We start from the raw sequence: 55821 nt of genomic DNA, 5'->3' as shown, positions 1-55821 counted from the left end.
CGCCTCCTCGGTCACGGTCAGGAACGACGAGCCCCGGGGGCACATCAGGAACTTGTACCCGCCGGTGACGGTGTAGTCGTACGCCCCGGCGTCCAGCGGCAGCCATCCGGCCGACTGGCTGGCGTCGAGCATCGTCCGGGCCCCGTGCGCGGCCGCGGCCGCGCGGACCGCGTCCAGGTCGGCGACCCGGCCGTCGGCCGACTGGACCGCGGAGAAGGCGACGAGCGCGGTGCCGGGCCGCACGGAGTCCGCCAGCTCGGCCAGGGGGACGTAACGCATCCTGAGATCGCCCCGTACGGCGAACGGGCTGACGACCGAGCTGAACTCCCCGGTCGGCGCCAGCACTTCGGCCCCCCTGGACAGGGACGCCGCGACGAGCCCCACATGGGCGGCCACAGAACCTCCGACGGCCACCCGGGCGGCCGGGACACCGGCGATCCGCGCGAAGCCCGCACGGGCGGCGTCCACCACTTCGAAGCTGCCCACGCCGCCCCGCAGGCCCATGGCACTCTCACCGGCCAGCTTCTTGACGGCCTCGACGGAACGGCGGGGCAGCAGCCCGCAGGTCGAGGTGTTGAGATAGGTGGATCCGGATGTGAATTCGGCGGCCCTGACCTGGTCGATCGCAGAGTTCTCCATGCGGGCCAGCCTGACGGCCGCTCAACTACACGTCAATCACGCATGTTCGAGCGGCGCGCCCAAGACATCCTTATGTGCGCTGGTCGGGCGCCTACGCCTGGGGCACCTCGCAGGCCCCGTCGGCGTCGCAGGCCGCGGCGTCACCGCCGACCCGGGTGAGGCCGGTGACCTGCCGGTCCTTCCACGCCTGCTCCAGGGCCTGCGCGAAGACCTCCGCGGGCTGCCCTCCGGAGATGCCGTAGCGCCGGTCGAACACGAAGAACGGCACGGCATGGGCACCCAGTTCCGAGGCCTCGCGCTCATCGGCCCGCACGTCGTCGGCGTACGCCTCGGGGTCGGCCAGCACCGCACGCGCCTCGTCGGCGTCGAGTCCCGCCTCGGCGGCCAGGTCCGCCAGCACCGCGTCGTCGAAGACCGAGCGCTCCTCGGCGAAGTTCGCCCGGTAGGCGAGCGCCAGCAGCTCCTCCTGGCGCCCGCGGGCCTTCGCGAGGTGGAGCAGCCGGTGGATGTCGAAGGTGCTGCCGTGATCACGCCCCTCGGTGCGGTAGCCGAGCCCCTCGGCCTGCGCGTTCGCCGCGACGTTGGCCTCCATGCCCCGGGCCTCCTCGAGGGTGCGCCCGTACTTCTGCGCCAGCATGTCGAGGACCTGCTCGGTGTCGCCCTTGGCCCGGCCGGGGTCGAGCTCGAAGGAGCGGTGGACGACCTCGACCTCGTCACGGTGGGCGAAGCCGGCGAGCCCCTTCTCGAAACGGGCCTTCCCGACATAGCACCACGGGCAGGCGATATCACTCCATATCTCGACGCGCATGACTCTTCTACTCTCCAGCTCTGCTGTGACCGGCGGCGGAGGGGCCCTCCGCCGCCGGTTCAACGCGGGACCCGGGCAGGTGATTCCCCGGGCACGCCCGGGGCCTGGGGCGCGACCCTGCTGACCGCGACCGCGCCGGCGACGGCCCGCCCGGGGAAAAGGACCGCCCGCGGTCATCCCGTTGCCTCCCCTCCGGCCTTCCGCTCCGCTGCCCGCACCTGCGCCTCTTGGAGCGCGGACTGCCATCGCCTGTTGACCTCTTCAGGCCTCTGGTGCCCGCACTCGACGAGGTTGCCCGCCCTGTCGGTGACTTCCGCGTAACAGTCACCCTTCTCGATCCAGACGGCGACGTTCTCGATTCCCGCCGACCGGTCGTCGTCATCCACCAGGACGCTCAGGGAGAAGGCCGGCTCGTCACCGCTGTACTCGGATCGGACCCGGAGCGTCTCGTCCGGCCTGAGCCATCGGTCCTCACCCAGTGGCTCCAGCCACATGACGAGCCATCCTTCGGAATGGTTGTGGACCTCTATGGCAGCCATGTCCGCACCCTAGCCGCGCTGAAGCAGGACTTGATCCGGGATCGGCGGCAGCTGGTCCATGCCCCCATCACCGCGTCCGGGCCCGCAGAGCGTGGACGGACCAGTCGAGCACCGGCCGCAGGCTCTCCGGACCCGGCCAGCCGTTGATCACCGCGAGCAGCGAGGAGTACCGCTCTCTGCGCGGATCGTTCACGCGTTCCAGCCGGGCCAGGAGCTGCCACCGGGACTCCGCCTCGTCGCGGCAGTCGAGAAGATGTGCGCAGCGGGACACGAGGACCGCGACGACCGGATCGGCCTGAAGTGAAGCCGGTTCGATGTCCGCTGCCACGGCCGGGGCGATCTGGTCACGGACGATCGCGGCCAAGTTGCCGCGCAGCACGGGTGGACCACCCTGGGCGTACCCGGACGTCTGATCCTGGACCATCTGCCGCACGAGGGCGCGAAAGTCCGCGTCCTGGGACAGCTCGGCCAGTTCCACCCACGCCTGGACCTGCTCCGCGTCGGGGTTGTCCGGGAGTTCCGGAGTCATCGAGCGCATGACTCCCGTGAACACGGAGCCGGTACCCACACCATCGAACGCGGCGTCGAGGAAATCGCCGACGAGTTGCCGGCGTTCGGCTTCGGACAGCTTGGCCAGTCTGTGCATCAGATGTGTCTCCTCAGGGGTGGCCCCGCGCTTCGCCACGGCGGTCAGCACTGCACGTCGCAGCCGCAGCGTCCGGATCTGCACGTCCAACGCTTCGGCGTGTGCCGCGGCAACCTCCGGCAGCGTGAGTTCCCGGTCCATGACCTTCCGGATGGCCACAAGGTCCACTCCCAGGTCGCGCAGGGTTCGCACGAGATCGAGGCGCGCGACGGCACCGCTGTCGTACAGGCGATAGCCGGCCGGGCTGCGGTCGGCAGGCGGTACGAGTCCGCGGTCGGAATAGAACCGGATGGTCCTGACCGTGGTGCCGGTCCGCCGGGCCAGTTCGCCGATCGGGTAGAGCGTGTGGCCGTTCATGTCCCCACCCTCCTGTCTCCCCCTGCTGGAGACTCAAGCTCGTGAGCTCGCGACGGTCGGATTCTCACAAACGGCCCTTCGCCCGGGCAAGATCAGGAAAGGGCCCGATGGAGGCGGCCAGGAGGCGGACCGGCTCCCGGAACCCGTCGGCGCGCACACGTGTCAGGACGCCGGGACCGGCCCGGAGGGCCGCCGAGGAGACCGGGCGTTCATCCCGTGGTCGATCCGACGCGTGGCCGCGCGTCGGCGGGACCGTCGGCAAGGTTTCGCGGCGGACGGGTGCGGGTCAGGCCGACTCCGACGAGTACGACGGCCATGCCCGTGACGACGCGGGCGCTCAGCTGCTCGTCGAGGACCAGGGCACCCAGGCCCACCGACACGACCGGCAGCAGATACCCGACGGTGGCGGCGGCCGTGGGGCCCTCGTCGGCGATGAGCCTGGAGTTGAGGTGGAAGGTGATCCCCGTGCCGAAGATGCCCAGGACGATGACGGCGAGCACCGCTCCGAGACCGGGATCCAACGGGCCGGGGTCCGTGGGAAGGGCGAGTGCGGTCAGGCCCGTCGCGGCGACGAGCTGGGCCGCGGACAGGGCGAGCGGGGCGCCGTCCCCGCCAAGGAGGTTGCGGGCCATGTAGGCGAAGGCGACGGCGTAGCTCACGGCCGCGGCGAGGAGGAACAGCGCACCCCCACTGGTCAGGCCGCTCTCCTGCCAGGGGGCGAAGACCACCAGCACGCCGGCGAAGCCGAGGAGGAGGCCGGCCAGGCGGAGCGGATGCCGGCCGCGCTCCGTACCGAGGGCGAGGCCGATTCCCATGGACCAGAGGGGAGTCGTGGCGTTCAGGACGCCGGCCACCCCTGAGTCGACGGTCTGTTCGCCGATGCTGAAGAACAGGAACGGCAGGGCGTTGCAGAAGAAGGCGGCCACGACGAGGTGTCCCCACGTCCTTCGGCTGCGCGGGAGCCGCTGGCCGGCCGAGCGGGCGAGCACCAGGAGGACGGCCGCGCCGAGCGCGCACCGGATGACGGTGATGTACAGGGGGGAGAGACCGCCGTTCAGGGCGATCTTGATCCAGAGGAAGCTCGATCCCCACAACAGGGCGAGTAAAGCCATGCGTACGAGGGTTCCCCGCTGACCGCTGAGCACTGTCCGCCTCCAGAGTGATGTCCGGCTTCGAACACTGCCCTGACGGCTCACGTAAGACAAGCGAAAAAGTTTGCATGGAGCGTTAAGCTGTACTACATGCTTGATTTGCGGCGCATGCAGCTCCTGCGAGCGGTGATCACCAGTGGGTCGGTCACCGCGGCGGCACGGAATCTCAGATACACGCCCTCGGCGGTCAGCCAGCAGATGGCCGCGCTGGAGAAGGAGGCCGGAATCACGCTCCTGGAGCGGTCCGGGCGAGGCGTCCGGCCGACGGACGCGGGGCTGCTGCTCAACGAGTACGCGACCCTCATCAGCCACCACGTCGCCGAGGCGGAGACCGCGCTGGCCGACCTGCGAGCCGGGCGCACGGGACGGGTGTCGATCCGCTACTTCGCCAGTGCGGGGGCCACCCTGGTGGCCCCCGCACTGGCACGGCTCCGGCGCGAACAGCCGGGCGTGCAGACCGAGCTGAAGCTGAGTGACCCCGAGGACCCTCTGCCGGAGGTGAAGGACGGCCGTGCCGACCTGGCCCTCGTGGTCCGGCCACGGGATCAGCCGCCCGTCGACGGCATCCGGTTCCTCTCCCTGCTCGACGACGGGTACCTCGCCGTGCTGCCCGAGGAGCACCCGCTCGCCGCCCACCAGGAGATCGAGCTGACCGACCTCGCCGATGAGCCCTGGATCAGGAGTGACCGGCCGGGTCCCTGCCTGGACCCCGTGCTCGACGCCTGCGCCTCGGCGGGCTTCAGTCCGGCGTTCGTGGTGGAGAGCGAGGACCACGCCACGGCACAGGCGTTCGTGGCCGCGGGGCTCGGTGTCGCCCTGATTCCGGAACTGGGGATCGGCACCTCCCATCCGGGCGTGGCCGTTCGCAGGGTCCGCAACCCGGAGCCGGTCAGGTCGATCCACGCGGCGGTACGGGAGTCGTCCCCGGCCGAGCAGCCCGCGCTGCGCGGGCTGCTCGACGCGCTGCGGACCACGGCGGCCGCGCGGGCGGTCTAGGTGGACGCGGCCGTGTCGGGTCGCGAGAGACCGCGGGTGGACATCAGGCGCACACCTGCCATGGGTCCACCACGCACGAGGGCCCGGATCCTCTCGGATCCGGGCCCTCGTGCGTGTGCGTGCGGTCCGTCAGCTGCCGTCCCGCAGATCACCGAGGCCGGCCGGCCGGAATTCGATCCGGTCGAACGAAGCGGTGCACCCGTCACCCGTGGGCGACTGGACGAGGAAGCCGATGCGGGCCGCGGCCCGCTCCTCCTCCGTACCGAGGGTGAACACCCGGACGAAGGTCCACCGCTCACCGTCCGCCGAGGCGTGGAAGGCGAAGGAACCGCCGACGCGGCTGAGGCGCATCCAGTGGCTGTTCCCCTCCACGACGGCGGAGTTCACGTCGTCGGAGTGGCCCCGGGTGACCACGGTGCAGACCGTGGGGCGTTCCGGGGAGAGCTCGAGGCAGAGCTTCGCCCACTCACGCTCCCCGACGTGGAGGTAGAGGACCCCCGCGTCGAAGGCGGCTGCGAAGCCGACGTCCACGCGGGCGATCAGCTGGAAGTCGCCCTCGGGCGCCGCGCCCAGCAGGCGCGGCGCGTCGGAGGCGGGTTCGAGGCTGTCACCGCCCGGCGGGACGAAACGGTCCTGCTTCGCACCCGCCGTGCCGGTGAGCACGCCGTCGGCGTACGCCCATCCGCCCTCCGGGCCGGCCGGTTCCAGGGCGAAGGGGAGTTCCGGGAGACGTACCGTCGTCATGCGCGGCGCCCGTCGACCCGGCGCGGCAGGTTCTGCGGGTTGTCCTCGCGGAGCTCCTGCGGCAGCAGCGCCTCGGGCGTCGACTGGTAGCTGACCGGGCGCAGCCAGCGCTCGATCGCGGTGGCGCCCACCGAGGTGGAGGTGGAGGTGGTGGCCGGGTAGGGGCCTCCGTGGTGCTGGGCGGGCGCGACGGCGACGCCGGTCGGCCAGCCGTTGACCAGGACGCGTCCGGCCACCGGGGTCAGCTCGGACAGGAGTCCGGCGGCGCTGCCGTCGGCCTCCTCCGTGGCGATCTGGAGGGTGGCGGTGAGGTTGCCCGGAAGGCGGGTGAGCACGGCGGTGATCTCGTCCGGCGAGTCGTAGCGCGCGACGACGGTGACCGGGCCGAAGCACTCCTCCAGGAGCGCGTCGTGCGGCCCCTCCTGGGCGAGGCGCCGCGCGGGCACGGTGAAGAAGCCCGGGGAGACCGTGTGTTCGCCACCCGCGCCCGGGGTGACCGGGGCCTCGACGTCGGGGAGCGCGGCCCGCTCGGCGACCCCGTGGACGAAGGCGTCCCGCATCCGGTGGTCGAGCATGACGCCCGCGCCGGTGCCGCTGACCGATTTGGTCAGCGACTTGAGCAGTTGGTCGCCCGCCTCGCCCGAGGGGGCGAACACGAAGCCGGGCTTGGTGCAGAACTGCCCCGCGCCCATGGTCATCGAGCCGCCGAGACCGGCGCCGATCTGCTCACCGCGCTCGGCGGCCGCCGCCTCGGTGACGACGACGGGGTTGAGCGAGCCGAGCTCGCCGTGGAAGGGGATCGGGGTGGGCCGGGCCGCCGCCGCGTCGAAGAGGGCGCGACCGCCGCGGATCGAGCCGGTGAAACCGGCGGCGGAGACGAGCGGGTGCTTCACCAGCTCGACGCCCGCCTCGAAGCCGTGGACCACGGTCAGGACGTCCTCGGGCAGGCCGTTCTGCGCCGCGGCCCTGCGCAGGAGCGCCGCGCAGATCTCCGAGGTCGCGGGGTGGTCGGGGTGCGCCTTGACGACGACCGGGCAGCCGGCGGCGAGGGCGCTCGCGGTGTCGCCGCCGGGGACGGAGAAGGCGAGCGGGAAGTTACTGGCGGCGTAGACGGCGACGACGCCGAGCGGGATCTTGTAGCGGCGCAGGTCCGGCCAGGGCGGCGTCCGGCTGCCGTCCTCGTGGTCGATGTGGATGTCGAGGTAGGCGCCCTCGTCGACGACCTCCGCGAAGGCCCGCAACTGGGCGGCCGTACGCGCGAGTTCACCGGTCAGCCGGGCGGGGCCGAGCGCGGTCTCCGCGTCGGCCGCCTCGATGACCTGCTCCTTGGCCTCGGCGAGGAGATCGGCCGCGGTCCGCAGGAAGGCGGCGCGCACGGTGCGGTCGGCCAGCGCGCCGCGCACGGCGTGCGCCGCCCGGACCGCACGGTCGACCTCCTCCGCTGTAGCCTCCACCGCAACCTGCTCACGCGGGTTCCCCGTACGGGGGTCGACGCTCCAGACTGGTGCTGCTGCCACCGTGTTTCCTTCCGGTTCCACTGCCACACAGGAGAAGTTGTTCGGTATTCTGAACAGCGTTCCTGAACGTGAATACACGGGAACTCTATTTCCGGGCGCTCCGTGTTGGCAAGAAGTCGCAGGGTCGTACAAGAAGGCTGGAAGGGGCATAAGGGATGTCGGTTGGCGAGCCCGGTGGGGCACAGGTCAAGTCCGCGGTACGGACGGTGGAACTCCTCGAATACTTCGCGGGGCGCCCCGGCATGCACTCGCTGGCAGCTGTGCAGGAGGCCGTCGGCTACCCCAAGTCCAGCCTCTACATGCTGCTGCGCACCCTGGTGGAGCTCGGCTGGGTGGAGACCGACGCCACGGGCACGCGGTACGGGATCGGCGTGCGGGCCCTGCTCGTCGGCACCTCGTACATCGACGGCGACGAGGTCGTCGCCGCCGCCCGCCCCACCCTGGACCGGCTCTCCGACGACACCACGGAGACCATCCACCTGGCCCGGCTGGACGGGACGAACGTGGTGTACCTCGCCACCCGGCAGTCCCAGCACTACCTGCGCCCCTTCACCCGCGTGGGCCGCCGGCTGCCCGCCCACTCCACCTCGCTCGGCAAGGCGCTCCTGGCGACCCACAGCGACGAGCAGGTCCGCAAGATGCTGCCGGAGACCCTGCCCGCGCTGACCGAGCACACCCTCACCGACCGCGAGAAGCTCATCGAGGAACTGCACGTCATCCGCGAGCAGGGGTACGCGGTGGACCGCGAGGAGAACACCCTGGGGCTGCGCTGCTTCGGCGTCGCGATCCCGTACCGCACCCCGTCGCGTGACGCGATCAGCTGCTCGGTGCCGGTCGCCCGGCTCACCCCGGCGCACGAGCAGATGGTCAAGGACGCCCTGTTCGACGCCCGCGACCGGCTCACCCTCGCGACCCGCAGGCTCTGACCGCCGGGCACGCCGCACCGGGGCCCGGTGCGGCGTGCCTGAGAAACCGGTGAGAAGGAACACGAACGGGAACGCCCCAGGTGTCCCCGTTCGTCCCTCCAGCGGGATGAACAAGACGATCAGGCGCGCCTCGGTCTTCTGTCTGCTCATGGTTCTCGCCCTGCTGGTGCGGGCGACCTGGGTGCAGGCGTACGAGGCCCGGGCGCTCGCAGACGACGACCACAACCGGCGGAACACGATCGCGCAGTACGCGCAGCCGCTCGGGAACATCATCGTGGCCGGATCCCCGGTCACCGGTTCGAAGGAGACGGACGGCGACGACCTCCGCTACAAGCGCACCTACACCCAGGGCGATCTGTACGCGTCGGTCACCGGCTACAGCTCGCAGGCCTACGGCGCCACCCAGCTCGAAGGCATCTACAGCGATGTCCTGGACGGCACCGACGACCGGCTCAAGAACCCCGCCGATCTGATCACGGGCAGGCAGACGGCCCCCGGCGACGTGCTGACGACCATCGATCCGGGTGTGCAGAAGGCGGCCTCCGACGCGCTCGGTGACGACCGGGGCGCGGCGGTCGCGATGGACCCGGAGACCGGGCGGATCCTGGGGATGGTCTCCTCACCCTCCTACGATCCGTCCGGCATCAGCGGGACGGGGGACTCCGACGCCTGGCAGAAGCTCCTCGACGACAAGAGCAAGCCGCTGGTCAACCGGGCGCTGCGGCAGCCGCTGCCGCCCGGCTCGACGTTCAAGCTGGTGGTGGCGTCGGCCGCGCTGGAGAACGGTCTGTACGGTTCGGTCGACGAGGCCACGGACAGCCCGGACCCCTACACCCTGCCGGGCACGAGCACGGTCCTGAAGAACGAGAACCTCTCGGCGCCCTGCGAGAACGCCACGCTGCGCACCGCGCTCCAGTACTCCTGCAACAACGTGTTCGCGAAGGTCGCGGCCGACCTCGGCCAGGACAAGCTGAAGGCGATGGCGGACGCCTTCGGTTTCGACACGAAGGAGCTGGACGTGCCCGTGCGGGCGTCCGAGAGCGTCTACCCGAAGGACATGGACAAGGCGCAGACCGCGCTGACCGGCATCGGGCAGTTCGAGGTGACCGCCACCCCGATGCAGATGGCCATGGTCTCCGCGGCTCTCAGCAACGGCGGTGAGCTGGCCTCGCCCCACATGGTCTCGAAGGTGACGGACGCCGACGGCTCCACCCTCCAGGAGTACCCGGACGGCGACACCGAGCGGGTCGTGAGGGAGTCGACGGCGGAGCAGTTGCGCAGTGCGATGGTCACGGTCGTGGAGGAAGGCACCGGGAGCAACGCGAAGATCGACGGTGCGGAGGTCGGCGGCAAGACGGGAACCGCGCAGAACGGCGTGGACAACAGCAACACCCCGTACGCCTGGTTCACCTCGTACGCGAAGGACGACTCCACCGGCAAGCAGGTCGCTGTCGCGGTGGTCGTCGAGGACTCCGGGGCCGCCCGTTCCGAGGTCAGCGGAAACGGCCTGGCCGCGCCCGTCGCGCAGAAGATGATGAAGGCGGCGCTGAAGGGCTGAGCACGTTCCGCCACCGCCGGGCCGGGCGGTGGCGGAACGCCCCGCGGCCTACTTCACGCCGAGCAGCTGCTCGATCGGGTCGATGGCGAAGTACACCGCGAACAGGGCCGCGGTCCCCCACAGCAGCCAGTGGACCTCCCTGGCCTTGCCGAGGACCGCCTTGATCACGACGTAGGCGACGAAGCCCGCGCCGATGCCGTTGGTGATCGAATACGTGAACGGCATCACGGCGATCGTGAGGAAGGCCGGGATGGCGATCTCGTACCTCTCCCAGTCGATGTGCCGCACCTGCGCCATCAGCATGAAGCCGACCGCGACCAGGGCCGGCGCCGCGGCCTGGGCCGGCACCATCGTGGCCAGCGGGGTGAGGAACAGGGCGACGGCGAACAGGCCGCCGGTGACCAGGGAGGCGACGCCGGTACGGGCGCCCTCGCCGACGCCCGCGGCGGACTCGACGTAGGAGGTGGCGGAGGAGGCGGACGCCGCGCCGCCCGCTACGGCCGCCGCGCCGTCGATGAGCAGGACCCGGCCCAGGTGCGGCACCCTGCCGTCCTCGTCGAGGAGTCCGGCCTCGTGGGACACGCCGACGACGGTGCCCATGGTGTCGAAGAAGTCGCTCAGCAGCAGGGTGAAGACCAGCAGCACGATGGTGAGGACGCCGACCTGCTGGAACGCCCCGAAGAGGCTGAAGGAGCCGATCAGCCCGAAGTCCGGGGCGGCGACCAGGTCGTCGGGGACGGCGGGCACGGTCAGGCCCCAGGCGGTGGGGGCGATGTCGGCGATCTCGTTGACGGCCACCGCCACGACGGTGGTGACGACGATGCTGATGAGGATGGCGCCCTTCGTCCTGCGGGCGAGCAGCGCGACGGTGAGCAGGACTCCGAGGCAGAAGATCAGGACCGGCCATCCGGAGAGGTGGCCGGTGGCGCCGAGCTGGACGGGGACGGAGCCGGTCTCGCCGGGGATGCGGGAGACGAAGCCGGCGTCGACGAAGCCGATGAACGCGATGAACAGTCCGATGCCGACGCTGATGGCCTGCTTGAGGGAGGCGGGGATCGCGTGCATGATCGCCTCGCGCAGCCCGGTGACCACCAGGACGCAGATCAGCAGGCCCTCGATGACGATGAGGCCCATCGCGTCCGGCCAGCTCATCAGCGGGGCGAGCTGGAAGGCCGCGACGGCGTTGAGACCGAGCCCCGCGGCGAGGGCCAGCGGCAGATTGCCGCCGATCCCCATGACGACGGTCATCACGGCGGCCACCAGGGCGGTGGCGGTGACGAGTTGGGGGCCCGACAGGTGGTCGCCGAACTTGTCCTCGGCCGAGCCGAGGATGATGGGGTTGAGCACCAGGATGTAGGCCATCGTGAAGAAGGTGGCGAAGCCGCCGCGTATCTCACGTCCGAAGTCCGAGCCGCGGGCGCTGACGGCGAAGAACCGGTCGACCGCGTTTGGCCGCCCGCCCTTCCGCACCGCCTCGGGGGGCCCGGTGGGCTCGGGGACCTCCGCCTCGTCGGTCCTGGGCGCGGGAACGGGCACGGTGGGATCAGGTCTGTCCGGCATGGCACTCCTCCTGGTGTACGTATCACGCGGCGGTCAGCCGGATTGTTCACCGGCCGCGGGGATTTCAGGTTTTCCCCGTGTTACGTCTTGCGTGATCGCACCCCCCTGCCGGCCCCGTCGTGCTGTTCCCGGTGTGCCGCCGGATCAGCCGTCCGGCGCTTCACCTGATGCAGGGGGGTTCAGGTTTTCGCCGTGTTGCGCCTTACTGGAGGCGCACACGCGTCGAAGCGCTTCCGGGGTACACGTTGGTACGCTCTCGCCCCGCACACGCGCTTGGGAACGTACACAACCGGTTCGAGCGCGCGCAGGAATCCCGTGCGGAGGAGCAGAGGAGAGGTACCCGTGGGCACAGTCGTGGACGATGCCGCCGCGGTCGAGTTCCGTGCGTTCTTCGAGGCGCACTACGCCGAACTCGCCCGGCTCGCCCATCTGCTGACGGGCGAGGCCGATGCGGCGGACGACCTGGCGGCCGACGCGCTCATGGCGCTCTGGCACCGCTGGGACCGGGTCAGGGGCGCCGACCACCCGGGGGCCTACGCGAGAGGCGTCGTCGCCAACCTGGCCCGTACGCGCATCCGCAGCGCGGTGCGCGAGCGCCGCCGGATCGCTCTGTTCTGGGCGCCCCGCGGGGCGGGGGACGGCTATGCGGCGGACGGGCCCGACGTGTCGGCGGTGGTGGACGTCCAAGGCGCCCTGCGGCGGCTGCCGTTCCGCAAGCGCGCCTGCGTGGTGCTGCGGCACGCCTTCGACCTCTCGGAACGGGACACCGCGCTCGTCCTCGGGGTGTCGGTCGGTACGGTGAAGAGCCAGACGTCGCGCGGTGTGGCGGAGCTGCAGCGGCTGCTCGGACCCGAGGCCCCCGCGGCACAGGTACAGGTGGCGGCCGCCGGGCAGCGCGCCGGAGGAAGGCAGTGATGGACGAGGACCTGCGGGAGCGGCTGCGCACGGCCGCCGCTTCGCACCGCCCTGACCGGGCGCGGATGCTGGCCCGGATCGAGCGCGGCATGGCGGAGGAGCCGCCCGCCCGTCCCACGCGTGCCCCGCGCTCCCCGATGCCGTGGCTGCGGGTAGCCGGGGCGACGGCGGCGGTGTGCGGGGTGCTGACGGCCGGTGCGCTCGCCGTCACGTCGGCGGGCCAGGAGGAGCCGGCGGGCGGGCAGCGGGTGGCCGCCGAGCCCACACCGTCCGGTCCGGCGTCCCCCTCCCCCGGCCGGGGCGGTGCGCTGCCCGCCGGGAGCGGCCCGCTGTGGTCGGACGGTTCGCTGAACCCGAACAGCAACAACTACTGGGCGCAGAGCGAGGTCACGGTCAAGACGACCCGGCCGCTGACGGAGCTCACCGTGGAACTGCGGATCGCGCTGAACGGCGGGGTGGACACCACCGGTTCCTGGCGCTCCCTGCCGGTGGAGGACTTCGCCGCGTCGGCCCGCGAGGAGGGCGGCTTCCTCGTCTACCGGTGGACGCTGAAGCCGGGACGGGGCGTGCCGACAGGTACGCACACCTTCGCCGGTCAGTACAACCACGCGGAGGGCGCCCGCGACACCGGGCGGGACGACTACACGGCGCGGGCGCGCACGGCGGACGGACGGACCTCGGTGGGCGGCGACTTCGCGGAGACGCACTGAGCCCACCGCCCCTGCGGCGGGGCACGAGGACGGACCCCGCGGAAACACGTCCGGAACACGGCAACCCTTTCGCGGGCGGTGACGACCCAGGAACGCACCACCATCCCCCGCCCCCTAGGAATCGGGACCGACGAACATGAGCGAACGAGCGCACACGCATCGGCGCAGGCCCGGCAAGCGCCGTATGGCGGCCGCACTGACCGCCGCCCTCGGCCTCACCGGCGCCGCCCTGGCCACCAACGTCATGCTGCAGCCGGCGGGAGCGGCGACGGCCGCGGTGCCCTCCTGGCCCAGTGCCACCGGATCCCAGGCCGTCTCGAAGACGATCAAGGTCTCAGGGACGTACGACGGCTCGCTGAAGCGCTTCTACGGGAGCGGCGACCTCGGCGGGGACGGCCAGGACGAAGGGCAGGACCCGATCTTCGAGCTCGCCGACGGGGCGACGCTCAAGAACGTCGTCCTGGGCTCCCCCGCCGCCGACGGCGTCCACTGCTCCGGCAGCTGCACGATCCAGAACGTCTGGTGGGAGGACGTCGGCGAGGACGCCGCGTCCTTCAAGGGCACGTCGACCGGCTCCGTCTACACGGTGTACGGCGGCGGTGCGAGGAAGGCCTCGGACAAGGTCTTCCAGTTCAACGGCGCGGGCAAGCTGGTCATCACGAAGTTCCAGGTCGCGGACTTCGGCAAGCTCGTCCGCTCCTGCGGCAACTGCTCCAAGCAGTACAAGCGCGAGATCATCGTGAACGACGTCGACATCACGGCGCCGGGCAAGTCGCTGGTCGGCATCAACACCAACTACGGGGACACCGCCGCGCTCCGTTCGGTGCGGATCCACGGCGACAGCAGCAAGAAGATCAAGCCCTGCGTCCGCTACACCGGCAACAGCACGGGAGCCGAGCCGAAGGAGACGGGCAGCGGCCCGGACGGCACGTACTGCCGCTACACGGCGTCGGACCTCAGCTACGACTGACCGGCAGGAGTGCGGGGGCGCGGACACATCCTGGTGTCCGCGCCCCCGCTTCTGTGTCCGCCCCCTCGTCGTGCACGAGCCGGTGCTGTTCAGGGCCGCGTCGGCGACCGCCGGACACGTCGGAGGAAACGATTCCGAAACACGGCAACCCTTTCGCGGGCGGTGGCGACCCATGAGTGCAAGACACTCCCCCCACCTTCCAGAATCGGGATCGGTCGACATGAGTGAACGAGCACACACGCACCGCCGCCCCACCGGCAAACGCCGTATGGCCGCCGCACTGACCGCGGCACTGAGCCTCACCGGCGCCGCCCTGGCCACGAACATGATGGTGCAGCCCGCCGGTGCCGCCACGGCGGCGGTGGCCGAGTGGCCCACGCCCACCGGCAGTCAGGGGGTCTCGGAGAGCATCGAGGTCTCGGGGACGTACGACGGCGACCTCAAGGAGTTCTACGGCGAGGGCGACCTCGGTGGCGACGGTCAGGAGGAGGGCCAGGACGCCCTCTTCGAACTGGCCGACGGCGCGACCCTCAAGAACGTCGTCCTGGGCTCCCCCGCGGCCGACGGGGTCCACTGCGCCGGCAGCTGCACCCTCGAGAACGTCTGGTGGACGGACGTCGGCGAGGACGCCGCCTCTTTCAAGGGCAAGTCGTCGGGCTCCGCCTACACGGTGAACGGCGGCGGCGCCAAGGGGGCCGAGGACAAGGTCTTCCAGTTCAACGGCGCGGGCAAGCTGACCATCTCGGGCTTCCAGGTCGAGGACTTCGGCAAGCTCGTCCGCTCCTGCGGCAACTGCTCGACGATGTACAAGCGGGACATCGTCGTGAAGGACGTCGACGTCACGGCGCCGGGCAAGTCGCTGGTCGGCATCAACAGCAACTACGGGGACACCGCCACGCTGAGCTCGATCCGGATCCACGGCGACGACAGCAAGAAGATCGAGCCGTGCGTCCGCTACGAGGGCAACGACGACGGTGACGAGCCGGAAGAGGTCGGCAGCGGCCCCGACGGCACGTACTGCCTCTACTCCGAGTCGGACATCAGCTACGAGTAGAGCCCCGAGGGGCACCTCCGGACCGGGGGCCCGGACCGGCGCGGCGGCGCGGGTCCGGGCCCCCTTCCGACGCCGGGGGCGTGCCCGGGTGGACGACGGCGTGCCCCGTCCCGCACGCCGGGCCGTCAGCGCACCCGGTCACGCGCGATGGCCCACGGTGCCGCTTCCGGGGCGCTGGAGGACGGGGCCGCCGGTCGCCTCAGCTCTGCCCGGTCCCGTCCCCACCGTCCGCGCACCGGCGGCCGAGCCGGGTGTCCAGGCTCACCGGCGGCCGAGCCAGGTGTCCAGGCTCACCGGCGGCCGAGCCAGGTGTCCAGCCACGCGAACACCGCCTCCTGCATGCCCGTCCCGAACGTGTGCCCCTGGCCGGGCCAGACCTCGGTGGTGAGCCGGTCGCCCGCCCCCTGCGACTCCCAGACCGCGCGCAGCTTCCCGTACGCCGCGGCGACCCCCACCGGCGCGAACAGCGGGTCCGCGCCGCCCGCCTGGAAGAGGGCGGGTTTCGGGGCGGCCAGGGACGCCACGTCCGGGATGTCCAGGAGGCGGTTGAGGCCCGGGTGGAGCATGAAGTACGCGGACTGGCCGCGCAGGGTGTTGTCGCCCGGGACCAGCATCTCGCGCAGGCCCGTCATCCAGCAGACCGCCGCCGCCGCGCGGATCCGGTCGGACAGGGCGGAGAGCTGCCAGGCGCGGTAGGCGCCCATGGAGAAGCCGAGCGCCCCCACCCGGCGTTCGTCCACCTCAGGCAGCGAGGCGAGGAAGGCCGCGGCGCGGATGTCCTCGTGGGCTGCGAGCCCGGCCGCCGAGGTGCCCAACTGGAAGAGGTTGGCTGCCAGGGCCTGCTGGTCCTCGTAGGCGAGCGGTCCCCGGTCGCCCCAGCCGAGGGTGTCCACGGCGAGCACGGCATAGCCGCGGGAGGCCAGTTCGTCCCCGGTGAACCGGCCGCCGTAGTGCCGGGCGGCCCACGCGGTGGCGCGGTCGAGACGGTCCGGGGCCGACCACGGGCGCACGGCCTTCTCCCGGCCGATCGCGAACTCCGAGCCGTGGTCGTGCAGGACCAGCACCGCCGGGAAGGGCCCCTCCCCGTGCGGTACGAGGAGCGAGCCGCGCGCCCGCCCGTACCGGGTGAGGGCGAACTCCACGGTGCGGGCGGTGTACGGGCCCGCGTCGTGTGCGTCGACGGTCACCGGGGCATACGGTTCCGGGCCGGGCCCCGGCGGTTGGAGCAGCGCCTCCCCGACCCTGGCACGCGCCTCGGCGCGCCAGGCCGGGAAGTCGCGGGTCGCGGACCTCGCCCAGGAGAGCGGGAAGGTCAGCTCGTCCTTCAACCGCTGGTGGAACGCGGGGAGTACGCGTCCGCTGAGCCCCAGGGTCACCCGCGGGGGCACCAGTCGCCGAGGTAGTCGGCGGGCGTGTGGACGCGGGCCTCGGACCGGCTGAGCTGCGGCCGGTTGTCCGGGACCGTGATCCGCGCGCCGGGGCCGGTGTTGCGGTACTCGGCGAAGCGCTGGTCCTGCCAGGGGAAGCCCGCGGACATCGTGCCGTACGGGGTGACCGCGTCGATGCCCGCACCGAGGTGGCTGTCGCGGACGGTCAGCATCGGGTGCGCGGTGAGGTCCGATGAGGGCACCCAGGGGCGGGCCAGCTTGTAGTACGCGTCGGGGGCGGTGCTGGTGACGCGCGAGCGCTGGACCAGGTAGCCGTGCGGGTTGGCCCCGGCGGTGCTGGGTGCGAAGACGAAGCCGTACGGGGCGGCGGCCAGGTCGGTCCGGGTCAGGGTGCGGAAGTGGCAGCGGTCGTAGACGGCGGTGGCGCGGCCGAAGACGAAGTCGACGTCGCCCTCCATGTAGCAGTCGCGGTAGTACTGGCGGGCGAAGGCGGTGAGGGCGAGGGTGTCGGCGTACAGGGTGTCCTGGTGGCCGAGGAAGTGGCAGCCGTAGAACGCCGAGCGGTCGCCCTGCACCTTGATCGCGACGGCCTGGGTGCCGGTGTACTCCGGGTTGTCGGAGCGCAGCCAGTCGTTGGCGAAGGTCACGTCGCGGGCGGTGAAGTCGGCGGCCTGGACGGTGACGGAGGCGGAGCCGCTGGTGCCCAGGGTGCCGGACCCGTCGGGCTTCGGGGTGCCGGCCGCGTCGCCGTGGACGATGACGGTGTCACGGGGGTCGCCGCTCGCCCCGAGCAGGGTGAGGCCGGTGCGGTCGGCGGGGACGGAGAGCTTGCCGCGGTAGGTGCCGGGGGCGATGACGAGGGTCCGGCCGGTGCCGGTGGCTGCGGCGAGCGCGGACCCCACGTCGGTGAAGTCGCCCCTGCCGTGCGGATCGACGTAGAGCGTCAGGGCGTCGAGCCGCCGGGACGGCGAACCGTGGCGGCCGAACGGGCGCGCGGGCACGGGGCGGGCGTGGGCGGCGGGAGCGCCCAGGGCGAGGGCCGCACCGGCGCCCGCGAACAGGGTCAGGGCACTGCGTCTGCTGGGCATGGCGGTACTCCTTGCGGGGCTTGCGGAGGGGAGGAAGGGGGCCGGAGCGGCGCCTTCCGGGGTGGTGGAAGGCGTGCGGTGCCGCTCCGGCCGTTCTGGGGGCGGGTCCCGGTGGACCAGTGGTCCGGGAGGATCAGCGGGTCAGCGGACCAGCGGCTTGCCGGCGCCCGCGCCGAGACCCACCAGGAGCGGGACGACGAGCGGGTGGTTGACCTTGGTGCGCAGCGTGGGAGTCCAGCCGGCGCCCTCGGTGAGCTGCTCGGCGGGCACGCCGGCGTTGTGCACGGCGATCAGGTCGGTCTTGCGGCCGTTGACGTAGTTGCCGTCCGCCGAGACGGAGGACTCGGACCACTTCTTCAGGATCTTGGCCTTGTCGAAGCCGGAGCCGAGCGTGAAGGCGTTGGAGTCGGCGACGAGCTGGGACTCCTTCCCGATGCCGTAGGTGTAGCCGTAGACGCTGCCGGTGGTGGCGACGAAGTGGTTGTTGTACGAGTCGACCTGGCCGAAGCGGACGCGGGGCGCCCGCTCGTTGACGTTCTTGAACAGGTTGTGGTGCAGCGTCACCCGCAGGTGACCGCTGTCGGTGGCCCCGGCGCTGTCGCTGTTGCCGATGAGCATCGTCTTGTCGTGGTCCTTGAGGACGTTCCACGAGACGGTGACAAGGTCGGCGCCGCGCACGATGTCGAAGAGGCCGTCGTGCTGCTGGAACTTCTCACCGAAGTAGCTGGGCTGCTCGGAGTCGGGCCGGTCGCCGTCGCTGAAGGTGTTGTGGTCGACCCAGACGTGGGTGGAGCCGTAGACGACCAGGTTGTCGTACTCGGAGTTCCAGTGGCCGGTCTCCCCGTCGGTGGGGTCCCACTGCGGGAAGCAGTCGTAGGTGTCCTCGAAGGAGATGTTGCGGATGATGACGTTGGAGACGCCCTTCACCTGAAGGCTGGCGCCGATGACCGTCGCGTCGTCGCCCACACCGACCAGCGTGGTGTTCGACGGCACGTTCACGTTGACCGCGGCGGCCTGCAGTTTCGCCGACGCGACACGGGCGTCCTCCAGGGGGCCGGAGGGGACCTCGTCCATGCCCCAGACGGCCGGGTCGTAGGCGGCGAGGTACTTCTCCAGGGTGTATCCGTCCTGCTGGTAGGCCTCGCAGCCGATCGGGGTGCCCGCGGCGTCGGAGTTGCCGTGGACGGTGCCGGCGATCCTGATGATCTTCGGCGCGTCCCCGGCGTCCTCGAAGGCGGCGATGAGCTCGGCGCGGTTGGTGACGGTGTAGACGTGGTCGGGGGTGGCGGCCGCACCGCCCGTGGTGGAGCCGTCGGCGGAGGCCCAGCCGTCACCGGCCGGGAGCACCGAACGCTCGATGCCCCTGCCGTGGTGGGTGGTCGCCTGGGCGGGGACGCTCACGGCGAGGGCGAGCGAGGCGGTGCCCATCACCACGGCGATGGCGCGGACGTGTCTCATGTGTGCGGACATGGCTGATCCCTAACTGTCGTGCGCGGAGGAAGCTGAGGAAATCCGGGGGAGGCCGGGCGGCCTGAGAGGCCGGCCGCGGTGGAGCGGAGGATCAGGCCTGCGGCCAGCTGATCCATGTCGCGGGCACCGGCTCGTCGAGGCGGCGCAGGTCGCGCGGGGCGAGCACGCGTCCGTTCAGAAGGGCGCGGGCGGTCATCCTCGCCACCTCCACGGCGCCGTCCGGCCGGAAGTGGGTGTTGTCCTGCTTGCCGTCGGGGTAGTTCGGCGACTCGCCGGGCTCCAGCCAGTTGAAGTACGCCTTGGTGCCGTCCGGGCCGAGTCCCTGCCAGCGGGCGAGGGAGAGGGCCTGCATGTCGAGCAGGGCGACGCGCTCCTCGGACGCCAGCGCGCGCATCGCCGCGGGGTACTCCCCGTGCGTGGGGCTCGCGGTGCCGTCCGCGGCGAAGCGGCGGCGCTCGACCGGGGTGATCAGCACGGGCTCCGCGCGCCGGGCGCGGGCGCCCTTGACGTACTGGCGGAGGTATTCCTGGTACGTGGTGTACGGGTCGGTGCCGCGGGCGGGGTCCTCGGTCTTCTCGTCGTTGTGAGCGAACTGGATGAGGACGAGATCGCCCGGAAGGACGCCGTCCAGGAGGGCGGTGAGACGGCCCTCGTCGATGAAGCTCTTGGAACTCCGGCCGTTCATCGCGTGGTTGGCGACGGTCAGGCCGCGGCCGAGGAAGAAGGGAAGGGCCATGCCCCACCCGGTCTCGGGTGCGGCGTCGGCGTACTTCTGGGCCGCCGTGGAGTCGCCCGCGATGTGGAGGGTCCTGGGCCGGGGCCGGCCCCCTCCGCCGTGTGCGAGCGCGGGGGTGGCGCTGAGGGCGAGGGGCAGCGCGAGGAGTGCGGCTGCCGTCCGTCTGCGGGTGAGTGACACAGGATGACTGCCTCTCTCGGAGGACAAGCGTGGGGTGGCACCGGGGTGGAGGACCGGCGGCGGGGTGCGACCCGAACCGCCGCCGGTCCCCCGGTCATGGGGCCCGTCCGTGAGGGACGGGGTGTCGTCCGCGGCTGGACGGAGTGCCGTCCGTGGCGGGACGGCCGGGTCAGCCGTTGCCCAGTTCCTTCCACTCCTTCTCTGCGGCGTTCAGCTCATCGGCCATCTTGTCCAGGAACGCCTTGGCCGTGACCTTGCCGAGGAGCAGCTTCTGGAACTCCGGCTCGTTGTCGGCCTTGCTGATGTTGTTCCAGTCGGGAAGGTAGTACGGCAGGTCGACGATCTTGGTGGAGCCGTCGGTGAGGGCCTTCGCGGCGAGCGCGGTCGGCTCGGTCTCGGAGATCCAGGGGTCCTTGGCCGCTTCGGTGTTCGCCGGGATGGCGCCCGCGGACTCGTTCCACTTGCTGTTCGACTCGTGGGAGGCCGCGAACTCGATGAACTTCCAGGCCGCGTTCTTGTTCTTGCTGGACCGGAAGAGACCGAGGCCGTCGACGGGGTTGGAGACCTGGACACGCGTGCCGCCGTCCCCGATGGGGGCGGGTATGCCGGCGAACTTGTCCTCGCCGAGCGCCTTCAGGTGGTCCTGGTAGGAGCCGAGGTTGTGGCTCAGCATCCCGATGGTGCCGGAGTCCCACTGGGCGACCATCTTGGTGAAGTCGTTGTTGACGTCGGCGGACGGCGTCGTCTTCTTGAAGAGGGCGGCGTACTTCTCCAGCGCCGCGACGTTCTTCGGGTCGTTCAGGGTCGTCTTCTCGCCGTCCCAGAACTCCGTGATGCCGGTCTGGCCGTAGATCGCGTCCAGGGCCTGCGCGATGGAGCCCGCGCCGCCCCGGATGGTGTAGCCGAACTTGTTGTTCTTCGCGTCCGTCAGCTTGTCGGCGGCCTCGTAGAACTTGGGCCAGGTGGTGGGCGCTTCCAGGCCGGCCTGCTCGAACAGGTCGGTGCGGTACCAGAGCGCACCGTTGTTCGCGGAGGTGGGCACGGAGTACAGGTCGTCGCCCCGGCCGGCCGCGGCTCTGACGCTCTCGACCATGCCCTCGACGAGCTTGCCCTTCAGCGGCGACCCGTCCAGCCGGTCGTTGACCGGCTCCAGGGCCTCCTGGGACACCATGTTGGCCAGGTACGCGGTGCCGACGCCGCCCACGTCGGGCAGCCCGCCGCCGGCGATGGCCGTGTCGTACTTGGACTGGACGTCGGCGATCGGGATGGGGACGTACTTGACCTTGATGTCCGGGTTCTTCTTCTCGAAGTCCTTGATGATCTCGGTCCAGATCGCGGTGCGCGGGCCACCGTTGTTGTCCCAGAAGGTGATCTCGCCCTTCCCGCTGCCCTCCGTGCCGGATTCGCTGCCGTCGTCGCCACAGGCGGTGGCCCCGAGGGCCAGGACCGCCGTGAGGGACACCGCGGTCGCGGCACGCCCCCGGAGCGTCTTCGAGATGTTCATGTCGGCTCTTCTCTCTCGGATCTTTACGCGTACGTGGGGGGAGGTCAGTGGTGTGTGCGGTGCGGCGCCGTTGCGCGGGTCCGCACCGGACCGGCTCGGACGCGGCGTCGGCCCGGCGGGTGCACCGGACGCTCCCGTGGCAGCTGTTTCCGACGGCCGGTGCCGAGGCCCCACGCGTGCGGGAAGGTGCCGGGGGTGAAGGCGGTGGACAGTGGTCTCGCGTTGGTGCGCTCGGTACGGAGGTGCGTCATTGCGGCTCCCATACAGCGGTGCGGGATCAGACGGTGTGAGGTCTTCCGGTGGTGCGGAAAGCGGTGAAGCCGGCGGTTCCGGAGGGCCCCGAGCCGGCTGGTGCGGTGGCGAAGAGGCCCAGCAGCGCGCCGACCCACCGCCAGGGGGTGGCGGCGAACACCTGGCCGGACGCCTGGAATCCGGCGCCGTCGCCGGTGTCGGCGTAGAAGCGGCAGCGGGCGCCCCGGGTGACCTCGATCCGCACCCGGACGGCCGCGCCCGGTGCGGGGCGGGGGTGCTCGGCGTCCCGCTCGTGCTCGGCGACGGATTCGGCGTACCGGTGCACGAGCCGCGGCGTCCCGTCGGCCCCGGCCTCCAGGCCGATCCACGAGAAGGCGTCCCCGAGCACGGCGAGCCCGGCCTTGGCGCCCGGTTCGCCGGTGTCGAGCGTGATGCCGACGTCGACGGTGAACTCCTCGGCGGGCAGCCGCTGCACCAGGACGTTGGGCAGGGCCCGCAGATCGTGTGCGTAGGCGGTGCGTACGCAGCTGAGCCGCAGCCCGTCGCCCCCGTGCCCGACCGTCCAGCCGGGCCGCGGATTGGCCGTCCACTGCCACTGCCGGCCGTACCGCCCGCCGGGGAAGCCGTCGCTGGAGGCCGGTGCCTCGACGGCCTGCTCCGGGGCCTTGGGGCTGCGGTGCGTGAGGACGGGTTCGCCCTCGTCGCCGATGACCGGCCATCCGTCCGGGCCCCAGCGCATCGGCTGGAGGTGCACGACCCGGCCGTAGGCCCCGCGCGCCTGGAAGTGCAGGAACCAGTCCTCGCCCGCGGCGGTCCTGACCCAGCCGCCCTGGTGCGGACCGTTGACCTCGGTCCTGCCCTGGGCGAGGACGACCCGCTCCTCGTAGGGGCCGGTGAACGTCCGCGAGCGGAAGGCGCCCTGCCAGCCCGTCTCCACTCCCCCGGCGGGGGCGAAGATCCAGAAGTGGCCGTCGTGCCGGTAGAGCTTGGGGCCTTCGAGGGTGAACCAGCCCGGGATCGTGTCGGCGTCGACCAGGGTGGCGCCCTCGTCGAGGAGTTCGCGTCCGTCGGGGCTCATCCGGTGGCCGGTGAGCCGGTTCTTGATGCCGGAGCGCGACTTGGCCCACGCGTGGACCAGATAGGCCTCGCCGGTCTCCTCGTCCCACAGGGGGCAGGCGTCGATCAGTCCCTTCCCCGCCTTGACGAGGTGCGGGGCGCTCCAGGGGCCGCGGATGTCCTCGGCGTTGACCTGCTGGATGCCGTGGTCGGGGTCCCCCCAGAAGATCCAGAAGCGTCCGGCGTGGTGGCGCAGCGAGGGTGCCCACACCCCGCAGTCGTGGCGGGGCACGGCGAAGTCGGCGTCGGGTCCGAGCCGGTCGAGGGCGTGGCCGATCAGGGTCCAGTTGACCAGGTCGCGGGAGTGCAGCAGGGGCAGTCCGGGGACCCGGCCGAAGCTGGACGCGGTCAGGTAGTAGTCGTCGCCGACGCGCACGACGTCGGGGTCGGACCAGTCGGCGTTCAGGACCGGGTTGCGGTAGGTGCCGTCGCCGAGGTCGGCCCTCCAGGGAGTGGTCATGCGGCGACCGCCTTGCGGACGAGGGCGGCGGCGTCGTCCCGGCCGAGGCGTCCGTCGGCGACGACGGTGACGACCCTGCGCACGACGGTGGCTCCGGCGGCGACGGGCAGCCGCCGGTCCGCGGCGAGGGAGGAGCCGACCCCCGGGTATTCGGTGGTCCTCACGAACCACGGGTCGCGGCGGGTCTCGTCGGTCGCGCCGGCGAAGACGAGCGTCCAGCCGTCCCCGGCGAGGGCCAGCCAGTCGGCGGCCCTGCCGTGCACGGCCTCCTCGCCGTCGAGCGTTCCGCTGAACACGGCGGGCGGCGCGGCCTCCTTGGGGGCGCGCCAGAAGAAGCCGCCGTATCCGGCGCCGGGGCGGCCGTTGGTGGCGGGGCTGCCGATGGACAGGTCCGTGGAACCGCGGTTGGTGAGGGAGAAGGAGAAGTCCAGCGCCCAGGCGGTGTCGGAGAGTCCGGCGGCGGCGACGGTGCGGTGTTCGCGCAGCAGCTCGGTGCCGTCGGCCTCCCAGCTGAGCTCCTCCACGAAGCCGTCCGGGTCGCGGAGCTTCCAGCCGAGGTGGCGCTGCGTCCCGTGGTTGTCGAGCGCGGTGGGTCCCTGGCCGCGGACGTAGGTGCGCCCGCCCCAGAAGTTGTGTCCGGCCACGTCGGGCACCGCGACGGAGGCGCCCAGGTGGTGGATGTGGTCGGCCGGGCGCTCCTCGGTCACGGGGGTGCCGGCGAGGGTGGTGACGGGGTGCAGATAGGGGCGGCCGTCCGTCTCGTGCCGGTAGCCGTAGCGGCCGACGGGGCGTCCGGCGCAGCTGAGGAGTGCGGTGGTCATGGTGTGCTCACCTCTCTGGGGTGCGCCCAGGAGGCGCCTAGTTCGGAGAAGAGGGTGAGGGTGTCGGCCGCGGCGGCGACGGTGCCGTCGATGCCGCGCACGATGCGCCGTACGCCGTCGCCCTGGTCGGCGGGCCGGGTGTGCCAGGCCGTGGCGGGCAGTGCGGTGGGCTCGGGGGCGGTGCGGACGGCCTCCAGGACCCGCATGAACGCGCCGGTGCGCTCCGGCGGCACGAGGAGCTCGGTGCCGTGCTCCAGGTGGCCGACGAGGTTCTCCAGCAGGTCGGTCCGCCCGTGCACGGCCTCCTCGGGGCCGTGTCCGGCGCGCTGGACCAGGACCCGGTCCTGCTTGTACCAGAAGGTGATGCGTCCGCGGTCGCCGTGGACGATCACGTACGGCTCACCGGCCTCCTCCGCGCAGAGGGTGACCGCGATGGTGACCGGCATCCCGTCGGCGGTGGTGATCCGGACGCAGCTGGTGTCGTCGGACTCGATGTCGTGGGCCCGGAAGAGCTCGGTCTCGATGGACGCCACGTCCTCGGCCGTTCCCCGGCCGGCCAGTTCGAGTGCGGTGGCGACGGCGTGCGCGAGGGGGTTGGTCAGGACCCCGTCGACCACGTCGGTGCCGCCCATCCTGCGGCGCCCGGCCCAGGGGGCCCGCCTGAAGTAGGCGTCGTCGCGGACCCAGGCACCGGCGGCGCCGATGCCCCGTACGTTGCCGACGGCTCCGGAGGCCACGAGGTCCCTGATGGCGGGGACGGCGTGCGAGCCGAAGGACTGGAAGCCGATCTGGCAGGAGATCCCCGCCTCCCGCACTCCGTCCGCCATGCGGGCGTAGTCGTCCCAGGTCGCGGCGGGGGGCTTCTCCAGGAGGAGGTGGACGCCCCGGGCGGCCGCGGTCAGGGCCAGTGTGGTGTGCGTCGGGATGGGGGTGCAGATGACGGCCGCACGGGCGCCGGTGGAGTCCAGGAGGGCTCCGAAGTCGGCGGACTGCTCGGGCATCTCGTCGGCGAACGGTTCGAGTTCGTCGTCGGTCAGCGGGTTCAGCTCGCAGATCCCGGCCAGCCTGACCAGGCCCTGGTGCTGGAGACGGCGGATGTTGGCGAGGTGCCAGCGGCCGTGGCCGCGGGCGCCGGCCAGGACGACGGGCAGGGGGGTGGTCGCGCTCATCGGTCCGCCCTCCCCGCTCCGGCCCCGCGGGCCACCGCGGCGGCGGCGCGGAGGTGGAGCTTCCAGGTCATGTCGGTCATCCCTTCACGGCGCCGGCGCTGAAGCCGGTGATGAGCCACTTCTGGATGAAGGCGAAGACGATGACCACCGGCACGGCGGCGATGACACCGCCCGCGGCCAGTGCCCCCAGGTCGACGCTGTCGGCGCCGATGAGGGTGTTCAGGCCGACCGGGATCGTCTGCTTGTCCTGCTCGCTGAGGAACATCAGGGCGAACAGGAAGTGGTTCCAGCTGTGGACGAAGGCGAACGAGCCGACGGCGATCAGCCCGGGGCGCAGCAGCGGCAGCACGACGGCGCAGAACGCCTTGAAGCGCGAGCAGCCGTCCACCCAGGCGGCCTCTTCGAGGGAGACCGGGACGTTCTTGATGAATCCGCTGATCAGGATGATCGACAGCGGCAGCTGGAAGACCGTCTCCGCGATGACGACGCTCCCCAGGGAGTTGATCATCTGGAGGTTCTTGAAGATCTCGAAGAGCGGCACGAGCATCAGGGCGCCCGGGATGAACTGCGAGCAGAGCAGCGCCAGCATGAAGGCGCTCTTGATCTTGAAGTCGAAGCGGGCCAGGGCGTAGCCGCCGGCCAGCGCGACCAGGGTCGTGGCGATCAGCGTCGCCACACCGACGATCATGCTGTTCTGGAAGAAGAGGGCGAAGCTGCGCTCGTTCCAGACCTTGGAGAAGTGGTCCCCCGTCATGGGCCAGGGCACCAGCGAGGTGGAGCCGGCGGGCCGTACGGCGAAGAGGAACATCCAGTAGAACGGGATGAGCGTGAAGAGCAGGTAGATGCCGAGCGGCACGTAGATCTGCCAGCGCGGTACGTCGTCGAAGGCTCGCTCGCGCTTGGAGCGGCGGGGCCTGGAGGGCGGCGGGGCGTCGCTGCCCCGGGACGGTCCCGGCGTGCGGGCGTCGTGCTTCTCTACGAGTGCGGCAGTCACTTGTGGTCGCCTCCGAACTTGCTCAGGCGCAGATAGACGATCGAGCAGAAGAGGAGGATCACGAAGGCGACGGTGGTGAGCGCCGAGGCGTATCCGAAGTCGTGGCCCTCGATGCCGGTATTGGCTACGTAGAGCGGGAGTGTGGTGGTCTCGCCCGCCGGCCCGCCGCCGGTGAGGGTGTAGAGGAGGTCGACGTTGTTGAACTCCCAGACCCCGCGCAGCAGGGTGGCGAGGATGATCGCGTCGCGCAGGTGCGGGAGCGTGATGTGGAAGAACTGCCGCATCCTGCCCGCACCGTCCACCGACGCCGCCTCGTACAGCTCCTTCGAGACGGACTGCAGGTCGGCGAGGATGAGGATCGCGAAGAAGGGGACCCCGCGCCAGAGTTCGGAGATGGTCGCCGCCCAGAAGACGGTCCCGGTGTCGGAGAGGACCGATGTGCCGTACTCACCGATCCCGGCGTCCGCGAGGTAGCGGCTGAAGCCGGTCGAGGAGTTGTACAGCAGGATCCAGATGGTGCTGGTGAGCACACCGGAGACGGCCCAGGGGGAGAAGACCATGGCGCGGGATATGCCGCGGCCGATGAAGGTCTGGTTGACGATCAGCGCGAGCGCCAGGCCGAGCGCGAGCTGCAGGGTGACCTGGGTGAAGACCCACTGGGCGCTGAAGCCGAGCGTCGACCAGAACTGGTCGTCCTCGGTGAAGATGCGGGTGAAGTTGTCGAAGCCGGCGAAGCCGTTCCGCCACGGCTTGGTGACGTTGTAGTTCTGCAGGCTGTAGTAGAAGACGCTGACCACCGGATAGGCGATGAAGCCCAGCATCAGCAGGCCCGCGGGCGCGATCAGCAGGTACGGCAGGCGGCGGGGACTGGCCGAGCGGCGCTTGGGCGCCTGCCCCTTGGGGGGCGGTGTGGCCACGGCTGCGGATTGGGCCATGACGCGTCTCCGATCTCTGGGAAGTGCTGGATGTGCCGTGCGTTCGGTGCATGGTGCAAGCGCTTACCGCATGCCGTTCGGTATCCCGGACGGAGCGGTGCGCGGAATTCGTCTCGCCCGGTCAGCCCGCGTAGGGGTCGGGCACCTCTCCCTGCCGGGCCAGGAACGTGAAGTCGCAGCCGGTGTCGGCCTGGGTGATCTGGTCCTGGTAGAGGGCCCCGTAACCGCGCCCGTAGCGGGCGGGCGGCTCGGTCCACCGCGACCGGCGGAGCTCCAGCTCCTCGTCGGAGACGTCGAGGTGGAGCAGCCGCGCCTCGACGTCCAGCGTGATCAGGTCACCGGTGCGGACCAGGGCGAGGGGCCCGCCGACGAAGGACTCGGGCGCGATGTGCAGGACGCAGGCGCCGTAACTGGTTCCGCTCATCCGGGCGTCGGAGAGCCGCACCATGTCCCGTACGCCCTCCTTCAGCAGGTAGTCCGGGATCGGCAGCATGCCGTACTCGGGCATCCCGGGGCCGCCCTTGGGGCCGGCGTTGCGGAGCACCAGCACGTGGTCCGGGGTCAGGGCCAGCGCCGGGTCGTTGATGGTGCGCTGCATCTCCTTGTAGTCGTCGAAGACGACCGCGGGCCCGGTGTGGCGCAGCAGGTGGGGCTCGGCCGCGATGTGCTTGATGACCGCGCCGTCGGGGCAGAGGTTGCCTCGCAGCACCGCGACACCGCCCTCCTCGGCCAGCGGGTTGTCACGCTCCCGGATGACGTCGGTGTCGTGCACCAGCGCCCCGTCGAGCTGCTCCCGCATGGTGGCGTGCGTGACGGTGGGCCGGTCCAGGTGCAGCACGTCGGTGAGCCGCGACAGGAAGCCCGGCAGCCCTCCGGCGAAGTGGAAGTCCTCCATCAGGTACTTTCCGCCGGGGCGGAGGTTGGCGAGGACGGGCACGGTGCGGGCGATGCGGTCGAAGTCGTCCAGCGTGAGCTTCACCCCGGAGCGGCCGGCCATCGCGATCAGGTGGATGACGGCGTTGGTGGAGCCGCCGAGCGCCAGGACGGTGGCGACCGCGTCCGCGTAGGCGTCCGCCGTGAGGATCCGCGACAGCTTCATCTGCTGCCACACCAGTTCGACGATGCGGATCCCGGACTGCGCCGCCATCCGGTCGTGGCCGGAGTCCACGGCAGGGATGGACGAGGCGCCCGGCACCGTGACGCCCAGCGCCTCGGCGGCGGCCGTCAGGGTCGAGGCGGTACCCATCGTCATGCAGTGGCCCGGGGAGCGGGCGAGCCCGTTCTCCAGCTCGGCCATCTCGCAGTCGCCGATGAGGCCGGCCCGCTTGTCGTCCCAGTACTTCCACATGTCCGTGCCGGAGCCCAGGACCTCGTTGCGCCAGTGCCCCGGCAGCATCGGTCCGGCGGGCACGAAGACCGCCGGGAGGTCGACGGAGGCGGCGCCCATCAGCAGCGCGGGCGTGGACTTGTCGCAGCCGCCCAGCAGCACGGCGCCGTCGACGGGGTAGGAGCGCAGCAGCTCCTCCGTCTCCATCGCCAGCATGTTGCGGTAGAGCATCGGAGTGGGCTTCTGGAAGGTCTCCGAGAGCGTGGAGACCGGGAACTCCAGCGGGAAGCCGCCCGCCTGCCAGACGCCACGCTTGACCGCCTGTGCGCGTTCACGCAGGTGCACGTGGCAGGGGTTGATGTCGGACCAGGTGTTGAGGATCGCGATGACCGGCTTGCCCAGGTGCTCCTCGGGGAGGTAGCCGAGCTGCCGGGTGCGGGCGCGGTGGCTGAACGAGCGGAGCCCGTCCGTGCCGTACCACTGGTGGCTGCGCAGCTCCTCGGGGGTGAGGCGGCGCTCCGTCGACGCGTCGGTCATACGGACCACCCGGCGACCAGGCCGGCGACCTCGGCGCGCTGCGCCTCGGGCAGCACCCGGCTGGGTGCGCGGACGTCGCGGCGGCAGAGCCCGAGCGCGGCCAGGGCCTCCTTGACGACCGTCACGTTGTTGGCGGACTGCCGGTCGGCGCGCAGGTCCTCGAAGCGGCGGATCTGCTCCCAGACCTTCATCGCCGCGACGTAGTCGCCCGCGCGCAGTGCCTCCAGCATGGTCAGCGAGACACCGGGGGCGACGTTGACGAGCCCGGAGGTGAAGCCGGTGGCGCCGGTGGCGAAGTAGGAGGGGGCGTAGAGCTCGGCGAGCCCGGCGATCCAGACGAACCGCTCCAGGCCGGCGTCCCGGGCGAACGCTCCGAAGCGGGCGGCGTCCGGGACGGCGTACTTCACGCCGATGACGTTGGGGCAGCTGTCCGCGAGCTCGGCGAGTGCCTCGCCGGCGAGCAGCGGGTTGCGGACGTAGGGGACGATCCCCAGCTCGGGGACGGCCTCGGCGATGGCCCGGTGGTAGTCGATCCAGCCGTCCTGCGAGACGTAGGGGTGCACCGGCTGATGCACCATCAGCATCTCGGCGCCGGACTCCCTGGCGTGCTCGGCGGCCGCCACGGCGGTCGGCACGTCGTGGCCCACACCGACCAGGACGGTGGCACGGCCGCCCGTCTCCTCGATGGTGAGCTCGGTGACGGTGCGCCGCTCGTCGGGGGTGAGTGCGTAGAACTCACCGGTGTTGCCGTTCGGGGTGACGATGCGGACGCCGCCGTCGAGCAGCCGTCGCAGCAGGGCGCGGTGCGCCGGGATGTCGATGCCGCCGTCCTCGGCGAACGGCGTCACCGGGATCGCCACAACGTCTGCGAGGGCCGCCTTCAGCGGTGAGAAGTCCATGCGGACTGACCTTTCGTCGAGGTGCTGGTGATCCATGTCCAGCTGGTGGTTCACGTCGTCTCACCCCCGTCTTCGTCGTCGGGGAAGGCACGGCGTACGAACGATGCGATGTGGTCGTGCAGGGCCCCCGCGGCGGCGTCCGTGTCGCCGGAGAGCGCCAGTCGAAGGATCTCGCGGTGCTCGGCGGCCTCCCGCTCCCAGGACGGGATCGCCGACCAGGCCACGGTCGACACGAGTGCGGCCTGGTCGCGGATCTCGTCGAGCATCCGGGCGAGCAGCGGGTTGCCGCAGGGCAGGTAGAGGGCCCGGTGGAATTCCCGGTTGGCGAGCGACCTGTCCGCCTTGTCGATCGCCGAGTCGGAGCGCTCCAGGGCCTCCTGGGCCGCCTCCAGCGAGGCCTTGCGGGTCATGGAGCGGCGCAGTGCCTCCGGCTCGAGGAGGAGGCGCACGTCGTACACCTCCCGCGCCATGGCCGCGTCGACGAGTCGCACGGTCGCGCCCTTGTACTGGCTCATGACCACGAGTCCGGTGCCGGCCAGCGTCTTCAGCGCTTCGCGTACGGGAGTCTTCGACACCCCGAACTGCGCGGCGAGTTCGGTCTCCACGAGCGCCTGTCCCGGCTGCAGCTGCGCGGTGAGGATGGCGTGCTTGATCGCCTCCAGCACGTACTGGGTCCTGGACGGAATGGGGGCAGGCGCAAAGGTCATGGGTGAAGAGCTCTCGCATCTCGCGTATCGCGTCTCATATATGACGTACGAAGTACGACGCGGATGAAGCTAGAGCGGTAAGAATGTTTCGTCAACGCTTCTGGCAAAAGAAGTTCACGAACGCGGAAACCGGTGGGGCGCGGCGTCCGGCCGGCGTGCGCGTGCGGGCCGGCCGCCGCGGCCCGCCGGTCAGGGGCCGGAGAACGGCGCAGGCCCCCGGCTGCGTGCCGGGGACCTGCGCTTCGTCGGTGGGAGACGCCCGGCGGTCAGCCGCCGCCGAGGGCCGGGAGGGCGGCCGTGACGGCCTCCAGGTCCGGCCCGGAGGCAAGTCCCGCGTGATACAGGCGCAGTTCGTTCGCCCCGAGCGAGGCCGCGTGCGCGGCGTCCCGCTCCAGAGTACCGGGACTGCCGCCCATGCCGCTCACCACGTTGAAGTTGGCGGCGAGCACCCCGGACAGCCCCGCGAAGGGGCCGAGCACAGCCTCACGTGCCGCGTCGCCGCCGGTGCAGGGCAGCACGACCCCGTCCGCCGTGGACAGGATGTGGGCGGGGTCCGTCCCCACGTTGGCACCGGTGCGGTAGGAGGCGGGGTCGGCGTGCAGGAGGACCTGGAAACCGGGCCCCGGCGCCGCGCCCCGCACGGCGGCGACCGCCGCCTCCGCCAGACCCCTGGCGACCTTGGTGCGCCATCGCAGGGTGGCGTCGGCGAGACCCTCGCCGAGCAGCTTCTCCACCCCGCCCCAGCCCTGCTCACCGGAGCCGGATCCGGCCCAGACCGGCTCCAGCGCACGGCGCACGGCGCCGCGCAGCTCCTCGCCGTCCAGCCCCACCGAGCCGTAGCCGGCCCGGCAGTCGGCGCAGAAGCAGAGGGACATCAGATACTGCGCCGCGTCCCCGAGGGCGACCCCGGAGACCTTGTCGTGGGCGTGCAGATGGGCGAAGCCGTACCAGCCGCACGACTCCAGCTCGGTGCCCGACGCCCCGGGCCGTGCGGCCGCCTCCGCCGCCAGGTCCACCAGGTAGGCGTGGACGGCGGGCTGCGCGATGCACGGCGCCCAGGGGTAGCGGTCTCCGTAGGCGTTGACCACGGAGGTCTCCGGATGCTCGCCGCCCATACGGGAGTTGTGCGCGAGGACCACCCAGGAGTGCACCTCGAGGCCGGCGCCGGCCAGGGTCTCGGCCGCCTCGGCCCAGGGGTCCTCCCCCGCCACCCAGGACTGCCCGTAGGGGCGCAGGCCCCGGCCGGCCCACCGCGCGGCGCCCGGCGGATAGAGCACGGCCGCGTGCTCGGCGGTCACGATCCGGCTGCCGGGGTGGCGCGGGGTCAGGGCCCGGGTGGAGTGGTAGGCGGAGGCGAGCGTCACCTGCTGGACACCGAGCCCGGCGAGGCGGGAGGCCGCGCCCGGATCCCCCACGACGTCCCAGGGGTACAGGAAGGCTGAGGCCTTCACCTGGCCTCCTGGGGACGGTACTTCTCCAGCAGCGCGCGGCCGTCGGCGATGATCGAGACCAGCTCGTCGACGTGCTCGGCCGGGGGCTCGGTGAGCGGGGTGCGCACCGGGCCGACGTCCAGGCCCTCGAGCCGGACGGCCGCCTTCACGAGCGACACCGCGTAGCCGCGGCCCTTGGCCCTCAACTCGACGAGCGGCCGGTAGAAGTGGTCGAGCAGCGCGTTGACCAGGTCGTCGTCGCCGGCCTCCAGTGCCCGGTAGAAGGCCAGGGCGATGTCGGGGGCGAAGGCGAACACGGCGGAGGAGTAGAGCGTGACACCGATGCCCCGGTAGGCGAGCCCGGTGAGCTCGGCCGTGGGCAGCCCGTTGAAGTACAGGAAGTCCTCGCCCGGCAGTCCGGTGCGCACGGCGCTGACGATGCGCTGCATCAGGTCGAGGTCGCCGTAGCCGTCCTTGAGCCCGATGATCCCGGGTGTCCGGGCCAGGGCGACGACGGTCTCCGGGGTGAAGACCGCGTTGTCCCGCTGGTAGACGACCGTCTCCAGGGAGGTGGCGGCGGCGAGGGCGGCGTAGTGCGCGAGCAGCCCCTCCTGGCCGGCGACGACCAGGTAGGGCGGCATGGCGAGGAGGCCGTCCGCACCGGCCTCCTCGGCGAGCTTCGCGTACTGGATCGCGAGCGCCGTGCCGTAGCCGGCTCCGGCGACCACGGGCACCTGCCCCGCGGTCTCCTCGACGGCCGCCGCGACGACGAGCCGGAACTCCTCCGGGGCCAGGGCGTGGAACTCGCCTGTGCCGCAGCAGGCGAAGACGGCTGCCGCACCGGCGTCCACGCCCGCGCGCACGTGCGCGCGGAAGACGTCGAGATCGACGGTGCCGTCCGGCCCGTAGGCGGTGACGGGGAAGAAGAGCGGCCCGGCGACATGGGTGAGTCGGGCGGCAAGGGGGGCTGAGGTCACGGGCGCTCCCTGAGCAGATTCAGGCGTGCACAATTATGATCGGCGTCCATATTTCTGAACGCCGCCACGCTAAGCCAGCCTCGCGGCGCCGGTCAAGAGACGAACACCCGACGGCGGGGTGAACCGGCCGACCCCGCCGGACACTTGACGCGTCGGTCGCGAGTTCTTAGCGTGTCCACGCATGTGAATGCCGTCCATGAATTTGAGGCATCGGGCGGCTGTGCGACCTCTGCGTGCCCCGCGTACCTTGCTGTCCGTACGTCCGGCCCCCACGCAGCACAGCACCGCACCGTCCGCGCACGCCGCGCACGCGCCCTGCGCCCGCACCGAGGAGATCCCCGTATGCCCGCACCCCGCACCGTCCTTCTCACCGGAGCCGCCGGCGGCCTCGGCACCCTGATGCGAGGGCTGCTCCCCGCGTACGGCTACGACCTCCGGCTCTTCGACCTCACCCCCATCGAGGGCGAACCGGACGCCGTCACGGCCGACCTCGGCGACAAGGCGGCGCTTCGGGAGGCCGTGCGGGGCGTCGACGCGGTCATCCACCTGGCGGGCATCTCCCTCGAGGCCTCGTTCGACAAGATTCTGCACTCCAACATCGAGGGCACGTACAACCTCTACGAGGCCGCGCGCGAGGAGGGCGTGAAGCGCGTCGTGTTCGCGTCCTCCAACCACGCCGTCGGCTACACCCCGCGTCCGCTCGCCGGTGACCCCCTGATCCCGGTCGAGACGCCCCACCGGCCCGACACCCTGTACGGGCTGTCCAAGTCCTTCGGCGAGGACCTCGCCCAGTTCTACTGGGACAAGCACGGCGTGGAGACCGTCTCCGTGCGCATCGGCTCCTGCTTCATGGAGCCGACCTCGGTACGGATGCTGTCCGTCTGGATGAGCCCCGGCGACGGCGCCCGCCTCTTCCACGCGGCACTCACCGCGGAGGACGTGCGGCACACCGTGGTCCACGGTTCGTCCGACAACACCCGCCTGTGGTGGGACCTGACGTCGGCCCGCTCCCTCGGCTACGAGCCGCAGGACGACTCCGAGCAGTACGCGGACAAGCTCGTCGCCGAGCACGGCGAGCTGGACCCGGCGAACCCCGACCACGCCCACCTCGGCGGCCACTTCGTCACGAACCCGCCCATCTGGCCCTACTGAGCGCCGACCCCGTGGCCCCGGCCCGGGCCGCCGGACGCGGGACGGGCGGCGACCGATGAGTTTCGCCGTGGCCCGCGGTCCACAGATCACGATCGGTGCACGCCGCGGCCGCGGGAGCGGCCGTAGCATGCACCGACCGGATCTGACGGTCACTCGGAACGGGGACACACTCATGCGCACTCTGATCAGCTCCGCCTTCATCTCGCTCGACGGTGTCATGGAGGCACCGGGCGGTGAGCCCGGCTACCGGAACTCCGGGTGGACCTTCAAGGACGTCGAGTTCCTCCCCGAGGCGTTCGACATCAAGGGCCGGGAGCAGAAGGAGGCCACCGCGATGCTCCTGGGCCGCACGAGCTACGAGGCCTTCAGCCAGGTGTGGCCCGGCATGGAGGACTTCGCCGACTACAGGGAGATGCCGAAGTACGTCGTCTCCACGACGCTCACCGACGACGCCCTGGTGCCGGACTGGGGCGACACCACCATCCTTCGCTCGCTCGAGGACGTCGCCGCGCTGAAGAGGACCGAGGGCGGCCCGATCATCGTCCACGGCAGCGCCACCCTCAACCAGCACCTCTCGGACGCCGGTCTCGTCGACCGCTACCACCTCCTCGTCTTCCCTCTTCTCCTCGGAGCGGGCAAGCGCCTCTTCAGCGCCACGGACAAGGACACCCAGAAGCTGCGGCTCGTCGAGCACGAGACCTACGCGAACGGCCTCCAGAAGAACGTCTTCGACGTCGTCCACTGACATCGCCCGGCCCGCGCCGCGCGGGCGGGGCGGGGTGGTGACCGGAGCCGAGGGCGGCCGGGCGGGCGACCCGGCGGGCGACCCGATATTCACGTGACGCGTCGCCGCGGGGCGGGCACCATACGGGCCATGCCCAGACCTTCCGGATTCCGGTACGAGCAGCACAACGACGGGAGCGTCACCGTCACGCACCACGGCCGCCCCGCGGGGACCCTGCGCGGCGGCCGGGCCGAGAAGTTCCTGGCGGAGGTGGTGTCCGGCGACGCCCAGCTCGTCATGGCGCGCTGGACCGGCGCCTACCGGCACGGCAACGAGCGCACCGCCCGCGAGCACCCCCGCAACCGGGGCCGGGCCGGGCGCTGAGCCATCCGGATCAGGCCACCGAAGGTAAGGGAACGGCAAAGCCGGGTCGTTCGTTACCCCGTGCATGACCGCAATGACCCCCGGCTCGAACATCCCTCTCTCCGCCGCCCGCGTGGCGGTGGACGTCGCCGCCCCGGTGCGGCTCGACGTCTCGGGCCTGCTGCTCACCGCCGACGGCAAGGTGCGCTCCGACGACGACTTCATCTTCTACAACCAGCCCTCGGGCCCCGGCGTGACCTACCGCTCCGGCGGCGGGTCCGCACCCGACGCGATCGTCGTGGACACCACGGCGGTCCCTCCGGGCATCGAGAAGATCGTGGTCACGGCGAGCCCCGACGAGGCGGGCCGGACCTTCCAGGGCGTCGAGCCCACCGCCACCGTGCGCAACGCGGACGACGGCAGCGCGCTCGCCACCTTCACCCCGCCGCAGCTGGGCGGCGAGACGGCACTGGTGGTCATCGAGATCTACCTGCGCAACGGCGCCTGGAAGGCCCGCGCGGTCGGCCAGGGCTATGCGAACGGGCTCGCGGGCATCGCCACGGACTTCGGTGTCTCCGTGGAGGAGCCCGCCGCGGCCGCCCCGCCCGTCCCCGCCGCGGCACCGCCCGCACCGCCCACCGCTCCCCCGGCGGCCGCGCCCGTCGACCCCCGGATCGCCCCGCCGGCGCCCGTGGCACCGCCCGCACCGCCCGCGCCCGCCGGCTCCGGCAAGATCAACCTCGACAAGGGCAAGGTCAGCCTCCAGAAGAACCAGACGGTTTCCCTGGTCAAGGGCGGCAGGCCGCTGCTCTCCCAGGTCAAGATGGGCCTCGGCTGGGAGCCGGCGTTCCGCGGCAAGGACATCGACCTCGACGCCTCGGTGATCGCCTTCGGCCCCAACCGGAATCACCTGGACAGCTGCTACTTCGGCAAGCTCTCCATCCTCAACGGCGCGATCAAGCACTCCGGCGACAACCTCACGGGCGAGGGAGCGGGTGACGACGAGGTGATCGTCGTGGACCTCGGCCGGATCCCCGCCGACGCGACCGGTCTGGTCTTCACGGTCAACTCGTTCACCGGGCAGAAGTTCACCGAGGTGGCCAAGGCCTACTGCCGGCTGATCGACGCGGCCACCGGCGAGGAGCTGGTGCGCTTCGACCTGACCGGAGCGGAGCCGCAGACCGGCGTGATGATGGCCAAGCTCATCAAGCAGTTCTCCGGCGAGTGGGAGATGACCGGAATGGGCGAGTTCGTGAAGTCGCGGACCGTTCGCGGCATGGTCAAGCCCGCCGCGAAGGCCCTGTAGCGCCGCCACCGCCCCTGGAACGGCTTCCGGGGCACCTGACGGGTCTCCCCCCTCAGGTGCCCCGGATCCGGAGAGTCTCCGGTGGGACGCTGTACGTGCTCGTCCGCTCTCTCAGAGCTTGGTCAGCTTGGAATACGGGCTCAGGATCCTCCCCTGTCGCCCCGAGAAGTCGATGAGCACTGCGTCGTTGTCGCCCTCGACAGCAAGGACTCGTCCGAGTCCGAACTGGTCGTGCGACACCCTGTCGCCCACATCGAAGCATTCGACCGGTGGGGCCGCCTGGGCCGGGCGGTTGAAGGGACTGGAAGGCAGGTGACGCCGGGAACCGGCTGACTGTTTCATTACGGTCGAGTATGCGCCCTGTAAGCGCCCGACGCCATGCCCGACCGCTCCGGAGGGGGCAGTAGTGCCGGATTCGTAATCAGCGGTTCCAGGGCCAGTCCGCGCTCCTGCCCGCTTCCAGCAGGGGCACCATGCCGAACGCCGCGTCGGAAAGACCCCCGAAGGTGTGGCGGTTCTCGCTTCCCGAGGGCGCGTGCCCGACCCGGTAACCGGCCAGGTTCCAGGTGTACACGGGCACGGTCAGCGGGATGCCCCCGGTGACGTCGCCGAAGTGGGTGAACGACGCCTGCTCGTCCGTGACGATCAGCACCCGGTCGTGTGCGCGGTAGTGCCTGCGCACCGCCTGCACCGTGTTGGTTCCGCCCAGGTTGCCGAAGCGCTCGATGATCCTCAGCACGGACTCGCCCCGGCGGTACGCCACCGACGCGCTGCCCGTGCCGAACTCCACCAGATCGGCGTCGGCGGCCCGCAGAGCCAGCGCCGCGCCGAAGACGGCGGCCGCGTCGGCCCGGTTCAGCAGGGAGCGGTCCGAGAGCGGCGCCCCCATGGAACCGGAGCGGTCGACCAGGATCAGGGTGCGGCCCGGCAGCGCCGGAACGTTCCCCAGCGAGTGCCCGAGCGCCTGCTCGAGCGGGTAGGACCAGCGCAGCGAAGGCGCGTGCTGGTACGCCGCCAGGTAGCGGAAGGGGAACTGCCGCGAGGAGGCCACGGCCTCCGGATCGCTGATCCGCGCCGCCACACCGGCCGCGACCTCGTCCGAGACCCCCGCCTCGTCGAAGTTGCGCAGGTTGCGGACGAGCGCCATCGCCCCCATCGACGGGATCACGGCCTCCCAGGCCGCCGCGTCCATCGGGCCCTGCAGCCAGCCCGCCAGGGACTCCCAGGTCATGCCCGCGTCCGCCAGCCGGTCCGCCCCGTCCGGCCCGGTGACCAGGGCCCGGCGCTCGGTGACCGGCACCGCCATCAGCGCACGGTGCGCGGTGAGCGTCCGGTTCGACGCGGGCGGCACGGCGTCCTCGGGGTGGTGCCTGCGGTCCAGGGCGTAGCGGAAGAGATCGCCCTGCCAGGGCTTGGCGGGGTCCGGCGCGGCGTGCACCAGGTTGAGGACGTCGCCGAAGCGGTAGCCCTTGGAGGCGGTGTCGTACTTCAGCAGCGCCCTGCCGCTGTAGAGGCGGCGCGCGGCGTCGGCGATCCCGCGCTTGACCGGCTTGGGCACGGCGCGCCCGTAGTGCGAGGTCCAGTATCCGAGCAGCTCTCCGGGCTCGTCGGGGCGCAGCAGCACGGAGTCCACGACCCGCCGGTTGGACGGGCCGTCCGTCGCGCCCGCGTCGAGCCGTGCCTTCACGTACTCGGCGGCGCCGACGACCGCCGCGGTGCGCATCCGCCCCTCCCGGCGCAGCCAGCTCAGCAGCCCCGCGGTCCACGCGGGGTCCTCGACGGCGAGCGTCCGCACCAGTGCGGCGAAGCGGGTGTCGCGTCCCTCCCCGTCCTCGTGAAAGGTCTCCTGGGACACGAAATTCGCGACCGCGAGCAGGAAGAGCTCGGAGCGGCTGTCCCGCAGGTGCCCGGGAGCGCCCTGGTGGTTCGGGGCGGTGAGCGCGGTCGACGTCACGGGCGAGGTGACGCGGGGCCGGGTGAGGCGGGTGTTGAAGCGTGCCATGTGAATTCCCCCGAATTCATGAATGCATGAATGCATGAATGCATGAAGGAGGGCACAGCGAGGAAGGGGTGCCCGAGATCAGGAGTCGGCGGCGGTGCTTGTCCGATGCTCTATCCGATTGAGCTACCGGCCGTGGCCGGGCGGGACTCGAACCCGCAACCCTCAGATCCGTAGAAGTATCCGTCGCCTGCGCACCGGGCACCCCGGCACTTGTGCCTCCCGAGATCAGGACGGCTGCGGCGTTTCGGTTGAGGAAGGAGCCGCTGCCTTCGCACCGGGAGGTGCATGGCCATGACCTTAGGAGAACGACCGCGCGGTGCGCGAGGGATTTTCCCCCGCGCACCGCGCCGCGCCCGAAGGCGTCAGCGCTTGTCGCCCGAAGGCGTCAGCGCTTGTCGGACTGGCGCTTCCAGGGCCCGGTGATGGCGAGCATGATGCCCGGTGTCTGGATGTTGGCGAACAGCGTCTTCCCGTCCGGGGAGAAGGTGACGCCGGTGAACTCGCTGTAGGAGGGGTCCTCCTCCGTGCCGCCGTTCAGCTCGTTGCGCGCGATCGGGTAGGTGCGGCCGCTGTCCGTGGCACCGAAGAGGTGCTGGATGCCCTCGCCGTCCTCCGCGATGACCAGACCGCCGTAGGGCGAGACGGTGATGTTGTCCGGGCCGTCGAAGGCGCCGTCCACGGACGGATCGGCGTTGACGCCGAGGAGCACCTTCAGGGTCAGCGTGCGGCGCTTCGGGTCGTAGAACCAGACCTGGCCGTCATGGGCGACGGGGCTCTCGTCACGGGCGAACGAGGAGACGATGTAGGCACCGCCGTCGCCCCACCACATGCCCTCGAGCTTGCGGGCACGGGTGACCTGGCCGTCGGTGAACTGCTTGCGCACGGAGACGGTCCTCGCGTCCCGGTCGGGCACGTCCACCCAGTCCACGCCGTAGACGGTGCCGACCTCGGTGGCACGGGACAGGTCGTCGACGAACGCGCCGTTCCTGTCGAAGCACCTGGTGGCCTGGAGGACACCGGCGTCGTCGGCGAGGGTGCGCAGCCTGCCGCGGCCGTGCCGGAATCCGTGCGGCGGGACCCAGCGGTAGAGCAGGCCGTTGGGGCCCGAGGCGTCCTCGGTCAGGTAGGCGTGGCCCTGCTTCGGGTCGATGACGACGGCCTCGTGGGCGTACCGGCCGAACGCCTTGATCGGGCGCGGGTCGCGGTTGGCCCGCTTGTCGTACGGGTCGACCTCGAAGACGTAGCCGTGGTCCTTGAGGAGACCGTTCTTGCCGGCCTTGTCCTCGGTCTCCTCGCAGGTGAGCCAGGTGCCCCACGCGGTGCTGCCGCCCGCGCAGTTGGTGGAGGTGCCGGCGATGCCGACCCACTCGGCGGTACGGCCGTCACGACGGGTCTCGACGACCGTGCAGCCGCCGGCCGCGACCGGGTCGTAGACGAGGCCCTCGGTGAGCGGTACGGGGTGCTCCCAGCCGGCCCGGACGCCGCTCAGCTCGTGGTTGTTGACGAGGAGGGTGACACCGCGGGCGCCCTCGAAGGCGGCGGTGCCGTCGTGGTTGGAGGGGGTGGGCTCGCCCGTCTCCAGCTTGGTCACACCGCTGTGGGTGATGACGCGGTAGGAGAACCCGGCCGGCAGCGCGAGGATGCCCTCCGGGTCGGGGAGCAGCGGGCCGTAGCCCAGCTCCTTGCCGTGCCCGTGGTCGTGGTCGTGGTCGCCGTGCCCGTCCCCGTGACCGTGCCGCGCGTCCTCGGCCGCCAGTGCTCCGGGGGCCGTGGCCAGGGCGCCGACGGCGCCGGTCAGGGCTATACCGGCACCGGTGAGGGCGGACTGTCTGCTGAATTCCCTGCGGCTGATCGACATCGGGAGCTCCTGGTGGTGCGTGGCCGGGTGGGTTGGCGCGATCACGCTCCCTCCCCCGCACCAACAGGAGTTGAACGGCGCACGACGTGGAGTGAGCCCTCTCGCCAAACCGTGGGCTGTTCGGTGACGAACCAGGACACCCCGCACGGTCCCGGCCCGCCCGACTGGCCGAAAAGGGTTCCGCCGCTCAGCTCTTCGTACGGGAGCGGGCCTTGAAGGCGGCCTTACGGGCGGCCTTCGCGATCCTCCGGTCCCGGTGCAGCCGCCCCACGGTCTCCAGCACCTCGGCGGTCGCCGGGTGCTCCACCCGCCATGCCTCGTCGAAGAAGCCGGTGTGCTGGCCGGAGAGCCCCTCGACCAGTTCCTGGAGCTCGTCCAGATCGCCGTCGGCGTCCAGCTGCGCGGCGATGGTGTCCACGGCGAGCCAGAAGACCATCGACTCCGGCGGGGCAGGAACGTCCGCGGCGCCGCGCTCCGCGAGCCAGACCCGTGCCAGCCCTCCGAGTTCGGGGTCACCGAGCACCGCGCGTACCGCGGGCTCGGCCTCCGGCCCGACCAGGGCGAGGGCCTGCTGGCAGTGGAGCCGGCGCAGCGGGGCCCGCCGGTCGGCGCCGCGAGCCGCGGCGAGGAGTTCCGCGGCGGCTGTCGCCGCCCCGTCCGCCCCGCGCCGGCCGAGCCACAGGCCGACCTCGGTGCGGGCGGCGTCCTCGGGGTAGTGGGCGATCCCGTCGAGCAGGACGTCGGCGCCCTTGTCGGAGAGGTCACCGACGGCGGGCGCGTCCACACCGGCCTCCAGCATCCGCTCCCGGATGCCGTGGAGGCCGAGCGGCGTCAGCCTCACCATGCCGTACCGGGTGATGTCCTCGTCGTCCGCCGGGGGCGTCGCTTCCTCGCCCTCCTCGGTCAGCAACGCCTCGTCGACCGGCCGGTACTCGATGATCCCGATGGGTTCCAGCACCTGGAACTGGTCGTCGAGCCGCATCATGGCCTCCGACACGAGCTCCAGGACGTCGTCGGTGGGCTCGTCCATGTCCTCGGGCACCACCACGGACGCGGCGAGCGCGGGCAGCGGGACGAAACCGTCGGCGGGGCCGGCCTCCGCGAGGGTCAGCAGGTAGAGGTTGCCGAGCACCCCGTCGAGGAATTCGGCCTCCTCCTCCGGGTCCCAGTCCAGGGCGTCGAAGTCGACGCTGCCGTCCTCCATGATGAGGTCGGCGAAGTCGTCGAAGGCCGGGGCGGTGGCATCCGCGTGCACGGCGTCCAGGCCGTCGAGCCAGATCGCGAGGACGTCCGCGGGGGAACCCGAGGTCAGCAGGGCCAGGTTCTCGCCGGCGGTGACGGTGCCCTCCGCGTCGTGGTCCTCGGACTCCTCCACGTCCTGCGGGTCCTCGACGTCGACGAGCCCCGTGTCGACGGCGAGGCGCCATGCCTCGCTGGCGGAGGCGGCGCCGTCCTCGTCGTCCGCGAGCCCCAGATGCCGTGCGGCCCCGGGCAGCTGCGCGTCGACGAGTTCGCCGCCGGCGCCCACCCGGGTGTCGGGCCCCGCCCAGCGGGCGAGTCGGGCGGCACGGGCGAGCAGCGGAGCGGCCAGCGCGTCCCGTGCCAGCTCGGCCTCGGTGTGCAGCCGCACCGGCGGCAGGGAGGGGCGCTCTGCGGACATCAGGGGGTTCTCCTCGGGGCGTTGCGCGGGCTGTGTCCAGGGCCGCCGTCCCGGTACGCACGGGTTCGCGGCCACCGCCCAAGCGTAGACGCAATTCGTCCCCTGCCGCCCGGTTCCACCGCTCACCCGCCCCGGCGCGGAGCGCGGACGTCCGGCGGCGCACGGTGCTGCTCGTCAGGCCGGGGTGCTTCCGGACGCGGTGCCACCGCGCCGGAGTACCGGCCTTGACGAGGCCGGCGCCGGAACGGGCCCTTCCGGCAGCGGAGTCGAAGTGCGCGCAGGGCATGGCGGGATCGTCTCCGGGCGCACCCGAGCGGTGCCCACCACCCTCACAGGTGGAGCGCGCCGGGGGGCGAGACCGTTCACCCCGCCTTCGGCACCCGCCAGGCCGTCGTGTTCAACTCGTCCATCAGGCGCACGTCGTGGCCCTCCAGAGGAAAGACCCGCGCACCGGTGTCCGGGGCGGCGGCGATCTCCAGGGCGTCCCCCTCGATGAGGTCGCCGCCCTCCTTGGTGGAGACCCAGGCCAGCGTCGAGGAGACACTCCCGCCGGGCTTCAGCACGATCTCTTCGGGCCCCTCGTCGTTGCCGAACATCGACCCGCCCGCGTTCACCGGGACGGGGATGCGCTCGCCGTCGTCGCCCAGTGCCCGGACCGACGGGTAGCCGTGGACGCGGTAGGGCCGTTTCCCGCAGTTGGTGAGTGTGAGCGTGACGGCGCGGTGGAACATCGCCGTCTGCACGGGGCCCATGTCCACGGCCGCACCCGACGCGGGACACGTGGTGTCCGTCGGCGACGCGGAGGTGGGAGCGCCCTGGGCGGGCGCGTCCGCCGTGGCCGCGGGGCCGGGGGCGGGTACGGAAGCCGACGGCATCGCCTCGGCGGTGGCACTCGGCGCCGGCTCGCCCTCCCCCGCGGGGACCAGGAATCCTGAACAGCCCGAGAGAGCCAGTACGGCCGCCGTGGTCACGGCAGCCGGGATCGTCCTGCGTACTCGCATGCGGTCCGGCCCCCCTGGAACGTACGTCGCCGATCCGTTCGATCATGCCAGACGGCGGGGCCACCGTTCAGCGTCTCTTGGCACTCACCCCAAGCAGATCTAAGTGGACCGGTGCGCACGGGGCGCCGAGACTGCGGAGATGACATCCCACACGGCCGGGCCCTTCGGCCGCGCCCTCTGCGCCATGATCACCCCCTTCACCGCCGACGGTGAACTGGACCTCGACGCCGCGCGCCGCCACGCCGCCTCTCTCGTCGGGGACGGCTGTGACGGCCTGGTGCTCAGCGGGACCACCGGAGAGTCGCCGACCACGACGGACGAGGAGAAGACCGCGCTGCTGCGGGCCGTCCGGGAGGCGGTCGGCGGTTCGGTCCCGCTCGTCGCGGGAGTGGGTTCCTCCGACACCCGCCACACGGTCCGGCTGGCGCGGGAGGCCGAGGAGGCGGGCGCCAACGGCCTGCTGGTGGTGACCCCTTACTACAGCCGTCCCCCGCAGGCGGCGGTGGAGGCGCACTTCCTGCGGGTCGCGGAGGCGACGGGCCTCGGTCTGATGCTGTACGACATCCCGGGCCGCACCGGCACGAGGATCGAACCGGCGACGATGCTCCGCCTGGCGGAGCACCCGCGCGTCCTGGCGGTCAAGGACTGTTCCTACGACCTGCTCGCCGCCACCAAGGTGATGGCGCGGACCTCGCTGGCCTACTACTCGGGCTGCGAGGAGCTGAACCTGCCCCTGTACGCCCTCGGCGGGACCGGCTACGTCAGTACGGTCGCCAACGCGGCGCCGCGTCAGATGCGGGCCGTGCTGGACGCGTTCGACACCGGTGACACGGCGGAGGCCGCCCGTCTCAACGGGCTCACCGCCGGTCTGGTGGAGGCGATGATGTCCTCCGGCCTGCCCGGCACGGTCACCGCGAAGGCACTGCTGGACGCGGGGCCGGTCCGGGAACCGCTGCAGCCCGCCGGCCGCGAGGCGGTCGACGGGCTGCGTGGGCTGTACGAGGAACTCCTCGCCGCTACCGGCTAGTCGTTGCTGTGCAGTACGTCGTTGAGCCCGTCCCACACCGCGTTGTTCGGGCGGGCCTCGACGGCGCCGGAGACCGAGTTGCGGCGGAAGAGGATGTTCGAGGCCCCGGAGAGCTCCCGGGCCTTGACGACCTGTCCGTCCGGCATGGTGACCCGGGTGCCCGCCGTGACGTAGAGCCCGGCCTCGACGACGCACTCGTCGCCGAGCGCGATCCCGATGCCCGCCTCGGCGCCGATGAGGCAGCGCTGTCCGATGGCGATGCGTTCCTTGCCGCCGCCCGACAGCGTGCCCATGGTCGACGCGCCGCCGCCGATGTCCGACCCGTCGCCGATGACCACGCCGGCGGAGATGCGGCCCTCGACCATGGAGGTGCCGAGGGTGCCGGCGTTGAAGTTGACGAAGCCCTCGTGCATCACGGTCGTGCCGGAGGCCAGGTGCGCGCCGAGCCGGACCCGGTCGGCGTCGGCGATGCGTACGCCCTTGGGTGCGACGTAGTCCGTCATCCGGGGGAACTTGTCCACGGAGGTGACCTGGAGGTGCAGGCCCTCGGCGCGGGCGTTGAGCCGCACCTCCTCCAGGTCGTCGACGGCCACCGGGCCGAGCGAGGTCCAGGCGACGTTGGCGAGGAAGCCGAAGATGCCGTCGAGGTTCTGCCCGTGGGGCTTGACCAGGCGGTGCGAGAGCAGGTGCAGCCGCAGGTAGGTGTCGTGCGCGTCGAGCGGCTTGTCATCGAGCGAGGAGATGACCGTGGACACGGCGACGACCTCCACACCGCGGCGGGCGTCCACACCGATGGCCCTGGCCGCACCCTCACCGAGGCGGTTCACCGCCTCGTCGGCGCTCAGGCGCTGCGTACCGGCCGGTCCGGGCTCGGCGGTGAGCTCGGGGGCGGGGAACCAGGTGTCGAGGACGGTGCCGTCACCGGCGATGGTGGCGAGGCCGGCGGCGACGGCGCCGGTGGTGCGGGCGGAGCCCTGGGAAGTCGTGTCGGTCATGCACAGAACCTAACCGGCCGAGGCCCGCGCGGGCGAACCGGTCTCAGTTGCCGGAGCGTGTCCGGTCCTGGAGGGTCCCGTGCGCGCCTCCGGCCGTCGCGGGGCGTTTCCACACGGCGGGCGCCGGCCGGCAGGAGGGGCCGGGCTCAGCGGTCCGCCCCGCCGGCGACCCTGGCCAGCATCTCCCTGGTGTACTCCGGGTCGAACTCGGCCCCGGAGAGCAGCACCTGAAGGCTGATGCCGTCCAGCAGCGCGGCCAGCGCACGGGCGGTGGCCCGGTCGGTGCGGTGGGCGATCAGCACGGCCAGGGTGTCGGCCCACTCGGCGGCGACCGGCTGGAGCGCGGGCCGCCGCAGGGCCGCGAGGTACAGCTCGTACTCCAGCGCCAGCGGCCCGCGCCCCCTCGCGAACCACTCCCCCAGCAGCCGGGTCAGCTCGTCGGCGAGCGGGACCGAGGGATCGTCGAAGTGCGGGCTCTCCCGCACCACCCGGGCGAAGCGCTCGTTGCAGCGGCGCAGCGCGGCGACGAGCAGCTCGTCCAGCGAGGCGAAGTGGTAGGTGGTCGAGCCGAGCGGGACATCGGCCTCGGCGGCCACGGTGCGGTGACTGAGCCCCCCGATGCCCCGGTCCGCGACGACGCGGATCGCCGCGTCGATGATGCGCTCGCGCCGCTCGGGGTCGTACCGCCGGACCATCAGTGGGCACCTCCGAGATTGAGGACCACGACCCCGGCGATGACCAGCGCGATGCCGGCCAGCTTGGCGAGGTTGGCGGACTCGCCCATCCAGAGGATCCCGATGGCGGCGACGGCCGCGGTGCCCGCACCGGCCCAGATGGCGTAGGCGGTGCCGACCGAGAGCGTCTTGAGGGTCTGGGCGAGCAGTGCGAAGGCCACGACGTAGCCCACGACGGTGACGAGCGAGGGCCAGAGCCGGGTGAACCCCTCGCTGTACTTCATGGCCGTCGTCCCGGCCACCTCCGCCGCGATGGCCGCGGCCAGCAATCCGTATCCCATGTGTACAAGCGTACACAACGTTGCGTACGCCTGTACACAACACGTCGGAACCCTTCCGTGACCGGCCGGGACGGGATTCCGGTGAGGTCCGGGGCGCTACGGTGTCCGCACCGGTAGGACCGGATGACAACCGGACGACGCGAACAACGGAGCGGTAGTGGCGCAGGACGCAGGGTGGGGCGGGGGCGCCTACGGGGGCGCGGCGTACGGCGGAAGCCCTTACGGGGGGCCTCCGGGGTGGGGAGGCTGGGTGCCGCCGCCGCGGCCGGGGGTGATACCGCTCGCCCCGCTGAGGCTGGGGGACGTGCTGGGCGGGGCGTTCTCGACGATGGGCAGGTACTGGAAGCAGCTGTTCGGACTGGCCGCCGCCCTCTACGGCGGCGCCGCGCTCCTGATGACCGCGGCGGTGGCCATCGCCTACTCCGCCGTCTCCGACCGTCTGGAGCGGGTGGTCTCCCTCGACCACGGCGAGAGCGCCTCGTCCTCGGACGTCGCCCCGCTCGTGATCGCGGGCTGCGTCCTCGCCCTGCTGGGCATCGCCACCATGGCAGTCGTCTCCGGCCTGATGTACGCGGTGGTCCCGGTCGTACTGCAGGAAGCGGTCCTGGGCAGGCCCGTCGCCGTCGCGACGGTGTGGCGCAGGGCGTGGTCCCGCGTCGCCCCGGTGATCGGCACGCTGATCCTCACGGCGCTGGTCGCGATCGTGCCGGTGCTGCTCCTCATGGCCGCCTTCGTCGGCGTGGTCATCAGCCTCGTCGCCACGGGCGGCAACGGAGCCGTCGCCGTGACGCTCGGCGTCGTCGGAGTGCTGATCACCGGACCGCTGGCGGTCTGGCTCTGGATCAAGATCTGCCTCGCACCGGCGGCCGTGGTCTTCGAGGGCCGGGGGCCGATCGCCGCACTGCGCCGCTCGTCCCAGCTGGTGCGCGGGGACTGGTGGCGGATCTTCGGCATCACCCTGCTGGCCGGGGTGATGGCGGGTGTGGCCGGCTACGTCATCCAGATCCCGTTCTCGGTGCTGGGCGTGTTTCCCGGCATGATGGGGAGCGGGTCCCTGGACGAGGACCCGAGCTCCGCGGCCGTGGTGGTCGCGATGAGCGGCTACCTGGTCGCGACCCTGCTGGGCCAGCTGGTGAGCCAGATCATCTCGACGACGTTCCCGCAGCTGGTGACCGGCCTGCTCTACGTCGACCGGCGCATCCGGACGGAGGACCTGGCCCCGGTACTGGCCGAGGCCGCCGGTGTCCCCGCAGGGGGTGTGCCCCCGTACGGCATGCCTCCGTACGGGGGCATGCACCGCTGACACCCGCGCCCCGGCCCCTGCGCGCACGTGCGCGCAGGGGCCGGGGTTCCGCGCGGGGAGAGGTGGCGGGCCCTTCACGCTCCCCTGCCCGCACGTGCGGGGGAGGTCACGGTCAGCCGCCCACGGTGAACCAGGTCGCGCGGGACTTCTTCCACTCGGCGTGGTCCAGGTCCTTCGCCTCCGTGCCGTCGCCGTACAGGTCGGCCGCACCCGCGTCCGTGATCACCTGGGCGCGCGTCCCCGAGGCCGTGAGGTCCGGCACCGAGACGACGGCCTCCCAGCCGCCCGGGTCGGTGGTGGGCAGCGAGGCCCGCTTCACCGGGGCGTGCCCGGCGACGCCGTCCCAGCTGTACAGGGCGTACGGGTCGGAGTTGTCGTCGGCCTCCCAGGAACCGGCCACGATCAGGTACTGGTTCGCGGCGTTCTTCCGGATGTCCCGGAGGGCCAGCCCGCCGAGGTCCAGCTCGACCGGCGTGCCGAAGGCGGCCTTCGTCCCGCTGCTCAGGACCTTGTCGAAGTTGGTCACGGGCACGATGAGCGCCTTGCCGCCCGCCTCCGGCGGCACGAGGGGCGCGCGGAAGCCGATGTACGCGGTGCTCGTCGAGCCGGGGGCGAACTCCAGCCCCTCCACGTTGAATCCGTCGATCTGCTTGGGCGCCTGGCCGTCCTCGGTGCCCTCGGCGAAGCCGTAGCGGTCGTCGTTGTCCTCGTCCCAGGCGACCAGGTCGTCACGCAGCTTCCCGTACTTCCGGCCGACGGTCAGCTGGGTCGAGGCACCGGAGCCCGACACCGTCGTGGTGAAGACGGTGTTGCGGTCGGCCTTGTACTCGCCGTCCTTGTTGTTGCCGAGCGAGCCGGTCCAGTAGATGGTGTTCCCGACCCGGGCCGCGCCCTCGATGTCGATCTCCTTGCTCACCCCGAGCTTCGAGGCGACGTCCCAGGTCCGCACGGGCGCACCCGAGACCGCGAGGTCGTACAGCCGCAGGACGTTGGACTCGTCATCGGCCACCACCGCGTAGCCGCCCCCGACGTCGACGGCCGCCGAGGCGTCCGAGGAACCCGTCACGTAGCGGGTGTCGGAGGAGTTCTGCACGGCCGCCGAGGCGGCGTAGTACAGCTTCTTGGTGGCGGTCTTGCCGCCGAGCCCGGTGACCTTGATCGTGAGGTCGGTGTACCCGCGGGCGTGCGCGGCGACGGAGAGCCTGCGGGTGGCCCCGGTCCCCGTGACCGTCACGTCGGAGGTGCCGGCGACGGAGGACTTCGAGCTGGCGGAGGCGGCCACCGTGAGGGCGGAGACGTCGGCGCCGCTCTGTGCGACGGTCACGTTCACCACGGGGTCACCCGTCGCGCCGACGGCGCCGGAGAGGTAGGCGGCCGACAGGCTGATCGTCGGCGTCCCGTAACTCGCCGCGTGCGCCGGGGCGTTGCTCCCCAGGGCGGCCAGCGTGAGGATTCCGGCCGCGACTGCGGCCCCCCGGCGGTTCTGTACTGAAAGCTGGTGCAGCACTGCGTGCCTCTCGTCGGCGTGGTGTCGAGGAGCAGGCTCCGGCCCCGGCACCAACGGCGGGCGCACGGTGTGGATACGGCGGACGAACAACGCACGACGGCCCCCGGCGTGTGCCGGGGGCCGTCCGTGACGTCGTGGATCAGACGTTGAAGCCGAGCGCGCGAAGCTGCTCGCGGCCGTCGTCGGTGATCTTGTCCGGGCCCCACGGCGGCATCCAGACCCAGTTGATCCGCAGCTCGCTGACGATGCCGTCGGTGGCGGACTTCGCCTGGTCCTCGATGACATCGGTCAGCGGACAGGCCGCGGACGTCAGCGTCATGTCGAGCGTCGCGATGTTCGCGTCGTCGATGTGGATGCCGTAGATCAGGCCCAGATTGACGACATCGATCCCCAGCTCGGGGTCGACCACGTCGTACAGCGCCTCGCGGACCTCCTCCTCGGAGGCCGGCTTGGTGGTAAGAGTCTCGTTCTCGCTCATGCCGTCTTCCCTTCGGACAGCGCCTGCGCCGTCGCGTCCTTCCACGCCATCCAGCTGAGCAGCGCGCACTTGACCCGGGCCGGGTACTTGGAGACGCCGGCGAACGCGACCGCGTCCTCCAGCACCTCCTCCATCGCGTCGTCCGGCTCCAGCTGACCCTTGGACTGCATCAGTTCCAGGAAGGTCTCCTGGATCTTCTGCGCCTCGCCGAGCTGCTTGCCGACCAGCAGCTCGTTGAGGACGGAGGCGCTGGCCTGGCTGATGGAGCAGCCCTGGCCCTCGTAACTGACGTCGGCGATGGTGTCGCCGTCGTATTTCACGCGGAGCGTGATCTCGTCGCCGCACGTCGGGTTGACGTGGTGCACCTCGGCGTCGCCGTCCCGCAGGCCACGCCCGTGGGGGTGCTTGTAGTGGTCCAGGATCACTTCCTGGTACATGGAATCAAGCTTCACCAGTCAACCCTCTGCCTCTAACCGAAAAAGTTCCGCACGTGCTCGAGCCCGTCCACCAGCGCGTCGACCTCGGCGGGCGTGGAGTACAGATAGAACGACGCTCGCGTCGTCGCAGGAATTCCGTACCGCAGGCAGACCGGTCGCGCGCAGTGGTGTCCGACCCGGACGGCGATGCCCTGCTCGTCGAGCACCTGCCCCACGTCGTGGGGGTGGATGTCGCCGAGCGTGAAGGAGATCGTCGCACCGCGGTTCTCGGCCGTCGCCGGGCCGATGATCCGGAGGTCGGGGACCTCGAGGAGCCGCCTCACCGCGTACTCGGTGATGACCTGCTCGTGGCGGTGGATGTTCTCCATGCCGATCGCGGAGAGGTAGTCCACGGCCGCGCCGAGGCCGACCGCCTGCGCGATCGGAGGCGTGCCCGCCTCGAACTTGTGCGGCGCGGGGGCGTACGTCGAGGAGTGCATCGACACGGTCTCGATCATCTCGCCGCCGCCGAGGAACGGCGGCAGGTCCTCGAGGAGCTCCTGCCGTCCCCAGAGCACGCCGATGCCCGTGGGGCCGACCATCTTGTGGCCGGTGAAGGCCACGAAGTCGGCCTGCAGCGCCTGCACGTCGAGCACCATGTGCGGGGCCGCCTGCGAGGCGTCGATGCAGACCAGCGCACCGACCTGCTGGGCACGCCGGACGATCTGCTCGACCGGGTTGTGGGTGCCCATGATGTTGGAGACCAGCGTGAAGGAGACGATCTTCGTCTTCTCGGTGATGATCTCGTCGATGTTCGACAGGTCGAGGCGGCCGTCGTCCGTGATGCCGAACCACTTCAGCTTCGCACCGGTCCGCTGCGAGAGCAGCTGCCACGGCACGATGTTGGAGTGGTGCTCCATCTCCGTGGTGACGATCTCGGTGTCACTGTCCACCCGATAGGGCTCATCCGCCCAGCCGAGCATGTTCGCGACGAGGTTGAGCGACTCCGAGGCGTTCTTGGTGAAGATCACCTCGTTGCGGCTGGGAGCGTTGATGAAGGCCGCGACCTTGTCGCGAGCGCCTTCGTACAGCGCGGTGGCCTCCTCCGCGATGGTGTACACACCGCGGTGGACGTTGGCGTTGTGCCGCTCGTAGTACTCACTGAGAGCGTCGAGCACCTGGCGCGGCTTCTGCGAGGTCGCCGCGCTGTCCAGGTACACGATCTTCTTGCCGTCGTGGACCGTGCGGTCCAGGATCGGGAAGTCCTTGCGGATCGCCTCGGTGTCGAGGAGGCCGGAGAGCCCCTGTCGGGCGTCAGTCACGCGGAAGCGCCACCCTTCGTGTAGGCCTCGTAGCCCTCGTTCTCCAGCTGGTCGGCCAGCTCGGCACCACCGGAGGCGGCGATCCGGCCGTTGGCGAAGACGTGCACGTAGTCGGGCTTGATGTACTTGAGGATGCGCGTGTAGTGCGTGATCAGCAGGGTGCCGACCTCGCCGGTCTCGCGCACGCGGTTGACGCCCTCGGAGACCGTCTTCAGCGCGTCGACGTCCAGACCGGAGTCGGTCTCGTCGAGGATGGCGATCTTCGGCTTGAGGAGCTCCAGCTGAAGGATCTCGTGGCGCTTCTTCTCACCACCGGAGAAGCCCTCGTTGACGTTGCGCTCGGCGAAGGCCGGGTCCATCTGGAGCTGGGCCATCGTCTCCTTGACCTCCTTCACCCACGTCCGCAGCTTGGGGGCCTCGCCGCGGACGGCGGTGGCGGAGGTGCGCAGGAAGTTGGAGACCGAGACGCCGGGGATCTCGACCGGGTACTGCATGGCGAGGAACAGGCCGGCGCGGGCCCGCTCGTCGACGGACATCTCCAGGACGTCCTCGCCGTCCAGGGTCACCGTGCCACTCGTGATCGTGTACTTGGGGTGACCCGCGAGCGAGTAGGCGAGGGTGGACTTGCCGGACCCGTTCGGGCCCATGATGGCGTGGGTCTCGCCCTGCTTCACGGTCAGGTCGACGCCCTTGAGGATCTCCTTCGTGGCGTTGTCGGCCTCGACGGAGACGTGCAGGTCGCGGATTTCAAGCGTTGCCATGGGTGACTCAGGACTCCTGGGTGACGGAGACGAGCACATCGTCCCCTTCGATCTTTACGGGGTATACGGGGACGGGGCGCGTCGCGGGAAGACCGGACGGCTTGCCGGTGCGGAGGTCGAAGCTCGATCCGTGCAGCCAGCACTCGATCGCGCAGTCCTCCACCTCGCCCTCGGACAGCGAGACGTTCGCGTGCGAGCAGATGTCGTTGATCGCGAACACCTCGCCCTCGGTGCGGACGACGGATACCGGCGTGCCGTCGAGCTCCACCCTCTTGGGGGTGTCGTCCTCCAGCTCGCTCAGCGCACAGGCTTTGACGAAGGCCATCTCAGACCGACGCCTTCAGCTCGGCCTCGATCTTGTCGAGGAGCCTGTCCTCGACGTCCGGCAGGCCGATCTGCTGGACCAGCTCGGCGAAGAAGCCGCGCACGACGAGCCTGCGGGCCTCCTCGGCGGGGATGCCGCGGGACTGCAGGTAGAACAGCTGCTCGTCGTCGAAGCGGCCGGTCGCCGAGGCGTGGCCGGCGCCGACGATCTCGCCGGTCTCGATCTCCAGGTTGGGCACGGAGTCGACCCGGGCACCGTCGGTGAGGACCAGGTTGCGGTTCATCTCGTAGGTGTCGGTGCCCTCGGCGGCGGCCTGGATGAGCACGTCGCCGATCCACACGGCGTGGGCGTCGTCGCCCTGGAGCGCACCCTTGTACACCGCGTTGGACTTGCAGTGCGGGGTGTTGTGGTCGACCAGGAGACGGTGCTCCTGGTGCTGGCCCTTGTCGGTGAAGTACAGGCCGAAGAGCTCCGCCTCGCCGCCCGGAGCGGCGTAGGCGACGCGCGGGTGGAGACGGACGAGGTCCCCGCCGAACGTCACGATGATCGACTTGAAGGTGGCGTCCCGGCCGACCAGCGCGTTGTGCTGGCCGACGTGGACCGCCGTGTCGTCCCAGTCCTGGACGGAGACGACGGTCAGCTTCGCGCCGTCGCCGATGACGTACTCGACGTTGGCCGCGAGCACGGCATCGCCGGTGTGGTCGATGACGACGACGGCCTCGGCGAAGGCTTCCAGCTCGATGACCTGGTGGCCGTAGGCCACCCCGCCCTCGCCGTGCACGGTGATCCGGACCGGCTCGGTGAGCACGGCCTCCTTGGCGACCGTGACGACCGAGGCCTGCCGGAAGGACGAGTACGCCTGGGCGGCGACCCGGTCCACCGGGGTGCCCGCCCTGCCGAGCCGCGCGTCGTCGCGGCCGACGGTCTCGACCGTGACGCCCTCGGGCGCGTCCACGACGACCTTGACACCGTCACCGGTGGCGACGGCGGTGCCGTCGTGCAGGCCGCGCAGCCGCTCCAGCGGCGTGAACCGCCACTCCTCCTCGCGTCCGTGCGGGACCGGGAAGTCCGCGACGTCGAAGGACGGGGGTGCGCTCATGCGCGTGGCGACGGTGGACTCGGCAGCCACCGCGATGGACCCGGCGGTGGTGGAGCCCGCCGGAATGTTCTGAGCCTCAGCCATGGCTGTCGTAGTGCTCGCTTTCTCAGTCAAGAACTCTTGCGGACGCGGTCGGCGGGCGTGCTAGCCGACCGAGCCCTCCATCTGCAGCTCGATCAGCCGGTTGAGCTCCAGGGCGTACTCCATGGGCAGCTCCTTGGCGATCGGCTCGACGAAGCCGCGCACGATCATCGCCATGGCCTCGAACTCGGTCATGCCGCGGCTCATGAGGTAGAAGAGCTGGTCCTCGGAGACCTTGGAGACGGTCGCCTCGTGACCCATCGACACGTCGTCCTCGCGGACGTCGACGTACGGATAGGTGTCGGAGCGGGAGATGGTGTCCACGAGCAGCGCGTCGCACAGCACGTTGGACTTGGCGCCCGGCGCACCCTCACCGATCTCGATGAGACCGCGGTAGGAGGTGCGGCCACCGCCTCGCGCCACCGACTTGGAGACGATGTTGGAGGAGGTGTTGGGTGCCATGTGGACCATCTTGGCGCCGGCGTCCTGGTGCTGGCCCTCGCCCGCGAAGGCGATGGACAGGGTCTCGCCCTTGGCGTGCTCGCCCATCAGGTAGACGGCCGGGTACTTCATGGTGACCTTGGAGCCGATGTTGCCGTCGACCCACTCCATGGTCGCGCCCTCGTACGCCACGGCGCGCTTGGTGACCAGGTTGTAGACGTTGTTCGACCAGTTCTGGATGGTCGTGTAGCGGCAGCGGCCGCCCTTCTTCACGATGATCTCGACGACCGCGGAGTGCAGCGAGTCCGAGGAGTAGATCGGCGCGGTGCAGCCCTCGACGTAGTGGACGTAGGCGTCCTCGTCGACGATGATCAGCGTCCGCTCGAACTGGCCCATGTTCTCCGTGTTGATACGGAAGTAGGCCTGGAGCGGGATCTCGACGTGCACGCCCTTCGGCACGTAGATGAAGGAGCCGCCGGACCACACGGCGGAGTTCAGCGAGGCGAACTTGTTGTCACCGACGGGGATGACGGTGCCGAAGTACTCCTTGAAGAGCTCCGGGTGCTCCTTCAGCGCGGTGTCGGTGTCCATGAAGATGACACCCTGCGCCTCCAGCTCCTCGTTGATCTGGTGGTAGACGACCTCGGACTCGTACTGCGCGGCGACGCCGGCGACGAGGCGCTGCTTCTCCGCCTCGGGGATACCGAGCTTGTCGTACGTGTTCTTGATGTCCTCGGGCAGGTCCTCCCAGGACTCCGCCTGCTTCTCCGTGGACCGCACGAAGTACTTGATGTTGTCGAAGTCGATGCCCGACAGGTCGGAGCCCCAGTTCGGCATGGGCTTCTTGCCGAACAGCTTCAGGCCCTTGAGCCGGAGCTTGAGCATCCACTCCGGCTCGTTCTTCTTCTCCGAGATGTCGCGGACGACAGCTTCGGACAGGCCGCGCTTCGCCGCCGCGCCTGCCGCGTCGGAGTCGGCCCAGCCGAATTCGTACGTGCCCAGGCCATCGAGCTCAGGGTGGGCAGTCTCCGTGGGGAGCGTCATGCGGGGTTCCTCCCGGCCGTACTTGCAGATGCTGAATGAGTGGTCTGTGAAGGCTGTGGTGCTGTGGGGCTGCTGCGCGGGACGAACGTCGTGCACACCCCGTCGCCGTGGGCGAGGGTGGCGAGACGCTGCACATGGGTCCCGAGCAGGCTGGAGAAGAATTCCGTCTCCGCCTCGCACAGCTGCGGGAACTGTTCGGCGACGTGTGCGACCGGGCAGTGGTGCTGGCAGAGCTGTTCGCCCTGCTGGGGGCCCGGCGCGCTGCGCGCCGTAGCAGCGTACCCGTCGGCCGACAAGGCCTTGGCCAAGGCCTCGGTGCGCGCCTCGGGGTCCGCGGCCTCGATCACCGCGCGGTACGTCTCGGACTGGGCGGCCATCCTGGCGCGGGCGAAGGCGACGAGCGCCTCGTCCCCCGCCGTGTCGGCGATCCAGCGCAGAGCGTCGGCGGCCAGCTTGTCGTAGGACTGGTCGAACGCGTCCCGTCCGCAGTCGGTGAGGGCGAACACCTTGGCCGGGCGGCCACGGGTCCGCGCCCCGTACACCCGCTGTTCGCGGGCCTCGACCACGGCGTCCGAGACGAGGGCGTCCAGATGCCTGCGCACGGCGGCCTGGGTGAGGCCGACGCGCTTGGCGAGGTCGGCGACGGTGGACGGGCCGTGGTCCAGGATGGAGCGCGCGACCCGGTTGCGCGTCGAACGCTCACCGGTCGCGAGTTCCTCCTGAGGAGCCTCGCCCACGTATTTCACAACGCCATTGTTGCGTAATTCCTCCGGGCGTGACAACCCGCCCCAGGACCGGGCACGGTGCCCTTCATCACTTAGGCAAACCTAAGTTGACCTGCGAAAACGGACGATCACCCAG

General features: G+C 71.2%; 53 protein-coding genes (1 of these 53 only partly in view). 13 read left to right on the top strand and 40 right to left on the bottom strand.

Annotated elements, in window-relative coordinates:
- The 5 genes from ACIRJR_RS24035 to ACIRJR_RS24015 form a co-directional block, all read right to left on the bottom strand.
- Window positions 1-639, bottom strand: partial view of an aminotransferase class V-fold PLP-dependent enzyme gene (locus ACIRJR_RS24035; RefSeq protein ID WP_403784099.1) — the 5' portion only. Its footprint begins 423 nt before the window's first position; the window shows 639 of its 1062 coding nt (coding positions 1-639); it begins with the start codon at window positions 637-639; its stop codon lies off the left edge, out of view.
- Window positions 640-730: 91 nt separating this feature from the next.
- Window positions 731-1447, bottom strand: a complete 717-nt coding sequence (locus ACIRJR_RS24030) for a DsbA family oxidoreductase (protein ID WP_403784097.1) — start codon at window positions 1445-1447, stop codon at window positions 731-733.
- Between the two features lie 173 nt (window positions 1448-1620).
- Window positions 1621-1986, bottom strand: coding sequence for a hypothetical protein (locus tag ACIRJR_RS24025; RefSeq protein WP_403784095.1), 366 nt, complete (start codon window positions 1984-1986; stop codon window positions 1621-1623).
- Between the two features lie 67 nt (window positions 1987-2053).
- Window positions 2054-2989 (bottom strand): MerR family transcriptional regulator, encoded by a 936-nt coding sequence (locus ACIRJR_RS24020; protein ID WP_403784093.1) that lies wholly within the window; start codon window positions 2987-2989, stop codon window positions 2054-2056.
- Between the two features lie 209 nt (window positions 2990-3198).
- On the bottom strand, window positions 3199-4101 hold the full coding sequence (locus ACIRJR_RS24015; protein ID WP_403784091.1) for a DMT family transporter: 903 nt from the start codon (window positions 4099-4101) through the stop codon (window positions 3199-3201).
- A gap of 129 nt (window positions 4102-4230) precedes the next feature.
- On the opposite strand from ACIRJR_RS24015, the gene ACIRJR_RS24010 reads away from it, so the two are divergent.
- A complete protein-coding gene (locus ACIRJR_RS24010; RefSeq protein WP_403784089.1) occupies window positions 4231-5136 on the top strand; it encodes a LysR family transcriptional regulator in 906 nt (301 codons plus the stop codon).
- Window positions 5137-5265: 129 nt separating this feature from the next.
- Here ACIRJR_RS24010 and ACIRJR_RS24005 read toward each other — a convergent pair whose 3' ends face one another.
- Window positions 5266-5880, bottom strand: coding sequence for a DUF1349 domain-containing protein (locus ACIRJR_RS24005; protein WP_403784087.1), 615 nt, complete (start codon window positions 5878-5880; stop codon window positions 5266-5268).
- Complete coding sequence (locus tag ACIRJR_RS24000; protein WP_403784085.1) at window positions 5877-7397, bottom strand: aldehyde dehydrogenase (NADP(+)); 1521 nt, start codon at window positions 7395-7397, stop codon at window positions 5877-5879. Before ACIRJR_RS24000 ends, ACIRJR_RS24005 begins: the two co-directional genes overlap by 4 nt.
- Window positions 7398-7552: 155 nt before the next feature.
- Between ACIRJR_RS24000 and ACIRJR_RS23995 the strand changes: the two genes are divergently transcribed.
- Entirely contained in the window at window positions 7553-8323 is a 771-nt protein-coding gene (locus ACIRJR_RS23995; protein ID WP_376370768.1) for an IclR family transcriptional regulator, read from the top strand.
- A 106-nt stretch (window positions 8324-8429) separates the two neighbouring features.
- The gene (locus ACIRJR_RS23990; protein ID WP_403784082.1) at window positions 8430-9881 is read left to right on the top strand and encodes a peptidoglycan D,D-transpeptidase FtsI family protein; all 1452 of its coding nucleotides are present in this window, start codon (window positions 8430-8432) and stop codon (window positions 9879-9881) included.
- Window positions 9882-9929: 48 nt separating this feature from the next.
- Here the strand turns inward: ACIRJR_RS23990 and ACIRJR_RS23985 are convergent, their stop codons facing one another.
- The gene (locus tag ACIRJR_RS23985; protein WP_403784080.1) at window positions 9930-11441 is read right to left on the bottom strand and encodes an NCS2 family permease; all 1512 of its coding nucleotides are present in this window, start codon (window positions 11439-11441) and stop codon (window positions 9930-9932) included.
- A 342-nt stretch (window positions 11442-11783) separates the two neighbouring features.
- Here ACIRJR_RS23985 and ACIRJR_RS23980 point away from each other — a divergent pair, with 342 nt between their 5' ends.
- The 4 genes from ACIRJR_RS23980 to ACIRJR_RS23965 all read left to right on the top strand — a co-directional run bounded on the left by ACIRJR_RS23980 (window position 11784) and on the right by ACIRJR_RS23965 (window position 15090).
- Complete coding sequence (locus ACIRJR_RS23980; protein WP_403784078.1) at window positions 11784-12356, top strand: SigE family RNA polymerase sigma factor; 573 nt, start codon at window positions 11784-11786, stop codon at window positions 12354-12356.
- Entirely contained in the window at window positions 12356-13066 is a 711-nt protein-coding gene (locus tag ACIRJR_RS23975) for a hypothetical protein (RefSeq protein WP_403784076.1), read from the top strand. The genes ACIRJR_RS23980 and ACIRJR_RS23975 overlap by 1 nt, the downstream gene beginning before the upstream one ends.
- A gap of 136 nt (window positions 13067-13202) precedes the next feature.
- A complete protein-coding gene (locus ACIRJR_RS23970) occupies window positions 13203-14036 on the top strand; it encodes a pectate lyase (RefSeq protein WP_403784074.1) in 834 nt (277 codons plus the stop codon).
- A 220-nt stretch (window positions 14037-14256) separates the two neighbouring features.
- Window positions 14257-15090, top strand: coding sequence for a pectate lyase (locus ACIRJR_RS23965; RefSeq protein ID WP_403784072.1), 834 nt, complete (start codon window positions 14257-14259; stop codon window positions 15088-15090).
- Between the two features lie 290 nt (window positions 15091-15380).
- Here the strand turns inward: ACIRJR_RS23965 and ACIRJR_RS23960 are convergent, their stop codons facing one another.
- The 15 genes from ACIRJR_RS23960 to ACIRJR_RS23890 form a co-directional block, all read right to left on the bottom strand.
- The gene (locus ACIRJR_RS23960; RefSeq protein WP_403784070.1) at window positions 15381-16466 is read right to left on the bottom strand and encodes a dienelactone hydrolase family protein; all 1086 of its coding nucleotides are present in this window, start codon (window positions 16464-16466) and stop codon (window positions 15381-15383) included.
- Window positions 16463-17566 (bottom strand): pectinesterase family protein, encoded by a 1104-nt coding sequence (locus tag ACIRJR_RS23955; RefSeq protein WP_403784068.1) that lies wholly within the window; start codon window positions 17564-17566, stop codon window positions 16463-16465. Before ACIRJR_RS23955 ends, ACIRJR_RS23960 begins: the two co-directional genes overlap by 4 nt.
- 141 nt (window positions 17567-17707) lie before the next feature.
- Window positions 17708-19036 (bottom strand): polysaccharide lyase family 1 protein, encoded by a 1329-nt coding sequence (locus ACIRJR_RS23950; RefSeq protein ID WP_403784066.1) that lies wholly within the window; start codon window positions 19034-19036, stop codon window positions 17708-17710.
- A 91-nt stretch (window positions 19037-19127) separates the two neighbouring features.
- Window positions 19128-19952 (bottom strand): rhamnogalacturonan acetylesterase, encoded by an 825-nt coding sequence (locus ACIRJR_RS23945; RefSeq protein WP_403784064.1) that lies wholly within the window; start codon window positions 19950-19952, stop codon window positions 19128-19130.
- Window positions 19953-20121: 169 nt separating this feature from the next.
- On the bottom strand, window positions 20122-21456 hold the full coding sequence (locus ACIRJR_RS23940; RefSeq protein WP_403784062.1) for an ABC transporter substrate-binding protein: 1335 nt from the start codon (window positions 21454-21456) through the stop codon (window positions 20122-20124).
- A gap of 277 nt (window positions 21457-21733) precedes the next feature.
- Window positions 21734-23284 carry a family 43 glycosylhydrolase gene (locus ACIRJR_RS23935; RefSeq protein ID WP_403784060.1) on the bottom strand — a complete coding sequence of 517 codons (1551 nt, stop codon included), beginning with the start codon at window positions 23282-23284 and terminating at the stop codon, window positions 21734-21736.
- Window positions 23281-24105 carry a PmoA family protein gene (locus ACIRJR_RS23930; protein WP_403784058.1) on the bottom strand — a complete coding sequence of 275 codons (825 nt, stop codon included), beginning with the start codon at window positions 24103-24105 and terminating at the stop codon, window positions 23281-23283. Before ACIRJR_RS23930 ends, ACIRJR_RS23935 begins: the two co-directional genes overlap by 4 nt.
- On the bottom strand, window positions 24102-25274 hold the full coding sequence (locus ACIRJR_RS23925) for a Gfo/Idh/MocA family protein (protein WP_403784056.1): 1173 nt from the start codon (window positions 25272-25274) through the stop codon (window positions 24102-24104). The genes ACIRJR_RS23930 and ACIRJR_RS23925 overlap by 4 nt, the downstream gene beginning before the upstream one ends.
- Window positions 25275-25350: 76 nt before the next feature.
- Window positions 25351-26268 carry a carbohydrate ABC transporter permease gene (locus tag ACIRJR_RS23920; RefSeq protein ID WP_403784054.1) on the bottom strand — a complete coding sequence of 306 codons (918 nt, stop codon included), beginning with the start codon at window positions 26266-26268 and terminating at the stop codon, window positions 25351-25353.
- Window positions 26265-27203: a carbohydrate ABC transporter permease gene (locus tag ACIRJR_RS23915; protein WP_403784052.1), complete on the bottom strand. Its 939-nt coding sequence runs from the start codon at window positions 27201-27203 to the stop codon at window positions 26265-26267. The genes ACIRJR_RS23920 and ACIRJR_RS23915 overlap by 4 nt, the downstream gene beginning before the upstream one ends.
- Window positions 27204-27324: 121 nt before the next feature.
- Complete coding sequence (gene araD, locus ACIRJR_RS23910) at window positions 27325-29067, bottom strand: L-arabinonate dehydratase (protein WP_403784050.1); 1743 nt, start codon at window positions 29065-29067, stop codon at window positions 27325-27327.
- Window positions 29064-29966 carry a dihydrodipicolinate synthase family protein gene (locus tag ACIRJR_RS23905; protein ID WP_403784274.1) on the bottom strand — a complete coding sequence of 301 codons (903 nt, stop codon included), beginning with the start codon at window positions 29964-29966 and terminating at the stop codon, window positions 29064-29066. Before ACIRJR_RS23905 ends, araD begins: the two co-directional genes overlap by 4 nt.
- Before the next feature lie 50 nt (window positions 29967-30016).
- Window positions 30017-30673, bottom strand: coding sequence for a GntR family transcriptional regulator (locus ACIRJR_RS23900; RefSeq protein ID WP_403784048.1), 657 nt, complete (start codon window positions 30671-30673; stop codon window positions 30017-30019).
- A 266-nt stretch (window positions 30674-30939) separates the two neighbouring features.
- Window positions 30940-32124 carry a hypothetical protein gene (locus ACIRJR_RS23895; protein ID WP_403784046.1) on the bottom strand — a complete coding sequence of 395 codons (1185 nt, stop codon included), beginning with the start codon at window positions 32122-32124 and terminating at the stop codon, window positions 30940-30942.
- A complete protein-coding gene (locus tag ACIRJR_RS23890) occupies window positions 32121-33080 on the bottom strand; it encodes a 5-dehydro-4-deoxyglucarate dehydratase (protein ID WP_403784044.1) in 960 nt (319 codons plus the stop codon). Before ACIRJR_RS23890 ends, ACIRJR_RS23895 begins: the two co-directional genes overlap by 4 nt.
- 342 nt (window positions 33081-33422) lie before the next feature.
- Here ACIRJR_RS23890 and ACIRJR_RS23885 point away from each other — a divergent pair, with 342 nt between their 5' ends.
- From ACIRJR_RS23885 to ACIRJR_RS23870, 4 genes are all read left to right on the top strand, one after another.
- Window positions 33423-34232, top strand: coding sequence for an NAD-dependent epimerase/dehydratase family protein (locus tag ACIRJR_RS23885; RefSeq protein ID WP_403784042.1), 810 nt, complete (start codon window positions 33423-33425; stop codon window positions 34230-34232).
- A 172-nt stretch (window positions 34233-34404) separates the two neighbouring features.
- Window positions 34405-34977 carry a dihydrofolate reductase family protein gene (locus ACIRJR_RS23880; RefSeq protein ID WP_403784040.1) on the top strand — a complete coding sequence of 191 codons (573 nt, stop codon included), beginning with the start codon at window positions 34405-34407 and terminating at the stop codon, window positions 34975-34977.
- Between the two features lie 129 nt (window positions 34978-35106).
- Complete coding sequence (locus tag ACIRJR_RS23875) at window positions 35107-35340, top strand: hypothetical protein (RefSeq protein WP_403784038.1); 234 nt, start codon at window positions 35107-35109, stop codon at window positions 35338-35340.
- Between the two features lie 64 nt (window positions 35341-35404).
- Window positions 35405-36625, top strand: coding sequence for a TerD family protein (locus ACIRJR_RS23870; protein WP_403784036.1), 1221 nt, complete (start codon window positions 35405-35407; stop codon window positions 36623-36625).
- A 111-nt stretch (window positions 36626-36736) separates the two neighbouring features.
- Here ACIRJR_RS23870 and ACIRJR_RS23865 read toward each other — a convergent pair whose 3' ends face one another.
- The 5 genes from ACIRJR_RS23865 to ACIRJR_RS23845 form a co-directional block, all read right to left on the bottom strand.
- Window positions 36737-36967 carry a hypothetical protein gene (locus ACIRJR_RS23865; RefSeq protein WP_014156926.1) on the bottom strand — a complete coding sequence of 77 codons (231 nt, stop codon included), beginning with the start codon at window positions 36965-36967 and terminating at the stop codon, window positions 36737-36739.
- A 79-nt stretch (window positions 36968-37046) separates the two neighbouring features.
- Window positions 37047-38627, bottom strand: a complete 1581-nt coding sequence (locus ACIRJR_RS23860) for a TROVE domain-containing protein (protein ID WP_403784034.1) — start codon at window positions 38625-38627, stop codon at window positions 37047-37049.
- Window positions 38628-39012: 385 nt separating this feature from the next.
- Entirely contained in the window at window positions 39013-40485 is a 1473-nt protein-coding gene (locus tag ACIRJR_RS23855) for an alkaline phosphatase PhoX (protein ID WP_403784272.1), read from the bottom strand.
- Window positions 40486-40672: 187 nt separating this feature from the next.
- Window positions 40673-42145 (bottom strand): hypothetical protein, encoded by a 1473-nt coding sequence (locus tag ACIRJR_RS23850; protein WP_403784032.1) that lies wholly within the window; start codon window positions 42143-42145, stop codon window positions 40673-40675.
- Window positions 42146-42507: 362 nt separating this feature from the next.
- The gene (locus tag ACIRJR_RS23845) at window positions 42508-43146 is read right to left on the bottom strand and encodes a DUF4232 domain-containing protein (RefSeq protein WP_403784030.1); all 639 of its coding nucleotides are present in this window, start codon (window positions 43144-43146) and stop codon (window positions 42508-42510) included.
- Between the two features lie 139 nt (window positions 43147-43285).
- On the opposite strand from ACIRJR_RS23845, the gene dapA reads away from it, so the two are divergent.
- Complete coding sequence (gene dapA, locus ACIRJR_RS23840; protein WP_403784028.1) at window positions 43286-44173, top strand: 4-hydroxy-tetrahydrodipicolinate synthase; 888 nt, start codon at window positions 43286-43288, stop codon at window positions 44171-44173.
- Here the strand turns inward: dapA and dapD are convergent.
- From dapD to ACIRJR_RS23825, 3 genes are all read right to left on the bottom strand, one after another.
- Window positions 44170-45168 (bottom strand): 2,3,4,5-tetrahydropyridine-2,6-dicarboxylate N-succinyltransferase, encoded by a 999-nt coding sequence (dapD, locus tag ACIRJR_RS23835; protein ID WP_403784026.1) that lies wholly within the window; start codon window positions 45166-45168, stop codon window positions 44170-44172. The genes dapA and dapD overlap by 4 nt on opposite strands.
- A 146-nt stretch (window positions 45169-45314) precedes the next feature.
- Window positions 45315-45863 carry a TetR/AcrR family transcriptional regulator gene (locus ACIRJR_RS23830; protein WP_403784024.1) on the bottom strand — a complete coding sequence of 183 codons (549 nt, stop codon included), beginning with the start codon at window positions 45861-45863 and terminating at the stop codon, window positions 45315-45317.
- Window positions 45863-46183, bottom strand: coding sequence for a DMT family transporter (locus tag ACIRJR_RS23825; protein ID WP_386860127.1), 321 nt, complete (start codon window positions 46181-46183; stop codon window positions 45863-45865). Before ACIRJR_RS23825 ends, ACIRJR_RS23830 begins: the two co-directional genes overlap by 1 nt.
- A gap of 157 nt (window positions 46184-46340) precedes the next feature.
- Between ACIRJR_RS23825 and ACIRJR_RS23820 the strand changes: the two genes are divergently transcribed.
- Window positions 46341-47486, top strand: coding sequence for a hypothetical protein (locus ACIRJR_RS23820; RefSeq protein WP_403784022.1), 1146 nt, complete (start codon window positions 46341-46343; stop codon window positions 47484-47486).
- Between the two features lie 112 nt (window positions 47487-47598).
- Here ACIRJR_RS23820 and ACIRJR_RS23815 read toward each other — a convergent pair whose 3' ends face one another.
- The 9 genes from ACIRJR_RS23815 to ACIRJR_RS23775 all read right to left on the bottom strand — a co-directional run bounded on the left by ACIRJR_RS23815 (window position 47599) and on the right by ACIRJR_RS23775 (window position 55706).
- Window positions 47599-48993, bottom strand: a complete 1395-nt coding sequence (locus ACIRJR_RS23815; protein WP_403784020.1) for a hypothetical protein — start codon at window positions 48991-48993, stop codon at window positions 47599-47601.
- 139 nt (window positions 48994-49132) lie between these two features.
- The gene (locus tag ACIRJR_RS23810) at window positions 49133-49471 is read right to left on the bottom strand and encodes a metal-sulfur cluster assembly factor (protein WP_145802444.1); all 339 of its coding nucleotides are present in this window, start codon (window positions 49469-49471) and stop codon (window positions 49133-49135) included.
- Window positions 49468-49923 carry a Fe-S cluster assembly sulfur transfer protein SufU gene (sufU, locus tag ACIRJR_RS23805; RefSeq protein WP_104789963.1) on the bottom strand — a complete coding sequence of 152 codons (456 nt, stop codon included), beginning with the start codon at window positions 49921-49923 and terminating at the stop codon, window positions 49468-49470. The genes ACIRJR_RS23810 and sufU overlap by 4 nt, the downstream gene beginning before the upstream one ends.
- Window positions 49924-49940: 17 nt before the next feature.
- The gene (locus tag ACIRJR_RS23800; RefSeq protein ID WP_403784017.1) at window positions 49941-51209 is read right to left on the bottom strand and encodes a cysteine desulfurase; all 1269 of its coding nucleotides are present in this window, start codon (window positions 51207-51209) and stop codon (window positions 49941-49943) included.
- Window positions 51206-51970, bottom strand: a complete 765-nt coding sequence (sufC, locus tag ACIRJR_RS23795; RefSeq protein ID WP_099176101.1) for a Fe-S cluster assembly ATPase SufC — start codon at window positions 51968-51970, stop codon at window positions 51206-51208. The genes ACIRJR_RS23800 and sufC overlap by 4 nt, the downstream gene beginning before the upstream one ends.
- A 7-nt stretch (window positions 51971-51977) precedes the next feature.
- On the bottom strand, window positions 51978-52295 hold the full coding sequence (locus ACIRJR_RS23790) for a bifunctional 3-phenylpropionate/cinnamic acid dioxygenase ferredoxin subunit (RefSeq protein WP_014156911.1): 318 nt from the start codon (window positions 52293-52295) through the stop codon (window positions 51978-51980).
- Window position 52296: 1 nt separating this feature from the next.
- On the bottom strand, window positions 52297-53478 hold the full coding sequence (gene sufD / locus ACIRJR_RS23785) for a Fe-S cluster assembly protein SufD (RefSeq protein ID WP_403784015.1): 1182 nt from the start codon (window positions 53476-53478) through the stop codon (window positions 52297-52299).
- Between the two features lie 60 nt (window positions 53479-53538).
- Window positions 53539-54960 carry a Fe-S cluster assembly protein SufB gene (gene sufB, locus ACIRJR_RS23780; RefSeq protein WP_031094525.1) on the bottom strand — a complete coding sequence of 474 codons (1422 nt, stop codon included), beginning with the start codon at window positions 54958-54960 and terminating at the stop codon, window positions 53539-53541.
- Window positions 54957-55706 (bottom strand): helix-turn-helix transcriptional regulator, encoded by a 750-nt coding sequence (locus ACIRJR_RS23775; protein WP_403784013.1) that lies wholly within the window; start codon window positions 55704-55706, stop codon window positions 54957-54959. The genes sufB and ACIRJR_RS23775 overlap by 4 nt, the downstream gene beginning before the upstream one ends.
- Window positions 55707-55821: the final 115 nt, after the last annotated feature.

This window comes from Streptomyces sp. NPDC102402 (assembly GCF_044765765.1).
GTDB lineage: Bacteria > Actinomycetota > Actinomycetes > Streptomycetales > Streptomycetaceae > Streptomyces.
Note: the sequence above shows the minus strand (reverse complement) of the source record. Positions and strands in the feature narration are given on the sequence as shown.

Excerpts from the sequence above, each read along its gene's own strand:
- ACIRJR_RS23825 (WP_386860127.1), bottom strand. The coding sequence starts at position 46,183 with ATGGGATACGGATTGCTGGCCGCGGCCATCGCGGCGGAGGTGGCCGGG.
- ACIRJR_RS23970 (WP_403784074.1), top strand. The coding sequence starts at position 13,203 with ATGAGCGAACGAGCGCACACGCATCGGCGCAGGCCCGGCAAGCGCCGT.
- ACIRJR_RS24020 (WP_403784093.1), bottom strand. The coding sequence starts at position 2,989 with ATGAACGGCCACACGCTCTACCCGATCGGCGAACTGGCCCGGCGGACC.
- ACIRJR_RS23870 (WP_403784036.1), top strand. The coding sequence starts at position 35,405 with ATGACCGCAATGACCCCCGGCTCGAACATCCCTCTCTCCGCCGCCCGC.
- ACIRJR_RS24005 (WP_403784087.1), bottom strand. The coding sequence starts at position 5,880 with ATGACGACGGTACGTCTCCCGGAACTCCCCTTCGCCCTGGAACCGGCC.
- ACIRJR_RS23925 (WP_403784056.1), bottom strand. The coding sequence starts at position 25,274 with ATGAGCGCGACCACCCCCCTGCCCGTCGTCCTGGCCGGCGCCCGCGGC.
- ACIRJR_RS24015 (WP_403784091.1), bottom strand. The coding sequence starts at position 4,101 with ATGGCTTTACTCGCCCTGTTGTGGGGATCGAGCTTCCTCTGGATCAAG.
- ACIRJR_RS23985 (WP_403784080.1), bottom strand. The coding sequence starts at position 11,441 with ATGCCGGACAGACCTGATCCCACCGTGCCCGTTCCCGCGCCCAGGACC.
- ACIRJR_RS23855 (WP_403784272.1), bottom strand. The coding sequence starts at position 40,485 with ATGTCGATCAGCCGCAGGGAATTCAGCAGACAGTCCGCCCTCACCGGT.
- araD (WP_403784050.1), bottom strand. The coding sequence starts at position 29,067 with ATGACCGACGCGTCGACGGAGCGCCGCCTCACCCCCGAGGAGCTGCGC.
- dapD (WP_403784026.1), bottom strand. The coding sequence starts at position 45,168 with ATGACCGACACGACTTCCCAGGGCTCCGCCCGCACCACCGGCGCCGTC.
- ACIRJR_RS23810 (WP_145802444.1), bottom strand. The coding sequence starts at position 49,471 with ATGAGCGAGAACGAGACTCTTACCACCAAGCCGGCCTCCGAGGAGGAG.
- ACIRJR_RS23975 (WP_403784076.1), top strand. The coding sequence starts at position 12,356 with ATGGACGAGGACCTGCGGGAGCGGCTGCGCACGGCCGCCGCTTCGCAC.
- ACIRJR_RS23905 (WP_403784274.1), bottom strand. The coding sequence starts at position 29,966 with ATGGACTTCTCACCGCTGAAGGCGGCCCTCGCAGACGTTGTGGCGATC.
- dapA (WP_403784028.1), top strand. The coding sequence starts at position 43,286 with ATGACATCCCACACGGCCGGGCCCTTCGGCCGCGCCCTCTGCGCCATG.
- ACIRJR_RS23900 (WP_403784048.1), bottom strand. The coding sequence starts at position 30,673 with ATGACCTTTGCGCCTGCCCCCATTCCGTCCAGGACCCAGTACGTGCTG.
- ACIRJR_RS23865 (WP_014156926.1), bottom strand. The coding sequence starts at position 36,967 with ATGAAACAGTCAGCCGGTTCCCGGCGTCACCTGCCTTCCAGTCCCTTC.
- ACIRJR_RS23955 (WP_403784068.1), bottom strand. The coding sequence starts at position 17,566 with ATGCCCAGCAGACGCAGTGCCCTGACCCTGTTCGCGGGCGCCGGTGCG.
- sufB (WP_031094525.1), bottom strand. The coding sequence starts at position 54,960 with ATGACGCTCCCCACGGAGACTGCCCACCCTGAGCTCGATGGCCTGGGC.
- sufD (WP_403784015.1), bottom strand. The coding sequence starts at position 53,478 with ATGGCTGAGGCTCAGAACATTCCGGCGGGCTCCACCACCGCCGGGTCC.
- ACIRJR_RS23995 (WP_376370768.1), top strand. The coding sequence starts at position 7,553 with ATGTCGGTTGGCGAGCCCGGTGGGGCACAGGTCAAGTCCGCGGTACGG.
- ACIRJR_RS23940 (WP_403784062.1), bottom strand. The coding sequence starts at position 21,456 with ATGAACATCTCGAAGACGCTCCGGGGGCGTGCCGCGACCGCGGTGTCC.
- ACIRJR_RS24030 (WP_403784097.1), bottom strand. The coding sequence starts at position 1,447 with ATGCGCGTCGAGATATGGAGTGATATCGCCTGCCCGTGGTGCTATGTC.
- ACIRJR_RS23990 (WP_403784082.1), top strand. The coding sequence starts at position 8,430 with ATGAACAAGACGATCAGGCGCGCCTCGGTCTTCTGTCTGCTCATGGTT.
- ACIRJR_RS24010 (WP_403784089.1), top strand. The coding sequence starts at position 4,231 with ATGCTTGATTTGCGGCGCATGCAGCTCCTGCGAGCGGTGATCACCAGT.
- sufC (WP_099176101.1), bottom strand. The coding sequence starts at position 51,970 with ATGGCAACGCTTGAAATCCGCGACCTGCACGTCTCCGTCGAGGCCGAC.
- ACIRJR_RS23845 (WP_403784030.1), bottom strand. The coding sequence starts at position 43,146 with ATGCGAGTACGCAGGACGATCCCGGCTGCCGTGACCACGGCGGCCGTA.
- ACIRJR_RS23935 (WP_403784060.1), bottom strand. The coding sequence starts at position 23,284 with ATGACCACTCCCTGGAGGGCCGACCTCGGCGACGGCACCTACCGCAAC.
- ACIRJR_RS23860 (WP_403784034.1), bottom strand. The coding sequence starts at position 38,627 with ATGGCACGCTTCAACACCCGCCTCACCCGGCCCCGCGTCACCTCGCCC.
- ACIRJR_RS23850 (WP_403784032.1), bottom strand. The coding sequence starts at position 42,145 with ATGTCCGCAGAGCGCCCCTCCCTGCCGCCGGTGCGGCTGCACACCGAG.
- ACIRJR_RS23965 (WP_403784072.1), top strand. The coding sequence starts at position 14,257 with ATGAGTGAACGAGCACACACGCACCGCCGCCCCACCGGCAAACGCCGT.
- ACIRJR_RS23790 (WP_014156911.1), bottom strand. The coding sequence starts at position 52,295 with ATGGCCTTCGTCAAAGCCTGTGCGCTGAGCGAGCTGGAGGACGACACC.
- ACIRJR_RS23915 (WP_403784052.1), bottom strand. The coding sequence starts at position 27,203 with ATGGCCCAATCCGCAGCCGTGGCCACACCGCCCCCCAAGGGGCAGGCG.
- ACIRJR_RS23830 (WP_403784024.1), bottom strand. The coding sequence starts at position 45,863 with ATGGTCCGGCGGTACGACCCCGAGCGGCGCGAGCGCATCATCGACGCG.
- ACIRJR_RS23930 (WP_403784058.1), bottom strand. The coding sequence starts at position 24,105 with ATGACCACCGCACTCCTCAGCTGCGCCGGACGCCCCGTCGGCCGCTAC.
- ACIRJR_RS23885 (WP_403784042.1), top strand. The coding sequence starts at position 33,423 with ATGCCCGCACCCCGCACCGTCCTTCTCACCGGAGCCGCCGGCGGCCTC.
- ACIRJR_RS23875 (WP_403784038.1), top strand. The coding sequence starts at position 35,107 with ATGCCCAGACCTTCCGGATTCCGGTACGAGCAGCACAACGACGGGAGC.
- ACIRJR_RS24025 (WP_403784095.1), bottom strand. The coding sequence starts at position 1,986 with ATGGCTGCCATAGAGGTCCACAACCATTCCGAAGGATGGCTCGTCATG.
- ACIRJR_RS23950 (WP_403784066.1), bottom strand. The coding sequence starts at position 19,036 with ATGTCCGCACACATGAGACACGTCCGCGCCATCGCCGTGGTGATGGGC.
- ACIRJR_RS23880 (WP_403784040.1), top strand. The coding sequence starts at position 34,405 with ATGCGCACTCTGATCAGCTCCGCCTTCATCTCGCTCGACGGTGTCATG.